At 64.6% G+C, this 46,695-nt stretch carries 44 protein-coding genes, 5 tRNA genes and 1 rRNA gene (1 of these 50 running past the window's edge); 38 read left to right on the top strand and 12 right to left on the bottom strand.

Annotated features, from left to right (window positions below; translation table 11 throughout):
• The first annotated feature begins 176 nt into the window (after positions 1-176).
• The 4 genes from rrf to HWX53_RS09770 all read left to right on the top strand — a co-directional run bounded on the left by rrf (position 177) and on the right by HWX53_RS09770 (position 6,378).
• Positions 177-290, top strand: a 5S ribosomal RNA gene (gene rrf, locus HWX53_RS09785).
• Positions 291-495: 205 nt separating this feature from the next.
• Positions 496-1,359: a translesion DNA synthesis-associated protein ImuA gene (imuA, locus tag HWX53_RS09780; RefSeq protein WP_175940535.1), complete on the top strand. Its 864-nt coding sequence runs from the start codon at positions 496-498 to the stop codon at positions 1,357-1,359.
• Positions 1,304-2,908, top strand: coding sequence for a DNA polymerase Y family protein (locus tag HWX53_RS09775; protein ID WP_244140025.1), 1,605 nt, complete (start codon positions 1,304-1,306; stop codon positions 2,906-2,908). Before imuA ends, HWX53_RS09775 begins: the two co-directional genes overlap by 56 nt.
• Positions 2,909-2,913: 5 nt before the next feature.
• The gene (locus HWX53_RS09770) at positions 2,914-6,378 is read left to right on the top strand and encodes an error-prone DNA polymerase (protein ID WP_244140024.1); all 3,465 of its coding nucleotides are present in this window, start codon (positions 2,914-2,916) and stop codon (positions 6,376-6,378) included.
• A 1-nt stretch (position 6,379) separates the two neighbouring features.
• Here HWX53_RS09770 and HWX53_RS09765 read toward each other — a convergent pair whose 3' ends face one another.
• Positions 6,380-7,309 (bottom strand): SDR family oxidoreductase, encoded by a 930-nt coding sequence (locus HWX53_RS09765; RefSeq protein ID WP_175940533.1) that lies wholly within the window; start codon positions 7,307-7,309, stop codon positions 6,380-6,382.
• Positions 7,306-7,512 carry a cation transporter gene (locus HWX53_RS09760; RefSeq protein WP_175940532.1) on the bottom strand — a complete coding sequence of 69 codons (207 nt, stop codon included), beginning with the start codon at positions 7,510-7,512 and terminating at the stop codon, positions 7,306-7,308. Before HWX53_RS09760 ends, HWX53_RS09765 begins: the two co-directional genes overlap by 4 nt.
• Before the next feature lie 94 nt (positions 7,513-7,606).
• Here HWX53_RS09760 and cueR point away from each other — a divergent pair, with 94 nt between their 5' ends.
• Both cueR and HWX53_RS09750 read left to right on the top strand, forming a co-directional pair.
• Positions 7,607-7,993 (top strand): Cu(I)-responsive transcriptional regulator, encoded by a 387-nt coding sequence (gene cueR, locus HWX53_RS09755; RefSeq protein WP_175940531.1) that lies wholly within the window; start codon positions 7,607-7,609, stop codon positions 7,991-7,993.
• Positions 7,994-8,215: 222 nt separating this feature from the next.
• Complete coding sequence (locus HWX53_RS09750) at positions 8,216-8,362, top strand: DUF3563 family protein (protein ID WP_175940530.1); 147 nt, start codon at positions 8,216-8,218, stop codon at positions 8,360-8,362.
• A gap of 95 nt (positions 8,363-8,457) precedes the next feature.
• Here the strand turns inward: HWX53_RS09750 and HWX53_RS09745 are convergent, their stop codons facing one another.
• Positions 8,458-8,862, bottom strand: coding sequence for a DUF305 domain-containing protein (locus tag HWX53_RS09745; RefSeq protein WP_175940529.1), 405 nt, complete (start codon positions 8,860-8,862; stop codon positions 8,458-8,460).
• Between the two features lie 99 nt (positions 8,863-8,961).
• On the opposite strand from HWX53_RS09745, the gene HWX53_RS09740 reads away from it, so the two are divergent.
• Positions 8,962-9,306 (top strand): hypothetical protein, encoded by a 345-nt coding sequence (locus tag HWX53_RS09740; RefSeq protein WP_241269778.1) that lies wholly within the window; start codon positions 8,962-8,964, stop codon positions 9,304-9,306.
• 10 nt (positions 9,307-9,316) lie between these two features.
• Here the strand turns inward: HWX53_RS09740 and rlmJ are convergent, their stop codons facing one another.
• Positions 9,317-10,162 (bottom strand): 23S rRNA (adenine(2030)-N(6))-methyltransferase RlmJ, encoded by an 846-nt coding sequence (gene rlmJ, locus HWX53_RS09735; protein ID WP_175940528.1) that lies wholly within the window; start codon positions 10,160-10,162, stop codon positions 9,317-9,319.
• 432 nt (positions 10,163-10,594) lie between these two features.
• On the opposite strand from rlmJ, the gene HWX53_RS09730 reads away from it, so the two are divergent.
• The 13 genes from HWX53_RS09730 (at position 10,595) to HWX53_RS09670 (ending at position 23,365) form a co-directional block, all read left to right on the top strand.
• Positions 10,595-11,800 carry a patatin-like phospholipase family protein gene (locus tag HWX53_RS09730; protein ID WP_175940527.1) on the top strand — a complete coding sequence of 402 codons (1,206 nt, stop codon included), beginning with the start codon at positions 10,595-10,597 and terminating at the stop codon, positions 11,798-11,800.
• 130 nt (positions 11,801-11,930) lie between these two features.
• Positions 11,931-12,413, top strand: a complete 483-nt coding sequence (locus HWX53_RS09725; RefSeq protein ID WP_175940526.1) for a low molecular weight protein-tyrosine-phosphatase — start codon at positions 11,931-11,933, stop codon at positions 12,411-12,413.
• A 128-nt stretch (positions 12,414-12,541) separates the two neighbouring features.
• The gene (gene iscR, locus HWX53_RS09720; RefSeq protein ID WP_040050918.1) at positions 12,542-13,069 is read left to right on the top strand and encodes a Fe-S cluster assembly transcriptional regulator IscR; all 528 of its coding nucleotides are present in this window, start codon (positions 12,542-12,544) and stop codon (positions 13,067-13,069) included.
• Positions 13,070-13,158: 89 nt separating this feature from the next.
• A complete protein-coding gene (locus tag HWX53_RS09715; RefSeq protein ID WP_175940525.1) occupies positions 13,159-14,382 on the top strand; it encodes an IscS subfamily cysteine desulfurase in 1,224 nt (407 codons plus the stop codon).
• Positions 14,383-14,430: 48 nt separating this feature from the next.
• Positions 14,431-14,859 (top strand): Fe-S cluster assembly scaffold IscU, encoded by a 429-nt coding sequence (gene iscU, locus HWX53_RS09710; protein WP_175940524.1) that lies wholly within the window; start codon positions 14,431-14,433, stop codon positions 14,857-14,859.
• A gap of 99 nt (positions 14,860-14,958) precedes the next feature.
• Entirely contained in the window at positions 14,959-15,282 is a 324-nt protein-coding gene (gene iscA / locus HWX53_RS09705; RefSeq protein ID WP_175940523.1) for an iron-sulfur cluster assembly protein IscA, read from the top strand.
• A gap of 84 nt (positions 15,283-15,366) precedes the next feature.
• Positions 15,367-15,897, top strand: a complete 531-nt coding sequence (gene hscB / locus HWX53_RS09700) for a Fe-S protein assembly co-chaperone HscB (protein WP_175940522.1) — start codon at positions 15,367-15,369, stop codon at positions 15,895-15,897.
• 75 nt (positions 15,898-15,972) lie between these two features.
• Entirely contained in the window at positions 15,973-17,838 is a 1,866-nt protein-coding gene (gene hscA / locus HWX53_RS09695) for a Fe-S protein assembly chaperone HscA (RefSeq protein WP_175940521.1), read from the top strand.
• Between the two features lie 25 nt (positions 17,839-17,863).
• Complete coding sequence (gene fdx, locus HWX53_RS09690) at positions 17,864-18,205, top strand: ISC system 2Fe-2S type ferredoxin (protein WP_175940520.1); 342 nt, start codon at positions 17,864-17,866, stop codon at positions 18,203-18,205.
• A 14-nt stretch (positions 18,206-18,219) separates the two neighbouring features.
• On the top strand, positions 18,220-18,417 hold the full coding sequence (gene iscX, locus HWX53_RS09685; RefSeq protein ID WP_175940519.1) for a Fe-S cluster assembly protein IscX: 198 nt from the start codon (positions 18,220-18,222) through the stop codon (positions 18,415-18,417).
• A gap of 309 nt (positions 18,418-18,726) precedes the next feature.
• A complete protein-coding gene (locus tag HWX53_RS09680; protein WP_175940518.1) occupies positions 18,727-21,546 on the top strand; it encodes a molybdopterin cofactor-binding domain-containing protein in 2,820 nt (939 codons plus the stop codon).
• The gene (locus HWX53_RS09675) at positions 21,543-22,115 is read left to right on the top strand and encodes a (2Fe-2S)-binding protein (RefSeq protein ID WP_175940517.1); all 573 of its coding nucleotides are present in this window, start codon (positions 21,543-21,545) and stop codon (positions 22,113-22,115) included. The genes HWX53_RS09680 and HWX53_RS09675 overlap by 4 nt, the downstream gene beginning before the upstream one ends.
• A complete protein-coding gene (locus tag HWX53_RS09670; protein ID WP_175940516.1) occupies positions 22,112-23,365 on the top strand; it encodes a cytochrome c in 1,254 nt (417 codons plus the stop codon). The genes HWX53_RS09675 and HWX53_RS09670 overlap by 4 nt, the downstream gene beginning before the upstream one ends.
• Before the next feature lie 45 nt (positions 23,366-23,410).
• Here HWX53_RS09670 and HWX53_RS09665 read toward each other — a convergent pair whose 3' ends face one another.
• Complete coding sequence (locus HWX53_RS09665; RefSeq protein WP_244140059.1) at positions 23,411-24,361, bottom strand: patatin-like phospholipase family protein; 951 nt, start codon at positions 24,359-24,361, stop codon at positions 23,411-23,413.
• Positions 24,362-24,653: 292 nt separating this feature from the next.
• Here HWX53_RS09665 and gltX point away from each other — a divergent pair, with 292 nt between their 5' ends.
• From gltX to HWX53_RS09630, 7 genes are all read left to right on the top strand, one after another.
• Entirely contained in the window at positions 24,654-26,060 is a 1,407-nt protein-coding gene (gene gltX, locus HWX53_RS09660) for a glutamate--tRNA ligase (RefSeq protein ID WP_175940514.1), read from the top strand.
• A gap of 138 nt (positions 26,061-26,198) precedes the next feature.
• Positions 26,199-26,274 (top strand) — tRNA-Ala (locus tag HWX53_RS09655).
• A 155-nt stretch (positions 26,275-26,429) separates the two neighbouring features.
• Positions 26,430-26,505, top strand: a tRNA-Glu gene (locus HWX53_RS09650).
• A gap of 76 nt (positions 26,506-26,581) precedes the next feature.
• A tRNA-Asp gene (locus HWX53_RS09645) sits at positions 26,582-26,658 on the top strand.
• Between the two features lie 73 nt (positions 26,659-26,731).
• Positions 26,732-26,807, top strand: a tRNA-Glu gene (locus tag HWX53_RS09640).
• A 74-nt stretch (positions 26,808-26,881) separates the two neighbouring features.
• Positions 26,882-26,958 (top strand) — tRNA-Asp (locus HWX53_RS09635).
• A 164-nt stretch (positions 26,959-27,122) separates the two neighbouring features.
• Positions 27,123-27,587, top strand: coding sequence for a GNAT family N-acetyltransferase (locus tag HWX53_RS09630; protein WP_175940513.1), 465 nt, complete (start codon positions 27,123-27,125; stop codon positions 27,585-27,587).
• Positions 27,588-27,606: 19 nt separating this feature from the next.
• Here HWX53_RS09630 and HWX53_RS09625 read toward each other — a convergent pair whose 3' ends face one another.
• Entirely contained in the window at positions 27,607-28,449 is an 843-nt protein-coding gene (locus HWX53_RS09625) for a helix-turn-helix transcriptional regulator (RefSeq protein ID WP_175940512.1), read from the bottom strand.
• Positions 28,450-28,580: 131 nt separating this feature from the next.
• Here HWX53_RS09625 and HWX53_RS09620 point away from each other — a divergent pair, with 131 nt between their 5' ends.
• Complete coding sequence (locus HWX53_RS09620) at positions 28,581-29,000, top strand: gamma-glutamylcyclotransferase family protein (protein WP_175940511.1); 420 nt, start codon at positions 28,581-28,583, stop codon at positions 28,998-29,000.
• 89 nt (positions 29,001-29,089) lie between these two features.
• Here the strand turns inward: HWX53_RS09620 and HWX53_RS09615 are convergent, their stop codons facing one another.
• Both HWX53_RS09615 and HWX53_RS09610 read right to left on the bottom strand, forming a co-directional pair.
• Complete coding sequence (locus HWX53_RS09615; RefSeq protein WP_175940510.1) at positions 29,090-29,338, bottom strand: hypothetical protein; 249 nt, start codon at positions 29,336-29,338, stop codon at positions 29,090-29,092.
• A gap of 285 nt (positions 29,339-29,623) precedes the next feature.
• On the bottom strand, positions 29,624-30,340 hold the full coding sequence (locus HWX53_RS09610) for a YdcF family protein (protein WP_244140023.1): 717 nt from the start codon (positions 30,338-30,340) through the stop codon (positions 29,624-29,626).
• A 280-nt stretch (positions 30,341-30,620) separates the two neighbouring features.
• Between HWX53_RS09610 and HWX53_RS09605 the strand changes: the two genes are divergently transcribed.
• Complete coding sequence (locus tag HWX53_RS09605) at positions 30,621-30,932, top strand: hypothetical protein (RefSeq protein WP_175940509.1); 312 nt, start codon at positions 30,621-30,623, stop codon at positions 30,930-30,932.
• Positions 30,933-31,096: 164 nt separating this feature from the next.
• Here HWX53_RS09605 and HWX53_RS09600 read toward each other — a convergent pair whose 3' ends face one another.
• Both HWX53_RS09600 and HWX53_RS09595 read right to left on the bottom strand, forming a co-directional pair.
• Positions 31,097-31,348 (bottom strand): hypothetical protein, encoded by a 252-nt coding sequence (locus HWX53_RS09600; protein WP_175940508.1) that lies wholly within the window; start codon positions 31,346-31,348, stop codon positions 31,097-31,099.
• A 184-nt stretch (positions 31,349-31,532) separates the two neighbouring features.
• Entirely contained in the window at positions 31,533-31,934 is a 402-nt protein-coding gene (locus tag HWX53_RS09595) for a transposase (protein ID WP_035969202.1), read from the bottom strand.
• Positions 31,935-32,323: 389 nt separating this feature from the next.
• On the opposite strand from HWX53_RS09595, the gene HWX53_RS09590 reads away from it, so the two are divergent.
• The 9 genes from HWX53_RS09590 to truB all read left to right on the top strand — a co-directional run bounded on the left by HWX53_RS09590 (position 32,324) and on the right by truB (position 44,631).
• Positions 32,324-33,235, top strand: coding sequence for a LysR family transcriptional regulator (locus HWX53_RS09590; protein WP_175940507.1), 912 nt, complete (start codon positions 32,324-32,326; stop codon positions 33,233-33,235).
• Between the two features lie 59 nt (positions 33,236-33,294).
• The gene (locus HWX53_RS09585; protein WP_175940506.1) at positions 33,295-34,533 is read left to right on the top strand and encodes a pyridoxal phosphate-dependent aminotransferase; all 1,239 of its coding nucleotides are present in this window, start codon (positions 33,295-33,297) and stop codon (positions 34,531-34,533) included.
• Positions 34,534-34,856: 323 nt separating this feature from the next.
• The gene (gene scpB / locus HWX53_RS09580) at positions 34,857-35,816 is read left to right on the top strand and encodes an SMC-Scp complex subunit ScpB (protein ID WP_175940505.1); all 960 of its coding nucleotides are present in this window, start codon (positions 34,857-34,859) and stop codon (positions 35,814-35,816) included.
• 128 nt (positions 35,817-35,944) lie between these two features.
• On the top strand, positions 35,945-37,867 hold the full coding sequence (gene rluB, locus HWX53_RS09575) for a 23S rRNA pseudouridine(2605) synthase RluB (protein ID WP_175940504.1): 1,923 nt from the start codon (positions 35,945-35,947) through the stop codon (positions 37,865-37,867).
• Positions 37,868-38,217: 350 nt separating this feature from the next.
• On the top strand, positions 38,218-38,676 hold the full coding sequence (gene rimP / locus HWX53_RS09570) for a ribosome maturation factor RimP (protein ID WP_175940666.1): 459 nt from the start codon (positions 38,218-38,220) through the stop codon (positions 38,674-38,676).
• A complete protein-coding gene (gene nusA / locus HWX53_RS09565; protein WP_175940503.1) occupies positions 38,673-40,148 on the top strand; it encodes a transcription termination factor NusA in 1,476 nt (491 codons plus the stop codon). The genes rimP and nusA overlap by 4 nt, the downstream gene beginning before the upstream one ends.
• A 92-nt stretch (positions 40,149-40,240) precedes the next feature.
• Positions 40,241-43,225, top strand: a complete 2,985-nt coding sequence (infB, locus tag HWX53_RS09560) for a translation initiation factor IF-2 (RefSeq protein WP_175940502.1) — start codon at positions 40,241-40,243, stop codon at positions 43,223-43,225.
• Between the two features lie 95 nt (positions 43,226-43,320).
• Positions 43,321-43,698: a 30S ribosome-binding factor RbfA gene (gene rbfA, locus HWX53_RS09555; RefSeq protein ID WP_175940501.1), complete on the top strand. Its 378-nt coding sequence runs from the start codon at positions 43,321-43,323 to the stop codon at positions 43,696-43,698.
• Entirely contained in the window at positions 43,699-44,631 is a 933-nt protein-coding gene (truB, locus tag HWX53_RS09550) for a tRNA pseudouridine(55) synthase TruB (protein ID WP_175940500.1), read from the top strand.
• A gap of 80 nt (positions 44,632-44,711) precedes the next feature.
• Here truB and HWX53_RS09545 read toward each other — a convergent pair whose 3' ends face one another.
• The gene (locus HWX53_RS09545) at positions 44,712-46,271 is read right to left on the bottom strand and encodes a DHA2 family efflux MFS transporter permease subunit (RefSeq protein ID WP_175940499.1); all 1,560 of its coding nucleotides are present in this window, start codon (positions 46,269-46,271) and stop codon (positions 44,712-44,714) included.
• Positions 46,272-46,295: 24 nt separating this feature from the next.
• A protein-coding gene (locus tag HWX53_RS09540; RefSeq protein ID WP_175940498.1) for an HlyD family secretion protein crosses the window boundary here: on the bottom strand, positions 46,296-46,695 show its final stretch. Its footprint extends 851 nt past the window's final position; only the last 400 of its 1,251 coding nucleotides appear in the window; the start codon falls outside the window, past its right edge; the stop codon is at positions 46,296-46,298.

Raw genomic sequence — 46,695 nt, 5'->3', positions numbered from 1 at the left:
CTAACTGATACTAATTGCCCGTAAGGCTTGATCCTATAACTGGTGTGTTTTAAGCCACCCCGAAGCGGGTGCGCCACCGGTTGAGTAGCGACTGTGCCCACAGTCACTACCCCAAACCACTACTTCTTCCCCGATTGGTTGTAGCGCCCCACAGGCGAGACAACATCCCCTTAAAGCCTGATGACCATAGCGAGTCGGTCCCACCCCTTCCCATCCCGAACAGGACCGTGAAACGACTCCACGCCGATGATAGTGCGGATTGCCCGTGTGAAAGTAGGTAATCGTCAGGCTCCCCCTTGCTCAAAACAAAAACCCCACCCCGCAAAGGTGGGGTTTTTGCGTTTGGGGCTCACGAACCCGCGCCCCGTCTCACCTCCTCGGATCTTCCCACCCATACCCCAGTGCAGCCCGAAATACTGTATAAATGTACAGTATTAACCGGAGGCCGCATCGCGTTCACGCATAGCGGACTCTGCATACGGCAGACGGGAATCCATGGGTGCCGCACTTTCATTACTGGACATCGGACTGACGTCGCGCTTGCAGCAGCAGCTATGGCAAGGCGAGCAGTTCACCACCTCGCATTCAGGCGTCGTTCCGAGCGGCTATCGAATGCTGGACCTGGCGTTGCCAGGCGCAGGCTGGCAGCCGGGCACCGTGACCGAAGTGCTGATCGAAGAAAGCGGCGTCGGTGAGATCCGGCTGCTCGCGCGCACGTTGCGGGACTTGACGACGGTTCAAAGCCGCTCCGTCGTCTTCATCGCGCCACCCTGGATGCCCAATCACGCCGCGTTTCGGGCAATGAACATCGCGCCGAATAAGCTCGTCTGGGTCAAAGCGCCCGACGATCAGGTGTTATGGGCCGCGGAACAGTCGCTCAAGCAGGAGGGCATCGGCGCCGTATTGATCTGGCTCCCCAAAGCGCGCCCCGAAGCCTTGCGGCGATTACAGGTCGCAGCGCAGGAGTCGCAGTCGCTGGCGTTCCTGTTTCGTCCATTGAATGCCGCGAAGCAGTCTTCGGCGGCGCCGCTGCGAATGGTCTGCAAGCCGATGCTGCCCGCAGCCGCGCCAACGATGAATCGTCGCGAATGGATGCAAGTCGTCATGCTGGAGATCAGCATCATCAAGCGACGCGGTCCGTTGCTGGAAAAGCCGTTGCATTTGCGCTTGCCGCTGCAGTTGCCCGCGTTGCCCGAGCATCTGCGCCGCGCCAGCCAGCAAAGGAAAGCACGAGAGGTCAAACATGTTGTGGATAGCGGTGACATTGCCGCTTTTATCGCTCGAAGCAGTCAAGCCGCCATCGATGCCATGCGCATCGGCCGGTTCGATTTCGCTTGGAGCGAGGCCGACGCCGAATGACCGCGCCGACACGCCCGCCGCGCAGGACATCGATCAGCCCTGTTTCGCGCTCGCCGATCACGCGCGCATCCTGCTGCCCGACCTCATCGCGTTTCGGCTGGGAGTGAGGCCCGGCAGCACGCGCTCTCACGCGTTTGCGCTGGCGCCGCGGCTGACGCTGCTCGCGGTCGATGTCAACGCGGAGCAGCGCGCGCTCGAAGCGGTGGCGCTGGCGTTGCTCGCGTTCACGCCGAAAGTCGTGCTCGCGCATGCGAATACGGTGCTGCTGGAAGTCGGTGCGAGCACGCGGCTTTTCGGCGGCTTGCGGGCGCTGATCGCCAAGGTGTCGTCGACGGTGAAAGGATGCGGCTTTACGTCGCGAATGGGCTGTGCGCCGACCGCGTGGGGCGCCTGGCTGCTCGCGCATGCGCGCACTCGCCGCGTGACGCGTCGCGTGCGTATCGTGAAGGAGACGACGCTCGTGCGCGTGTTAGACGCGTTGCCGGTGTCGCTGGTTCCGTCGGCGGAATCGCATGGGAACGTGTTCGAACAGATCGGCTGTTCGACGCTCGCCGATTTGCGCCGCCTGCCGCGCAAGGGCGTCGCGCGGCGGTTCGGGCAGGGCATTCTGCAATGGCTCGCGCAGGCTTACGGGCAGGCGCCCGATCCGCGCGAGGCGTTCTGTGCGCCGGCATCGTTCGAGGCTCGGTTGGAATTGCAGGCACGCGTGGAAAGCGCCGAGGCGCTGCTGTTCGCAGCGCGCCGGCTCGTGCTGCAACTGGCCGGCTGGCTGAGCGCGCATCACGCCGCGGTGAGCGAATTTTCGCTGCTGCTGGAGCACGAACTGGCCGCGCGCCACGCGCCGAAAACATCGACGCTCGAGGTCGCGTGGGCCGTGCCGACGCGCGACGCCGATCACGTCCTCTGGCTGCTGCGCGAAAAGCTGAATCAGACGACGCTCGTCGCTCCAGTCATCGAAATGAAGCTGTTCGCCGACAAAGTCAGCGAGCACGCGCCGCCGTCCGACACGCTGTTTCCGATGCCGACTTCCGACAACGAATCGATGGCGCAACTGCTCGAACGTCTGAGCGCGCGCCTGGGAGCGGAGAATGTCGTGCAACTGGTTGCGCGGGAGGATCATCGGCCTGAGGCAGCGATGACGGTCGAGCCCTATCAGGCAGTGCGCGATATCAAGCCGAAGCGCACAAAAAAGCCGAAGCACGCGCATGTCGAAACTGCGCCCGAGGAAGCGACCGAAGAAGCGCAGGAAGACGAGCCAGAGACCGACACCGACGAGCCGCTGCAACTTCCCGATCGCGCCGTGCCTTCGCAGCCGCGCCCCTCGTGGATCCTCGAAACGCCGCAAAAGCTGCAACTGCGCAACGAGCGGCCGTTCTATCGCCGTCCGCTGAAGCTCATCAGCCGAACCGAGCGCATCGAAGCGGGCTGGTGGGACGGCAACGGCGTCCAGCGCGATTACTACGTCGCCTCCGACGATCGCGGCCGCATGTTCTGGCTGTATCGCGAGCGTCTGAGCGGCGCGTGGTTCCTGCACGGATTCTTTGGATGACGCCGATGGACGATCTCAACGACATCATCGGTCTGGCCGACGACGGCGGAGACTTTTCCGGCGCCGTGTCCGCGTCCACGCTCCTGCCCGGATACGCCGAGCTGCATTGCATCAGCAATTTCTCATTTCTGCGCGGCGCGTCGCATCCGCAGGAACTGGCCGCCGCGGCGCTCGAGCACGGCTATACCGCGCTCGCGATCACGGACGAATGCTCGCTCGCCGGCGTCGTGCGGGCGCACGCGGCGATCAAGGACATCGAGGCAAAAGTCAAAGCCGCGGTCGAGGCCGCGCGGCTCGCCGGCCAGCCGTTGCCCGACCAATCGACACTCAAGCTAATTATCGGCAGCGAATTGAATCTGACCGATGCCGACGGCCAGCCGTTCTGCACGCTCATCGCGCTGGCGACGAACCGCGAAGGCTACGGCAATCTGTCCGAGCTGATTTCGCTTGCGCGCTCGCGTTCGCCGAAGGGCCAGTATCGGCTGGGGCCGGAAGATTTCACCGATCCGGCCGCGTCGTCCAATGCCACGGATGCCGCCGATCTGCGCGGCGATATCGCGCATCTGAAGCATTTGCCCGACTGCCTGCTGATTCTCGTGCCGCAGCGCGCGGCCACGCTCGCCGACACGCTCGAACGCGCGCACTGGCTCGCCAACTTCGCGGCGGGCCGCGCGTGGCTTGCGCTGGAACTCTGGCAGGACGGCAGCGACGACGAGCGCCTCGCTTCGTGCCGCGTCATTTCGGAGGCGAGCGGCCTGCCGCTCGTCGCGGCAAGCGGCGCGCTGATGCACGCGCGCTCGCGCAAGCCCTTGCAGGACACGCTGACTGCCGTTCGCCTCGGCCGTCCGCTTGCCGAATGCGGCTATGCGCTCGAAGCAAACGCGGAGCGGCATTTGCGCACGCGCCTGCGCATCGGCGCGCTGTATCCGAAGGCGGCTATCGCGGAAACGCTGAAAGTGGCGGCCCGCTGCACGTTCCGTCTCGACGAGCTTCAGTACGAATATCCCGAGGAACTCGTGCCGCCGGGCGAAACGCCCGCGAGCTATCTGCGCAAACGCGTGATGGCGGGCGCGAAAGTGCGCTGGCCGAACGGGTTCGATGCCGACACCATCGGTCTCATCGACAAGGAACTGGCGCTCGTCGCCGCCCTGGGCTACGAGAAATACTTCCTGACGGTCTACGACATCGTCGCCTTTGCGCGCAGCAAGGGCATTCTGTGTCAGGGGCGCGGCTCGGCGGCGAATTCGATCATCTGCTTCTGTCTTTTCATCACCGAACTGGATCCGGTCAGAATGGGCCTGCTGGTCGAGCGATTCATTTCCCAGGCGCGCAACGAGCCGCCCGATATCGACGTCGATTTCGAGCACCAGCGGCGCGAGGAAGTCATTCAGTACATTTACCGGAAATACGGGCGGCATCGCGCGTCGCTGGCGGCGTCGGTCACGACGTATCACACGCGCAGCGCGCTGAAGGACGTGGGCCGCGCGCTCGGGCTGGATGCATCGCTGATCGAGCGCATCGGCAAGGCGCAGCAGTGGTGGGACGGGCCGTCGGCGGTGGCCGGCTATCTGCGGGAAGCGGGCTTCAGTGAAGACTCGCACATCACGCGGCATCTCATTCGCCTGACGCGCGAACTACGCGGCTTTCCGCGCCACTTGTCGCAGCACGTCGGCGGCTTCGTGATCGCGCGGGAACGGCTGTCGCGACTCGTGCCGATCGAAAACGCCGCGATGAAAGACCGCTGCGTGATCCAGTGGGACAAGGACGACATCGACCAGCTCAAGCTCCTGAAAGTGGACGTGCTCGCGCTCGGCATGTTGTCGGCGATCCGCCGCGCGCTCGAATTCGTCGCGCTGCGGCGGGGCATTCCGCAATTCGGCCTGTCGCACATTCGCCGCGAGGACAAAGCCGTCTACGAGATGTGTTGCCGCGCGGACACCATCGGCGTATTTCAGATCGAGTCGCGGGCGCAGCAGAGCATGCTTCCGCGCTTGCGGCCGCAAAAGTATTACGACCTCGTGATCGAAGTGGCGATCGTGCGTCCCGGCCCGATTCAGGGCGGTATGGTGCATCCGTATCTGCGGCGCAAGCAGGGTCTGGAGGAAGAGGATTATCCGAAGGAAGAACTGCGGCCCGTGCTCGGCCGTACGCTCGGCGTGCCGATTTTTCAGGAACAGGTGATGAAGCTCGCGATGGTCGCGGCAGGCTATACGGCCGAGCAGGCCGATCAGCTGCGACGCGCGATGGCCGCCTGGCGACGCGGCAGCCATCTGGAGGAGTATCAGGCCGATCTCATGAAGAAGATGCTCGCGCGCGGCTACGAGCACGAGTTCGCGGCGCGCGTGTGCAAGCAGATCGAGGGTTTCGGCGAATACGGGTTTCCGGAGAGCCATTCAGCGAGTTTCGCGCTGCTCGTCTATTTCAGCGCGTGGATCAAGCGTTACGAGCCCGCCGCGTTTCTGGCCGGCCTCCTGAACAGTCAGCCGCTCGGCTTTTATTCGCCGTCGCAACTCGTGCAGGACGCGCGGCGGCACGGCGTCGAGGTGTTCGCGCCCGATGTTTCGCTGAGCGACTGGGAATCGGTGCTCGAATTGTCGCCGGGCAGGGGCGAGCGCGTCGTCTTCGATGCCGGCAAAGAGCAGCGGCGTCAGCAGTTTTACGGCGCGCCGTTGCCGCATCAGATCTTTCGCAAGACCATGCGGCGCGGCGCGCGCAAGCTCGCCGCGCGTGTCCAGTTGCCGGCACAGCGATACGGCGCGGGCGGGCCGGGCGTGCGCATCGGCCTGCAACTCATCAAAGGTCTGCCGCAAGCCGCGGCCGAGCGGATCATGATCGCGCGCGCCGAGGCGCCTTTCGTCGATGTCGACGATCTCACGCGCCGCGCCGCCTTGTCGCGCCGGGAACTGGAGGCGCTCGCAGCGGGCAACGCGCTCGCGAGCATCGCGGGGCACCGGCGCCAGGCGTGGTGGGCGGTGACCGCGCAGCAGCGCGCGCCGGAATTGCTGCGCGACGCGCCGATGCCCGAGGCGCCGCTCGCGTTGCCGCAGGCATCGGAGGGCCGCGAAATCGTCGATGACTACGCGAGTCTCGGGCTCACGCTCAATCGTCATCCGCTCGCGCTGTTGCGCGCGCGGCTGGCGCGCCTGCGTTTCCGCACGGCCGCTGATCTCGCGGAACTCAAGACCGGGCGCGTCGTGCGGGCGTGCGGCATCGTGACGGTGCGGCAACGGCCGGGCACGGCGAACGGCACGATCTTCGTCTCGATCGAGGACGAAACCGGCGCGATCAACGTGATCGTGTGGCCGGGACTCGTCGAGAAACAGCGCAAGGTGCTGCTCGGCGCGTCGCTCCTCGGCGTGCATGGCGTGTGGCAGAACGAGGGCGACGTGCGGCATCTGGTCGCGCAACGGCTCGAAGACCACACGGCGCTGCTCGGGCGCCTTGCCGCGTCGAGCCGCGACTTTCACTGAATCACGACGACGGCAGCGCCGGATAATTCGCGAGCAGCTGTTCGATCGCCGTATCGAACGGCGTGCGCCGCCCGATGCCGAGCGCCTCCAGGCGGCCGGAATCCAGATGGCAATCGCGCGGGCGCGGCGTCGCGTCGGTCGGCTCGCGTTGCGCGACGAGCTTCGCGTCCACCTTCAGCACGCGCGCGATGCGCCCGGCGATATCGAACTTCGTCATCGGTTCGTCGCCGGACCATTGGGTGATGCCGGAAATCGTCGCGCCGCGAGCGTGATGTTCGAGCATGCCCCGGATCACCACTGCGACGTCCGGTGTGTAGGTCGGGTAACGCGTGGCCCACGCATCCATCGAAGCCGGCGCTTTTATCGGATCGGCGGAGGCGACGATGGCGGGCGTCAGGCTCGTCACCGCCGATTCGCTCCAGTCGACGACCGGTCCGTAAAGCAGCGGCAGACGCAGCACGCACGATTGCGGATCGGCTTCCAGCAACGCGCGCTCGCCGTCGAGCTTGCTGCGACCGTAGGCGTTCAGCGGCGCCGGCGCGTCGTCGGGAAAGTAGGGCGCCGACGTGCCGTCGAAAACATAGTCCGTCGAAATCGACAGGACCCACGCGCCGAGCGCACTCGCTTCGCTAGCGATGACGCGCACCGCGTCCACGTTGAGCGCGCGGGCGAGTTGCGGGTCGTTCTCGCACACATCTGGCCGACGCTCCGCTGCCGCGATCACGACGGAATCCGGCTTTTCCCGGCCCAGAAAGGCGCGCACGGCGTCGTGATCGCGGATATCGAGCGGCACGCAGTCCGCACTCGTGCGCCGATGCGCGGTATGCACGACGCGCCACGGCGCCACGCCGGCGAGTTCAGCCGATACTGCGCGCCCGAGAAGACCGGAGGCGCCGATCAGCGCGACGGTGAACCCCTTGCGGCCAGTCATGCGGAAGCTGCGCCTACGACGGTATAGCCGGCGTCGTCGATGGCGTCCTTCAGCGCCTGTTCCGTCTGCGTCGATTCAACCGCGACCGTACCGCGTTCCAGATCGACGCGAACCTGCGCCTCTGGGTCGATCTCCTGAATCGAACGCGTGACGGCAGCGACGCAATGCTGGCAACTCATGCCCTGAACTTCGAATTCGGTCATATCGGTTCCTCTTGAAATGAGTGAGAGTATCGACATCGTATACCTTGCCATGATTGGAAGGTGTAGAGTCGACGGAAAGTCGAGGGAGGACAGGATGAATATTGGGGAAGCGGCCCGCGCGTCGGGCGTCACCGCGAAGATGATCCGGTATTACGAGAGCGTCGGCTTGCTCACGCCGGTCGGGCGGACGTCATCGGGATATCGCGTGTATGGCGAACAGGAAGTGCATGCGCTGCGGTTCGTGCGACAAGCGCGGCGTCTGGGCTTTCTCGTCGAGGATATCCGCAAACTGCTGGCGCTGTGGCATGACCGGACGCGAGCCAGCGCAGAGGTGAAGGCAATCGCGCTGGAACATGTCGCGGAACTCGATCGCCGGATTGCGGAGCTGACGGACATGCGTGACACGCTGTCGCACCTCGCACGGCATTGCCATGGCGACGAGCGCCCCGACTGCCCGATATTGGACAAACTGGCGCAGTGAGTGCACATAAATGGTGCTCGAATCTGCGGCTAAGTCAGATTCTGCTGAGAAATCAGTTGTTTGACGAGCGGAAAACCAAGCACCATTCCGAAACGGAATGCACTCCATGCGGGCATTTCACTCACCCAATGCAGCTGGGTCAGCTATAATCCGGGTTATCCCTAATGCGGGTTATCCCTGACCCGAACCGCCAGGGACCAGCACCAATCCTTGGAGAACATCATGTTTGCAATCCTGCTCGAAAAACTCAGCATCTGGTTCGAAGCCGCCGAACAACGCCGCCGCGAAGAGTACCTCGCTCAGTCGTCGGACGTCGTCCAGCTCGAGAAGCGTATCCGTTCGCTCGAAAACAACGGCTACAACATCTGAAGCCCGAGTCCGCGCATCGCGAAGCGCGCCAGGTGTTGAAATGAAAAGCCCCGCCATGCGGGGCTTTGTCGTTTCGGCGCTTTTTCAGAGCGACGTCACTTCTGCGCGGGATGGGTCGCCAGCCACTGCTTCATAAACGCGATTTCCTTCTCCTGCGCCGCGACGATGTCCTTCGCCAGTTCGCGCAGTTTCGCGTCCTTTCCGTACTTCAGTTCCACCTTCGCCATCTCGACCGCGCCCTCGTGATGCGGAATCATGTGCGCGACGAAATCGCGGTCGGCGTTGCCCGTGTACTGAACGTCCGACATTCTCGACATCATCGATTCATCGGCGGCCTCGAAAGCTGCATTCGAGGGCGCATCCGCGTGGGCGGTGGTGCCATGTTTCATGCCCGACATGCCGTCGTGCGACGGCGCCGCGGTCTGGGCAAAGCCGCTTACGCTGAAGGAAACGGTGATGACGGCGAGTACCGCGCGCAGCAGATTCCGTGTCGACTTCATGATTCTCCCGAAAGAACGGTCAAGTGGATGTAAGCGCCTAGCCTAAAGCTTGCCACCGGGGTAAGGTAAAGCCGTTTCGTCTACCGAATAGAGCGATCGATGACACGCCACATCTCCAAGGCGACGCAGACCCGCCTGCTCGCAGCCTGCGCGGTGTTCGCCGTGGCGCTTTGCCACGGCAACTCGGCATTCGCGAAGCCCGGCGGCGAACCGCTCGTGCTCGATACGCAGACCGGCATTCATAGCGGCGTGAGCGGGACGGTCCTGCAAAGCGCGCCCCTCGGCGCGCCGGGCATGGTCCCGATGGCGACGTTACCCGGACTGCCGCCACAGGAGCAGCAGCCGATCGTGGTTTCGCCGTACGTCGAATATGGCGGGCAGACTGCGACCCCCGCGACGACTAACCCGAGCCACTCGCGCAGGCGACGGGAAGCGTACCCCTGATCCGACGCAATCAGTCCGCTCGTTGCTCCAGTTTGAAAGCAGCGCCTGCATCCTGACCGAGCGCATCGACGAGATAGGGCAACGCCTGCTTCAACTCGCTCGCGAGCTTATACGGCGGATTCAAGATGAACATGCCACTGCCGAACAAGCCGAGGCCGTCCGCCGGCGGCGCCTTGACGGTGAGCGTCGCATGCAGCCAGCCCGTCGGTTGGATGGCCTTCAACTGATCGGCGAAACGTTGCGACTCGATGCGAGAAACTTGCGGATACCACACCGCATAGGTTCCGGTGGCGAAGCGCCTGAGCGATTCTTCCAGGCATTCGACGGTGCGCGCGTAGTCGCGCTTGTCTTCGTAAGACGGATCGATCAGCACCAGCGCGCGGCGCGGCGGCGGAGGAAGGATCGCCTTGATGCCTTCGAATCCGTCGCCGTCGTAGATCATCGCTCGGCGGCCGGCGTCGCGGAAGTTATGACGCAGCACGTCGATTTCCGTGCTGTGTAGCTCGAAAAGCCGCATGCGGTCCTGCTCGCGCAGCGCGCGCCAAGCCAGATACGGCGAGCCCGGATAGAAGCGCAATGCGCCGTCCGGATTCAACGCCTTTACTTCATCGACGTAATTGGCGAGCAGCGGCGGCAAGTCGGTGCGATCCCACAATCGCGCGATGCCCGATTCGTACTCGGCGTTCTTCGCCGCGAAGCCTTCCGCTAGCGAATACACGCCCGCGCCGGCATGCGTGTCGATGTACCAGTACGATTTGTCTTTCAGCCCGAGATATCGAAGCATCTGAATGACAATGGCGTGCTTCAGCACATCGGCGTGGTTGCCCGCGTGAAAGGCATGACGGTAACTGAGCATGACGAGTGACCCGCAAGAAGCGATGAAAAGCGAAAGCGATCAATTGTAGCGGAGCACGTAGGCGCGGTTATTCGGCTCGGCCGGCGGCTGCGACGCACCGCTACGTTCATGCACAATAGCCGCTCCCGGCTTCGCGCAATAGCTGGCCGAACGGCCTAGGCGATCCTTGCGAGCGAACGCGAATCCGCCTATGCCGATTGGCCGGCTTGATGGTCGCATGGTCCGCGTGTTGTCATTCAGTCTTCCGACAGGAGCTTGGCACGTCACAGAACGGTAAGCTGGACGGCAACACGGCGGTGGTCACAGGCATCGTGGACGGCGTGTCCACAACGGTCGAAGACGCGGCGCAGACCGCGTTCGAACCGGCGCCACGCACAGGGCAATCGTTCGTCGTGAGCCGCGGCTCGTACAGGCAATAAGGAACGAGGCCCCATGTCAGAAAGCGACGACAAGCAAGCCCTCGGAAGCGAACGCAGCCACGAACAAGCGCCGCGCATCAGCTTGCCGCCCTACGAGACCATCGCGCTCCTGCTTCAGGGCGGCGGTGCGCTCGGCGCGTATCAGGCCGGCGTCTACCAGGGCTTGCACGAGGCGGACATTCACCCGAACTGGATCGCCGGCATCTCGATCGGCGCGATCAACACCGCGATCATCGCGGGGAACGCGCCGGAGAATCGCGTCGAGCGGCTGCGGGAATTCTGGGAAACCATCTGTCAGCCGGCGTTCGGCTTTCCGTTGCCCGCGTTCGTCGAGCGCGCGTTCTTCGATTCGACCGACCAGATTCGAAAGGCCTTTACCGCGTTGCAGGCGGTCGATGCGCTCGTCGAAGGGCAGAAGGGCTTCTTCGCGCCGCGCTTTCCGCCGCCGTCGCCGGTGGCATCGAGTTCGCCCGAGACCGCGAGCTATTACGATACGACTCCGCTCAAGGCTACGCTTGAACGCCTTTGCGACTTCGACCGCATCAATTCGGGCGAGACGCGCGTGTCGGTCGGCGCCGTGAACGTGGCAACCGGCAACTTCGCGTACTTCGACAATACGCGAACGAAGCTGCGCGCCGAGCATTTTCTGGCCTCGGGCGCGCTGCCGCCGGGCTTTGCCGCCGTCGAGATCGACGGACAGTTCTATTGGGACGGCGGCCTCATGTCGAACACGCCGCTTTACGAGGTCGCGCAAGCCACGCCGCGTCGCGACACGCTCGCGTTCCAGGTCGATCTCTGGAGCGCGCGCGGCCCGGTGCCGGACAACATCGTCGATGTCACGGGCCGCATCAAGGACGTGCAGTATTCGAGCCGCACCCGGCTCGTCACGGACGAGATGCAGCGTGCCCAGCGTTACCGCAAGGTGCTTAAGCACGTCCTCGACCTCGTGCCCGAGACGCTTCGCAACACCGACGAGTGGTGCCGACGCGCCGCCGAACTGGCGTGCTCCAAGCGCTACAACATCATTCACCTGATCTATCGGCAGAAGGAGTACGAGGGCCAGTACAAGGACTATCAGTTCGGCTTCTCGACGATGCGCGAGCACTGGGAGACCGGGCTCGCGGATATCCGCCGCACGCTCGCGCACCGCGACTGGCTCGACATGCCGGACGGCGAAAGCGGCTTCGTCACGCACGACATTCATCGCGAAAAGGGCTGATCCTGCGCGGGGGAGAGCGCCGGTCGCGGGCCCGTCCGGGCGCGTTCCGACGAGCCTTTGTATAATCCGAGCGCATTCGAACCCGCGGTTGTCTGCGCGGCGTCCCACACCCATTTCCCCGTTCGGCCCGATGAATTCGATCGCAATCTGCTTCGTCTGTCTCGGCAATATCTGCCGGTCGCCCAGTGCGGAAGCGGTCATGCGCGAACTGGTCGAGCGGGCGAGACTGGCTGACCGGATCGTCATCGATTCTGCGGGCACGGGCGACTGGCACATCGGCCAGCCGCCCGACGAGCGCGCCCAGCGCGCGGCGAAAAAGCGCGGCTACGATCTCTCGGCGCTGCGCGGCCGTCAGGTGGCCGCAGCAGACTTTGCGCGCTTCGACCTCTTCATCGTCATGGACGACGCCAACGCTGCCGCGCTCACGTCGGTCTGTCCCCCGGAGTACCGCGACAAGATCCGGCTCCTGATGGAGTTTGCGACCCGCGACGACAGCCGCGTGGTCGTCGATCCGTATTTCGGCGGCGACGAAGGCTTCGAGCGCGTGCTGGACCAGTGCGAGGACGCCTGCGAAGGCTTGTTGAACGCGCTGCGGGCGCAGCTTCGGCCGTAGCTCGCCGCGCGCTGCTGGCGGCGAAAAGATCGACTAAATCGTTACTTATTCCGCCTGGATACTTGACTAAAACTGTGGGATATTTATACTTGATCAAAATCATCGAGTATTAGCGTTAGCCCCCAATTATGAGACTCACCACGAAAGGCCGTTTCGCCGTCACGGCGATGATCGACCTGGCGCTGCGCCAGGAGCAGGGCCCGGTGACGCTGGCAGGCATCAGTCAGCGCCAGCGCATCTCGCTTTCCTATCTCGAACAACTGTTCGGCAAGCTGCGTCGGCACGAGATCGTCGAATCGGTGCGCGGTCCGGGCGGCGGGTACAACCTCGCGCGCCGGGCGGAGAACGTCACGGTGGCGGACATCATCATCGCGGTGGACGAGCCGATCGACGCGACCCAGTGTGGCGGCAAGGGCACGTGCGAAGGCACGAAGCAGCACGACGGCCACTGCATGACCCACGAACTCTGGGCGACGCTCAATCAGAAGATGGTCGAGTATCTCGATTCCGTCTCGCTGAAAGATCTGGTCGACCAGCAACGCGCCCGCGAAGGCTCGGCAGCGGTGCTGCGCGACCGGCGCGCGGAACCGGCAGGCGTCGAGGCTGCGCGCGTCGTGCCCAAGGGTCCGAATTCCATTTTCAATCTGGCTGGCTGACCGCCCGGCCGCCGCGAACCGCAGAACGTACTGCAACGCGGCGCCAGCGACCCAGCCAAGCGATTTGACCGATTTTCCCGGAGCGACTGATGAACAACGATATCCCCCACCTGCCCATTTACATGGACTACAGCGCGACGACGCCGATCGATCCGCGCGTGGTGGACAAGATGATTCCGTATCTTCGCGAGCAGTTCGGCAATCCGGCCTCGCGCAGCCACCAGTACGGCTGGGACGCGGAGCGCGCGGTCGAAGAAGCGCGCGAGCAGGTCGCCGCGCTGGTGAACGCCGATCCGCGCGAGATCATCTGGACGTCGGGCGCGACGGAATCGGACAATCTCGCCATCAAGGGCGCGGCGCACTTCTACAAGAGCAAGGGCAAGCACATCATCACGGTGAAGACCGAGCACAAGGCTGTGCTCGACACCTGCCGCGAGCTGGAGCGCGAAGGCTACGAAGTCACGTATCTGGACGTGCAGGAAGACGGCCTGATCGACCTCGACACGTTCAAGGCGGCGATTCGCCCGGACACCATTCTCGTTTCCGTGATGAGCGTGAACAACGAGATCGGCGTGATTCAGGACATCGAGGCGATCGGCGAGATCACGCGTGAGAAGGGCATCATTTTCCACGTCGATGCGGCGCAGGCCACCGGCAAGATTCAGATCGATCTGCAAAAGCTGAAGGTCGATCTCATGTCGTTCTCGGCGCACAAGACGTATGGCCCGAAGGGCATCGGCGCGCTGTATGTGCGTCGCAAGCCGCGCGTGCGCATCGAAGCGCAGATGCACGGCGGCGGCCACGAGCGCGGCATGCGTTCCGGCACGCTTGCGACGCATCAGATCGTCGGCATGGGCGAGGCGTTCCGCATCGCGCGCGAAGAAATGGCGACGGAAAACGAGCGCATCCGCATGCTGCGCGACCGGCTGCTGCACGGCCTGCAGGAAATCGAAGAGGTGTACGTCAACGGCGACATGGAACGCCGCGTGCCGCACAACCTCAATATCAGCTTCAATTTCGTCGAAGGCGAGTCGCTGATCATGGCGGTGAAGGATGTCGCGGTGTCGTCGGGTTCGGCGTGTACGTCGGCCTCGCTCGAGCCGTCGTATGTGCTGCGCGCGCTTGGCCGCAACGACGAACTCGCGCACAGCTCGATCCGCTTCACGGTCGGCCGCTTCACGACCGAGCAGGACGTCGATTACGTCGTCAACCTGCTCAAGAGCAAGATTGCGAAACTGCGCGATCTGTCGCCGCTCTGGGAAATGCACAAGGACGGCATCGACATTTCGAGCATCCAGTGGGCGGCGCACTGAACGAAGCGCACTGCGTCCACGCGAAACGAACATACGGAGAGTTGAATCATGGCTTATAGCGACAAGGTTCTGGACCACTACGAAAACCCGCGCAACGTCGGCTCGTTCGCGAAGGACGACGACGCTGTCGGCACCGGCATGGTCGGCGCGCCGGCATGCGGCGACGTGATGAAGCTGCAGATTCGCGTGGGCGCGGACGGCATCATCGAGGACGCGAAGTTCAAGACGTACGGCTGCGGTTCGGCCATCGCGTCGAGCTCGCTCGTGACCGAATGGGTGAAGGGCCGCACGCTCGACGAGGCGCTGTCGATCAAGAACACGCAGATCGCCGAAGAACTGGCGCTGCCGCCGGTGAAAATCCACTGCTCGATTCTCGCGGAAGACGCGATCAAGGCAGCGGTCGCCGACTACAAGCAGCGTCACGGCGCGGCTGCGCCGCAAACGGACGACGCGCAGGCGAAGCAGCACGCTGCGTAAGCGGGCATCACGCAGGTGGCAGGGAAAGGCCGCAGCGCCGCAGCACGAACGCGGCGGCGCTGCGGGAAGCACGATTTGAGCGCGAGAGACGCGACGACTATGGCAATCACGTTGACGGAGAAGGCGGCACAACACGTGCAGAAGTATTTGACGCGGCGCGGCAAGGGCGTGGGCCTGCGCCTGGGCGTGCGCACTACCGGCTGCTCGGGTCTGGCTTACAAGCTCGAATATGTCGACGAACTGGCACCCGAAGACATGGTGTTCGAATCGGCGGGCGTGAAGATCGTCATCGATCCGAAGAGCCTCGCGTATCTGGACGGCACCGAGCTCGACTTCGCCCGCGAAGGGCTGAACGAAGGCTTCCGCTTCAACAATCCGAACGCGAAAGACGAATGCGGCTGCGGCGAATCGTTCCGCGTGTAACGCGCGTGACGCCGGCGGTTTCGGCACAAGAGGCGGCGCGGGCCGCCTTTTTCATTCGCGCATCCCGAACTCACTGACACAGCCATGGCAACGCTCACCGACAGCCACTTCGATCTCTTCGGCCTGCCGCCGACTTTCGCCGTTGACCGCGACCGGCTCGACGACGCCTACCGCACTGTGCAGGCGCAAGTGCATCCCGACCGCTTCGCCGCCGCCGGCGACGCGCAACGCCGGCTCGCGATGCAGTGGGCCACGCGCGCCAACGAGGCGTATCAAACGCTGCGCGATCCGTTAAAGCGCGCGCGCTATATGTTGTCGCTGCGCGGCATCGACGTGGGCGCGGAAAACAACACGGCGATGGAGCCCGCATTCCTCATGCAGCAGATGGAATGGCGCGAGAATATCGAAGATGCCGCCGCGGCGAAGAACATCGGCGCGCTGGAATCGCTGCTTACCGAACTGCGCGATGAAGAGCGCGTGCGCTTTACCAAACTCGAAGCGCTGATCGACAGCAATGCGGATCAGGCGGCGAGCGAAGCGGTGCGTCAACTGATGTTCATCGAGCGCGTCGCGCATGAGATCGGCGCGCAGATCGAGCGGCTGGAAAACGCCTGAAGACGAGCGCACTTGCACTCCAGCACGACAAGAAAACACAGGCCCAGCGCGCCATACAACCCCACAAGACCAACGATGGCTTTACTGCAAATCTCAGAACCCGGCATGGCGCCCGCGCCGCACCAGCGGCGCGTGGCGGTCGGCATCGATCTCGGCACCACGAACTCGCTCGTGGCCGCCGTGCGCAACAGCGTGCCCGAAGCGTTGCCCGACGAGGACGGCCATGTGCTGCTGCCGTCGGTGGTGCGCTATCTGGAGAAGGGCGGCCGGCGCATCGGCCGTATCGCGAAGGAAGAAGCCGCGACGGACCCGCGCAACACGATCGTCTCGGTGAAGCGCTTCATGGGCCGCGGCAAGAGCGAAGTGGAAGGCGCGGAAAACGCGCCGTACGATTTCGTGGACGCGCCCGGCATGGTGCAGATTCGCACGGTCGACGGCGTGAAGAGCCCGGTCGAAGTGTCGGCGGAGATTCTCGCGACGCTGCGTTACCGCGCGGAAGACACGCTCGGCGAGGATCTCGTCGGCGCGGTCATCACGGTGCCCGCCTATTTCGATGAAGCCCAGCGCCAGGCCACCAAGGACGCCGCGAAGCTCGCGGGCCTCAACGTGCTGCGCCTGCTCAACGAGCCGACGGCCGCGGCCATCGCGTACGGCCTCGACAACGCTTCCGAAGGGCTGTACGCCGTCTACGATCTCGGCGGCGGCACCTTCGATCTGTCCATCCTGAAGCTCACGAAGGGCGTGTTCGAAGTGCTCGCGGCGGGCGGCGATTCCGCGCTCGGCGGCGACGACTTCGATCACGCGCTGTATCGCCATGTGCTGACGCAAGCCGGCATCCAGCCGAAGACGCCGGAAGACGTGCGCCTGCTGCTCGATCGCGTGCGCACGGCGAAAGAGGCGCTGTCGTCGGCGAGCGAAACGCGCGTGCAGGCGAGCCTGTCGTCGGGCGATACCATCGACGTGGCCGTGACCGAAGCGCAATTCGCCGCGCTCACCGAATCGCTCGTCGCGCGCACGCTCGGGCCGACCAAGAAGGCGCTGCGCGACGCGAAGGTGACGCCCGCCGATATCAAGGGCGTCGTGCTGGTCGGCGGCGCGACGCGCATGCCGGTGATCCGCCGCGCGGTCGAAGCGTTCTTCGGCCAGCCGCCGCTCGTCAATCTCGACCCGGACCAGGTCGTCGCGCTGGGCGCCGCGATTCAGGCGGATCTGCTTGCGGGCAACCGGCGCGGCGAGGGCGACGACTGGCTTCTGCTCGACGTGATTCCGCTGTCGCTCGGCGTAGAAACGATGGGCGGTCTCACCGAGAAGATCATTCCCCGCAATTCGACCATTCCGACGGCGCGCGCTCAGGACTTCACGACCTTCAAGGACGGCCAGACGGCGATGGCGATCCACGTCGTGCAAGGCGAGCGCGAGCTCGTCTCCGACTGCCGCTCGCTCGCGCGGTTCGAATTGCGCGGCATTCCGCCGATGGCGGCGGGCGCGGCGCGCATCCGCGTCACGTATCAGGTGGACGCGGACGGTCTGCTGTCGGTTTTTGCGCGCGAGCAGACATCGGGCGTGGAGGCGTCGGTGGTGGTGAAGCCGTCGTACGGTCTCGCCGATGACGACGTCGCCCGCATGCTCGAAGAGAGCTTCAAGACCGCCGAGACCGACATGCGCGCCCGCGCGCTGCGCGAGGCGCTCGTCGAAGCGCAGCGGCTGATCGAAGCGACGCAGGCCGCGCTTGCCGCCGACGGCGAATTGCTCGACGACGCCGAACGCGCGCAGATCGAAACGCTGATCGGCGAACTGGCGACGCGCTCGCAAAGCGAGTCGGTCGAGCAGATCGACGAGGCGACGAAGGCGCTCGCCGCCGCCACCGACGAATTCGCCGCGCGCCGCATGAACAAGAGCATTCGCCGCGCGCTCGCGGGCCGCAAGCTCGACGACGTCTGATTCACTCAAGCATTCACGGAAAACCATGCCTCAAATCGTTGTGCTGCCTCATGTCGAACTTTGCCCCAACGGCGCGGTGATCGACGCCGATGTCGGCAAGAGCATCTGCGACAACCTGCTGGAACACGGAATCGAGATCGAGCACGCGTGCGAGAAGTCGTGCGCGTGCACGACCTGTCACGTCATCATCCGCGAGGGCTTCAACGCGCTCGAACCGTCGAGCGAGGACGAAGACGATCTGCTCGACAAAGCCTGGGGTCTCGAGCCGACATCGCGGTTATCATGTCAGGCGATGATGCCCGCCGAGGACGATCTCGTGGTCGAGATTCCCCGGTACTCCATCAATCACGCCAAAGAAAATCACTGACAGGAGGCTCGCTCATGAAGTGGACAGATACTCAGGAGATCGCGATGGCCCTGACCGACGCGCACCAGGATGTCGATCCGCAATATGTGCGTTTCACGGACCTGCATCGCTGGGTGACCGAGCTGGAAGGTTTCGACGACGACCCGCAGAAATCGAACGAAAAGATCCTCGAAGCCATTCAGGCGGCGTGGATCGAAGACGCGGACTACTGAGTCCGTCTCTCGCTGATTGTTGAACGACGGCGGCGCTCGCAAGAGCGCCGCCGTTTTCGTTTATACAAGTCGCGCCGAATCTTGACAGAACTTGACGCCGCGCGCGTTGTTGCGCGTGCATCGGCCCCTTAAAATCCCGCCCTCTGCGTGCCGGCAAACGATGCCGGCCGTCACCATAACGTCCGGACACCGTCGCTGCTTGCGGTTCGATCCTTTGCATTGCAAACGAATGTCACGACGACCGCGCCGCGGCGGCGCGGTCGTCAGCGCCTGCGCGCGTCCAGAAGGCGTTCATTCGAGGAGAAGTACATGGGGAAACTCGGCCTGTCGCGTCGCGGTTTTCTGAAGGCGGGGGCGCTCGCGGGCGTATCCGTGTTCATCGCGCCTTTGGGCAGCCGCGCGTTCGCCGCGCTGTTCGAAGAGCGCATTCTGACGCCCGTTCAATGGCATGCGACGAGCGGCTATCCGAAGTTCCGCATCGACGGCATCGCGAAAGTCACAGGCGACAAAGTCTTCGCACGCGATATCCGCGCGAAGGACATGCCGCATTGGCCGCAGGAGCAATCGCATGCGCTGATCCTGCGCACGACGCTCGCGGATCGCCTGTACGAAGGCATCGACCTTTCGATCCTCGACGGCGGGCTCGCGCCCGATCGCGTCGTGACGGCGGATGACCTCGCGCGCGACAAGCTCGCGTTTCCCGCCTTCTACGGCGACGACATGCTGTTGCCCGCCGGCAAGACGCCCGCCTATCTCGGCCAGGCGGTCGCCATCCTGATCTATCACGACTTCGCGCGCTTCCGTCTCGCGAAGGACAAGCTCCAGTTCCGCGAAGGCGTCGTCCGCTACGGCGCGACGACGGGTTTCATCGAGCGCGATCCGTGGGCGTCGTTCCGCTTCGTGCGCGTGGGCGGCAAGACGCCGTTCGACGACGACGCGTTCTCCAGCCTGAAAGACTCGCCGCTTTTCCCGCACATGATGAAAAAGCGCGAGCCCGTCTGGGCCGACGCCAACGAACACGGCAAGCTCGACGAGCAGGGCATGTTCCACGCGCAGGCCATCGCGAACGCGCTGGATCATCCGCCGGGAGAATGGCTCGTCGTGGATCGCGAATACACGACGCAATCCGTCGATACCGCCGCGCTCGAGCCCGACAACGCGAACTGCTGGTACGACGCCGCAACGCAGTCGCTGCACATGGTCGTGCCGACGCAAGGGCCGTATGAAGTCGCGCAGAGCGCGCTGGAGATGGCGACGAAATCGCGCTTCACGGTGAAGAAGCTGTTCCTGCATCCGTGCTACACGGTCGGCTACGGTTCGAAGGATCACTTCAACGTGCCGTTCTACGGTCTCGTCGCGGCGATGTACGGCGACGGCCGCCCGGTGCGTCTCGCGTTCGACCGCTTCGAGCAGTTTCAAAGCTCGCTCAAGCGCCACGCGTTCGACATGCGATATCGCATGGCGGTCGACAGGAAGACCGGCAAGATTCAGGCGTTCAAGGGCGAGTTCATCGCGAACGGCGGCGGACGCTGCAATTTCTCGCCGTCGGTGGCGATGGTCGGCGCGACCGCCGCGCAATCCATCTACTACATTCCGCAGAGCGACCTGACCGCGGTCGCCATCGCTTCGCGGGCGGTCGACGCTGGCTCGGCGCGCGGCTACGGCACGCTGCAAAGCATGGCGGCGACCGAAATGATGATCGACGACATCGCCGCGCAACTCGGCACGGACCCGATCGACCTGCGTCTAGCCAACGTCATGCGCACCGGCATGAAGAACACGCAAGGCGCGATTCCGGCAGGCGCCGTGCGCGCGGAAGACGTGCTGCGGCAGGCGAAGGCGCATCCGCTGTGGGCGGGGCGCGCGCAACGCAAGGCGGAGTACGAAGCCGCGCATCCGGGCATGCGCTATGGCGTTGGCTTCGCGTGCGTGCAGAAAGACTTCGGCACCGGCGCGGAGAGCGCGTTCGCCAAAGTCGAATTCAGCGCGGACGGACGCATCGCGCTCTCGCACTCGGGCGCGGAGATCGGCACGGGATCATCCACGGCGCAGGCGCTCGTCGTCGCAAAGTGGCTCGGCAAGCCCGCCGCCGAGGTCCACATGGCCGTCACCGACTGGGCGGATCTGCCCGTCGTCACGAGCGGCGATCCGTACCTCATGTCGCAGGCCGAGCAGGACAGGCTGAGCGCGAATCCGCGCTGGTCGCCCGCGTACATGTCGCCGGCGAGCGCGACGAATTCTGCGTACTACTTCTCGCACGCGACGCGCGAGGCGGCGCGCGTGCTGTTCCGCCACGGCCTCTGGCCCGCCGCGATGGCGATCTGGGGCCAAGGCATCGGCGGCGGTCAGGCGGCATCGTTCGTCGTGCGAATCGAAGACGCGCGCTGGAGAGACGGCAAGCTGTCCGCCGACGGCCTCCAGCCGATTCCGTTCGACGTCCTCGCGAAGAAGGCGCACGAACTCGGACTCGCGACCGGCGCGGTCGTGCACACGTTCAACCGCTGGCAGTGGAGCGAAGCGCAGTTCGACATCGCGGGCGCGGCCGATCAGTTGCCGCTCGACGGCTTGTCGGTGCGCTTCGGCAGCGGTGCCGTAGATAAAGGCAAGACCACCGCCAATGGATATCGCGTGCTCGACCGCAAGCGCGTGATGATTCCGCCCGTGCAGCGCAATAACGCGATGGTCACGTACTACAGCGCGGTGGGCACGCTCGTCGAACTGGCCGTGAACGAGGCGAGCGGCAAGGTCGAACTGCTGTCGCATCACTCGATTCTCGAATGCGGCAATCCGATCGCGCCGCAACTCGTGTCAGGGCAGTTGCAGGGCGGCCTCGCGATGGGCATCGGGCACGCGCTGCACGAGTATCTGCCGCTCTACGAAGACGGCCCCGGCAACGGCACGTGGAACTTCAACCGCTACCGGCTGCCGCTCGCGAGCGATGTCGCCGTGTGGAATCAGACCAGCGACGTGCTGTCGCCGCTCAGTGAGACCGATCCGCCGAAGGGCATCGCCGAAGTGGTGATGATTCCGGTGGTCGGGGCCATCGTCAACGCGATCGCGCACGCGATCGGCCATCGCTTCACCGACCTGCCGGTGACGCCGCAAAACATTCAGGAGGTGCTCGCATGACGGCCATCCCATCCGCCGCGGGCGTCGACATGCGCTCGCTCTCGATGACGATCAACGGCAACAAGGTCGGCCCGATGCCGGTGCCGTCCGGTTTGCCGATGATCGACTTTCTGCACGAATACGCCGGTCTCACGGGCTCGCGGCTGGGCTGCGGGCAGGGCGTGTGCCATGCGTGCGTGGTGATCGTCGATCACGCGGACGGCACGAGCGAGGAAGTGCGCACGTGCATCAACGGCGCGCACTTCTTCGACGGCAAGACGGTGCGGACCATCGAAGAACACGCGAAGCGCAACGAACGCGGCGAGGTGGTCGAACTGTCGCCGGTGCAGCAGCAGTTCCTCGATCATTTCAGCTTCCAGTGCGGCTATTGCACGCCGGGTTTCGTCAACGCGACGACGGTGCTGCTCGAGCGGCTCAAGCGCGAGCCGATCGCGAAGGATCAGATCGAAGCGACGATCATGGCCGCGCTCAACGACCACATCTGCCGCTGCACGGGCTATGTGCGCTACTACGAAGCCGTGAAGGACCTCGTGCTCGCCACGCCCGGACTCGTGAAGGACGCCGCATGATGAAATCGATCATGACGCGTACCGTGCGCCGCTCGTTGATGCGTGTGCTTCCGTTTGCACTGTCCGCGCTCGCGCTGTCCGCGTGCCACAGCGATGGCGATGTGGCGCAGAAGGCCGCCGCTTCGCCGGAAGTCGTCGCTCGCGGACGCTACCTCGCGCAAGCGGCTGACTGCGCTGCCTGCCACACGGCCGAAGGCGGCGCGCCGTTCGCGGGCGGCGTGAAGCTGGAGTCGCAATTCGGCACGTTCTATGGCAGCAACATCACGCCCGATGCGAAGTACGGCATCGGCAAATGGACGTCCGACGCGTTCTACGCGGCACTGCACGACGGCAAGACGCCGCATGGCAAGCTGTATCCCGCGATGCCGTACACGTCGTACCGGCAGATGTCGCGCGAAGACAGCGACGCTATCTACGCTTACCTGATGGCGCAAAAGCCCGCCGCGGTGCCGAACGTCCAAGCGAGTCTGCGCTTTCCGTACAACATGCGTTTCGCGGTGCGGTTCTGGGACATGCTGTTTGTGAACGACGCGCTGCCCGATGCATCCGCAGGCCAATCGGCCGACTGGACGCGCGGCCGCTACCTCGCCAACGCGCTCGGACACTGCGCGGAATGCCACACGCCGCGCGGCGCGTTCGGTCAGCTCGCGGACGCGAAGACGCTGCAGGGCGGCGCGCTCGGACGCATCGCCGCGCCGGATATCACGCCGGCTGCATTGGCGGCGCGCGGCTGGGCCGGCGCGGACTTGCAGGCGTACTTCTCGACGGGCGTCGCGCGGCAGGGATCGGCTTTCGGCGAAATGCATCGGGTCGTGTATCTGAGCACGCAGCATCTGAATCGCGATGACGCCCGCGCGCTCGCGACGTATCTGCTCGGCGACGCGCCCCCCGCGCCAGCGCCGGTTAAGCTGCAATCGGCCGCCGCGGAACAACTCGCGGCCGGCCGCAATCTGTATCTCGATTCGTGCGCCGGCTGTCACGGACGCGAAGGCGAGGGCAAGCCGCACGTCGCTGTCGCGATGAAGGACAACTCGACGCTGCGCCAGGGCGACGCGCACAATCTGATCGTATCGATGCTCGACGGCATCGAAGCGCAGCCGTTCGCCGGCGTGGAGCGCATGCAGCCGATGCCAAGCTTCGCCGCGACGTACAGCGACGAGCAGATCGCGCAGTTGGCCAACTACCTGCGGGCCACATGGGGCGGCCAGCCCGGCGATATCACCGCCGACAAGGTGAAGTCGCTGCGCTGATGCGCGAAGGCCACGCATTGCGTGGCCTTCGTCTTTTTGATGCCGTCAAACGCGCATGCCGCGCTCGGCCAGTTGCCGCTGCAACGTCGGCCACATCTTCGACACCGCTTCTTCGCCCGCAAGGATCGCGGCGTTGCGCTGGCTGAAGTCGCTGCTGCTCATCGCGTTCAGATTCGGGCGGATGACCGCGTTCGCGTATTTGTCGAGTTCGTACGCCTTGATCGACTGGCCCATGATGGTGAACGTCTGCATCAGCACGTCGAACGAACTCTGCGTGAGCGCTGTTTCGGGCCGCGCGGAGATATCGACCGCGATCACGAAATCCGCGCCCATCTTGTGCGCGAACGCGGCGGGCACCGGGCTCACGAGTCCGCCATCGACATATTCGTGGTCGCCGATCTTCACCGGCTCGAAGATCGACGGCACGCTGCACGACGCCCGCACGGCCACGCCGGTATTGCCGCGCTGAAAGAGAATCGGCTGGCCGGTTTTGAGGTCGGTGGCGACGATGCCGAGCGGCTTCGCCATCTTTTCGATCGGCCGGTTGTCGAGCGTCTTGTTCAGGAAGTTCTGCAGCGCCACGCCTTGCAGGATGCCGCGCGCGCGAAAGGGCATCGCCCAGTCGCTGATGGAGGCTTCGTCCATCGTCAGCGCCAGTTTGTTCATCGCGATGCCGGTCATGCCGGACGCGTACAACGCCGCGATCACCGAACCCGCGCTCGTGCCCGCGACCAGATCGACGCGGACGTTGCGCGCTTCGAGCGCCTTGATGACGCCGATATGCGCAAACCCGCGCGCCGCGCCGCCGCCGAGCGCGAGGCCGATTCGCGCGGCGCGTTGCGGTTCCGGGGCCGGCGTATTCGCGACCGGGGAACTCTTGCCGCCGAGGCCGCCGCCGCTCGTGCTCGTGCAGGCCGCAAGAATGGACGACGCCGCCGCGAGCGAGAATGCACGGCGTGAAAGAAGACGTGACGATGATTCCAAGTGAGACTCCAGCGATGCGGCGAGTGTGCAGTTGCATGCGCGTTTCCGGGTGCTCAAGAAACGGCGCGCACATCATAAAACAAAAGGCGCCGGCTCAGGCGCGAGGCGGGCGGCGGGTATAATTTCGGGTCATCGAGCCGGTGCCCGACGCGTGTCCGACGTGCGTGCATCCCGGCCGGCAACCGCTTTCGTGCAAGAGCCAACGGCGCTTTCACGCGCCGCCCGTTCGCCTCTTCGCTCTCTCGCTCGGCCGCTTCTTTTCGCCGGGCGAGCGCAAACATTCGAGTCCATCGAGAAAACAGCAATGACCCAAGTCCGTACCCGCTTTGCCCCGAGCCCGACCGGCTTCATCCATCTCGGCAACATCCGCTCCGCGCTCTATCCGTGGGCGTTCGCGCGCAAGATGAAAGGGACCTTCGTGCTGCGTATCGAGGATACGGACGTCGAACGTTCGACAGAGGCGTCCGTCGACGCGATCCTGGAAGGCATGGCGTGGCTTGGCCTCGATTTCGACGAAGGCCCGTTCTATCAGATGCAACGCATGGACCGTTATCGCGAGGTCGTCGGCCAGATGCTGGAGAAGGGTCTCGCGTATCACTGCTATATGTCGACGGAAGAACTCGACGCGTTGCGCGAGCGCCAGCGCGCCGCCGGCGAAAAGCCGCGCTATGACGGCACGTGGCGTCCAGAACCGGGCAAGACGCTGCCGCCGATTCCGGAAGGCGTGAAGCCGGTGGTGCGCTTTCGCAATCCGCTGACGGGCGTGGTCGCGTGGGACGACGCGGTGAAGGGCCGAATCGAGATCTCGAACGAAGAACTCGACGACCTCGTGATCGCGCGCCCCGATGGCACGCCGACGTACAACTTCTGCGTGGTCGTCGACGATCTCGACATGGAGATCACGCACGTGATCCGCGGCGATGACCACGTGAACAACACGCCGCGCCAGATCAACATCCTGCGCGCGCTCGGCGGCGAGACGCCGGTTTATGCGCATCTGCCGACCGTGCTGAACGAGCAGGGCGAAAAGATGAGCAAGCGTCACGGCGCGATGGCCGTGATGGGATACCGCGACGCGGGGTACTTGCCGGAGGCGGTCGTCAACTATCTGGCTCGGCTCGGCTGGTCGCACGGCGATGCGGAGATCTTCTCGCGCGAGCAGTTCATCGAATGGTTCGATCTGGAGCATCTCGGCAAGTCGCCCGCGCAATACGACCACGACAAGCTCAATTGGCTGAATGCGCACTACATCAAGGAAGCGGACAACGCGCGGCTCGCCGAACTGACGCGGCCGTTCCTGCTGCAAGCCGGGATCGACGCCGCGGCAATCGACAACGGCGCGCCGCTCGATCAGGTCGTCGGGCTGCTGAAGGATCGCGCGTCGACGGTTAAGGACATCGCCGACAACGCCGCGATGTTCTACCGCGAGCCCACGATCGAAGCCGACGCGTTCGCGCAGCATGTGACCGACGCGGTGCGGCCCGCGATCGCGGACCTGCGCGCGGCGCTCGAACAAGCCGAGTGGACCAAGGAGGGCATCTCGGCGGCATTGAAGGCGACGCTCGGCGCGCACAAGCTGAAGATGCCGCAACTCGCGATGCCGGTGCGCCTGCTCGTCGCGGGCACGACGCATACGCCGTCCATCGACATCGTGCTCATGCTGTTCGGCCGCGATACGGTGCTGCGTCGTCTGGAGCGCGCGGCCGCTTAAGCATAGACGCGCGCAAGATCGCTGAAGAAGCCCCTGCGCGCGCTCCCGAAGTGATAAGTGAAAAAATTGTCAGTTCTATCGCCAGAAGGTATTTACAACTTCAAAAGCGGCCTATAGAATCTCGTTTCTGTTCTGCAAGGGGGTATAGCTCAGCTGGGAGAGCGCTTGCATGGCATGCAAGAGGTCAGCGGTTCGATCCCGCTTACCTCCACCAAGAACAGATGAAGTGATTGCGAAGTTGTTCTCCGGGTTTCGGAAGTCGCAAAAAATACTTCACAAGTAACGCGAAGTTGTTTAGAATCTCGGTCTTCGCTGATTTGCAGCAGTAAATCAGCGAGGCAAGCGGTAAAGACAGAATCACAAGTTTCTGTCCCCTTCGTCTAGAGGCCTAGGACATCACCCTTTCACGGTGAGTACAGGGGTTCGAATCCCCTAGGGGACGCCAGAATTCAGGCGGCTGCTAGAGAATGCGCTGTCGGTTTCATGAGGTGACTAGAGCCTCGTGGAGCAAGGAAAGAGCTGGAGCGGTAGTTCAGTTGGTTAGAATACCGGCCTGTCACGCCGGGGGTCGCGGGTTCGAGCCCCGTCCGCTCCGCCAACATTTTGCGAGCAGGAAATACTCCGGCTGATCAGCCGGTTTTTTTTCGCCGCGGGATTGCAAGAAGTACGTTGTCCCCTTCGTCTAGAGGCCTAGGACATCACCCTTTCACGGTGAGTACAGGGGTTCGAATCCCCTAGGGGACGCCAGAACATCGGCGGCTGCTAGTAGAAAGCGCTGCACATTTCTCGAAGCTTGATCTTCGAGAAACGATGAAAGAGTTGGAGCGGTAGTTCAGTTGGTTAGAATACCGGCCTGTCACGCCGGGGGTCGCGGGTTCGAGTCCCGTCCGCTCCGCCAGCTTGTTGTGAAAAATCCAGCCTTCGGGCTGGATTTTTTTTGCCCATCTTTCGCCGCTTTTTCGCCGCGCCGATTCGGTCTTCACACCGGCATCGCATTTTCCATTGCCAGCAGGCGCGCGCTGTCTTAGTGTGGAGGCACTGTCCCGTGCCTGCATGCGTGCGATGCTCGACCCGACCGAAGACCTCTCGCTCTACCAACTCCGCCAGGCGACGATGGCCGACTTCGCCTTCGCCGAGGCCCTCACGCACGACAACATGGTCGGTTATTACCGGCGTCATAATCTTGTCTGGCGCGGCGACCTGTTTCTTTCGAGCTGGCGCGAGTCGGAGAACTTCATCCTGCAGGCGGACGGCGTACCCATCGGCGTCATGCGCGTGACCGAAGAAGACAACTCGCTGCATATACGCGATGTGCAAATCGCGCCGGGCTACCGGGGACGAGGCGCGGGCACGTTTCTGCTGAACACGGCGCATCGCTGGGCCCGGGCCCGTGGGCTGGCGGAATGCCAACTGCGCGTTTTCGTCGACAACCCGGCGGCGCGTCTTTATATGCGGCTCGGATATCGTCCGGCCGGCCCCAGGCTGGCCCAGCTCGGCGCCATTCGACATATGGTCCGGCGCGTCTGAGCCGACGCAGCGCGCAGCATTAGACAGCGCGCGTGTCGTTCTGATCGCGCTCGTCGCTGGCGTCGCGGGCGAAGAACGCACGCGGACTCTCGCCGAAGGCACGTCGAAACATCGCCGAAAATGCGCTCTGGCTTTGATACCCCAACTCACGCGCGACCTGCGCGAGCGGCCGGCCCTGACTCAGCAAAGGAATGGCGCGTGCCAGCACGGCCTGCTGCCGCCACTGCGAGAAGCTCACGCCGAGTTCGCGTCTGAACAGGCGCGCGATGGTGCGCGTGCTCGCGCCGGCTTCCGACGACCAGCGTTCGAGATCCGAGTGCGAAGGGTCCGCGAGCACCGCGTCGCAAAGCGCGCGCAGGCGCTTCTCGTTCGGCATCGGCACGGAGAGCGGCAGCGGCTGCGACCGGATGATCTCGTCCAGTGCAAGCGTGCCGAGCAGGCGCTCGCGCTCACGCGTGATCGACGCTTCGTCCAGCGCCGCGATCACCTCGCGCAACAATGGCGACACTTCCACTACGCGGCACGCGCCGAGCCCGGCCGGCACGACGCTCGCGTCCACATAGAGCGTGCGGAGATACGCGTCTTCCACGATCAACACTTCGTGCGTGACGTTCGGCGGCACCCAGATCGCGCGCGAGGGCGGCACCATCCACGTCGAATCGGCGGTTGCCACGCGCAGCACGCCCCGCGACGTGTAGGCGACTTGCGCCCACGGATGCGTATGCAGCGCGATCCGCACGCCATACGGTACCGGGCGCGAGCGAACGCGGATCGGATGGTCGAGCGTCGGCGAGTGCTCGACGGGAATGTCGAGGTGTTCGACCTGCTCGAACGGCGGGCGGGGATCGGCGAACGTGGGCATGGCGGCTCGTCGGGCGGCCTGGCTGGCCGCGATCCGCCGATCTTAACCGAAGCGAGCCGGCAGTCCGTCCGCGCAATTTTGGGCGGCGATAATGCGTACCTCGGCGACTAGCGGAAGGAGCGATTTCTTCGATGCAATACGTTTTCGTGTACGGCACGCTGCGCGCGGGCGAGATCAATGACATTAATCGCGCGGCCGAGCGCAGCGGGATCGCGGCGCCGCAATGGATCGGCACGGCGCACGTGCGTGGACGGCTTTACGATTTCGGCGCTTATCCCGGCCTCGTTCTCGATGAGGAGGGCGGCACGCCGGTCAAAGGCGATGTGTATCGCATCGAGGATGCGCTCGTCGCCGTGCTGGACGAGATCGAGGAAGTGTATCCGGGCGTCGAGGGACTTTTTCGCGCGCACCGGCTGCATGTGGATGTCGAACTGGATGGCGAGGCGACGCATGTCGTTTGCCTCATCTATCCGGTAGCCGCGAGTGCGGTGCAGGGCTTGCCGCGCATCGAGGGCGGCGATTGGGTGGCGCATCGCGCAGCGCGCGGCTGAGCCCAAAACGGATTTCGCCGTCATCGCGTTCATGCACTGCGATGACGGCGCGGCGCGACCTGCCAGAAGCAGGCCGGCGACCGAGGGCCTTACTCGGCCGAATGGTGCATCGACTTGCCGTGCGACTTCTTGTGATGACCCGACTTGTGCATCGTGTTCGATTGATCCATCTGCATGTTTTGCATGCTGGACTGCTGCGATTGCAGATTCTGCGCGCGCGATTCGATGTCCGCGATCCGTGCGGGATCGGTGCTCATCGTCACGCCTTGTTCGCTCTGCGCGTAGGCCGATGCGACCGCGCTCAGGGACAACAAAACAGCCAGGGACACTTTCTTCATTGTTACCTCCTAGTAGCAGTTGAACCCGGGAATCGCCTGTCCGATCCGGTTGGAAAGACAGATACATCGGAGCAAAAATCGCTCCCGCCTGGCCTTGGCGCGCATCCGTAACGGGATGCCTACGGGAACAAGCCTCCGCCTGACAGCGCCCATCATAGGCCGAGATCAGGTCAGCGGCGTGTCGGACGACGATACCGGCCCGGCTTGCCAGCCGGAGCGGAATGATACCGGCGCGAACAGGTACTTTCCAGTCCTGATTATTTTGATATAGAACCGTTCGGCGTCTTAGTACAGGTGCAGCCAGCGCCAGACGTGAAAACGCGCAAGACCCACCAGCTCGTGCAGCGCAAGCTCGCTGTTCTCGAGGCTTCTGTATCGCGGTAATACCGTCAGCCGATTCTCACGCACGTCCGAAACATAGGGCTGCGGCTCGTAGCCGAACGCTTCGAAGGCCCGGACCGAACGTCGCATGTGATACGCGGATGTGATGACGATCAACCCAGTGTCATGGGCGTTGCCTAAGATGGCGGCTACGTTTTGCGCGTTCTGGTACGTGTTGAGGCTCTTGTTCTCGCGCGTCAGATCGGCCGGTGCGACGCCCTGAGCCAGGACATACGGCGCGTAGTTGTCGGCCTCGGCCTGTCCGTGGTGCTGGGGATCGCCGCCGCTCAGAATGACGCGGCACGAAGCGCCTGTGTCCCGGCATTGCCGATACAGCCGCGCCGCCGCCGCGATGCGCGGCATCGAATCGCTTTTGGGCACCAGCTTGCCGTGACGCCGGTCGGTGCCGCCGCCCATCAGGACGATGGTGTTTTTCGGACCGAAAGAGGGCGGCATGGTGTCTTCGTAACCCCGCTGCGCGATGTGCAGCAGCGGTCTCGCGAGCCAGCCGCTCCCGAGGCCCCAGGCGAGCAGAACGGTGAGGATGATAATCGCCGCACGAAGGCGCTTGCAAAACGCAAACAATGCAAAAAAAAGCAGCAATAAAGTAAATAGAACCAATTTAATTGGAGTAACGTATTGGTTTCAGGGCAATTTGCTCCGTCATCGCGTGGTCAGAGCGCATCGGCGGTTGTCGCAGGAAAGCGCGTGATTAGCGCGCTCTCAACGGGGGCTTTTAATAGAAAGCAGCACCTAGCGCAAGCGGCGGCCAAACATTCAGGCAGCGAACGCTTAAATCGTTCGCTGGCGTGAAATTCGGCGCGCCGCGTTTAGTCGACGTCGCGGACCGTCTTGCGACCGTCACGAGCGTCGTCACGGCTGCACAGGAAGAAAAAACGAGATGACCACGTATTCCAACGAAGCGGTACTCGAAGCACTTCGCCGGGCGCAGTATCGTCAAGTTCCGTGGGCGAAACGCCCCAAGGGTTTCGACCACCTTCGCGCCCTCGGGCTACTCGAGCTCGCGCGGCAACGCACCGTCGCGCCAGCGCCGGGATTTCATGCACCCGTGGATATCGCCGTCGTCACCGAGCGCGGAAAACAGGAATTCACGCGGCTCTCGCGCGATGAGCGTTCCATCGACTGGGATTTGCGTCGCACGGAACCGTACACCTTCGGTGGCCACGAAGCGGTGCTCGAAGCCAGAATGTGACGCGACGGCGGAAAGCGGTAGTTGAAGTCCGGGCAAAAAAAAGCCCGTGTCCGAGGACACGGGCAGACCGGATTCCACTGTTGCCATGCTGTGCTCATGGCATTGGGTGTGACTGCCGCCGATTCAGCGGGTTCCGCCTGAATCAAGACTCGTTGCCCGAAGATTCAGTGATGCGGCGAGCGTTCGTCGCGGTCGTTGTCCGGCCGAGCGCGCGCGTTGCTTGCAATGTCGCCGCGCAGATCGCCGCGCGGCGCAGGCGGCGTCGCGGCGCGAGCGCGCGCAACGTCAGGCGATGCGGGCGCCGCCGTCTTCGCGGTGAGATGCAGATCGGATGCAGGCGGCTGCGCGTGAGCAACGGTCGCCACGCCGGCGAGCCCCGCCAAGACGCCACGCACGAGCAGTAACGAAACCTTCATGAGAGTGTCCTGAAGCCCTGATCGGACCTGTTGGGTCACTCGTCACGCTAAGCCTCGATTCGTTGCGGCGCTGTAAGCAATCGTAAAGAGATGTATCGCGCAAGGAACCGCGCGAGTTCGGCATTGCAGCGCCCGAAAGTGATCGAAGCCGGCAGGACCGGCTTCGACGTGTGATGCAGTAGGCTTAGGCCATCTTGGCCGGAGCGCGCCACGATTCGGGATTGGTCCAGAACGCGCCGCGCAGTCGATCGCGGCTCGGCGGAGCGGGCGGCTTCACCGCGCTCGATCCAATACGCCCGCGCAGCGACACCTCGCGGCCGTTGCTCGACAGACGCTTCACGATTTCCGCGAGCGTGCCGTCGGCTTGCCATTCGTCGAAACGACGGCGGCAGGTGGGCGGCGAGGGATAACGGCCCGGCAGCTTCGACCAGCCTTCGCCCGTCGACAACACCCACAGCACCGCATTGACAACCGATCGCGCTTCGACGCGCGGCCGGCCGCGCCGCTCGCTGCGCGCGGGCTCCGAACAGAACAACGCCTCAACCAGCGCCCACTCGTTATCTCTCAAATCGTCGAACAGCACCATATCTCACCTCAGCGAAGCTAACCCCGGTGCGCTGCCCCGCGCCGCGCACTCTGGTCGAATCCGATGAACGAATCCAGGGAAGGCCGAAGCGGCTGCGGCAAACCAGTTTCCGATACGTCCGCTGTGCTTCGACCTCTGTGCGCAATGAAATGCGAGAACCATGCCATGCACGTCGCGAAATCCGGGAAACCCGCATGGCAGTAGGCTGACGCGATGCCAGCATGGCCCGTATCAGACCCGAATCCGATTGATTAAGAAATCGGGACAATCACCAATCCTGTGCAGCAGGCCCTCCCGGCGTGCGTTCCGGGCGGTTTGCTGCACCGCAGCGAAACCCATGCGATGGCCTATAATTGCGCATGAGACCATGCTTTTCATGAATCGCCGGAATGAACGCCTCGCTTAACGTGACGTTGCGCCAACTGCGCGTCTTTATTGAAGTGTCGCGGCTGCGCAGCTTCAGCCGCGCCGGAGCCGAGATCGGCTTGACGCAGTCAGCGGTGAGCCGCTCGGTGCGCGAGTTGGAAAGCGAAATCGGACTGAAGCTCATCGACCGGACCACGCGGGAAGTGCAACTGACCGATGTCGGTATGGATCTCGTCGGCACCGTGTCGCGCCTTCTGGCTGATCTGGACGAAGCCCTGCGTGAAGCGCGCGATCTCGGGCAGCAGCGTCGCGGCCGGGTGATTGTCGCGGCGAGCCCCACGATCGCGTGCCGGCTGATGCCGCGCGTGATCGCGTCGTGCTCGCGGCAGTTTCCGCTCGTCACGCTCAGCCTGAGGGACGACGTCCAGTCCGACGTGCTCCGAAAAGTGAAGTCGGGCGAAGTGGATTTCGGCGTCGTGATCGGCCCGTTTTCCGCCGACGATCTGCATGGCGAAGCCGTGATGACCGATTCGTTCTGCCTCGTCGCGCGGCGCGATCACCCGCTCGCGCACGAACGCGCCGCGCCCTGGGAGGCGCTCGCGGGCGAGCGGCTCGTCATGCTGGACTACGCATCGGGCAGCCGCCCGATCATCGATGCCGTCATGCAGCAGCACGGTGTCGAGGCGCAGGTGGTGCAGGAGCTCGGGCATTCGGCGACTGTCTTCGGGCTGGTGGAAGCGGGCGTCGGCGTGAGCGTGCTGCCGTGGCTCGCGCTGCCGTTGCCGGCGGATTCGTCGCTCGTCGCGCTGCCGCTCGAACCGCGGGCCGAACGCACGGTGGAACTGGTGCGGCGGCGCGACCGCTCGCTGTCGCCGGCGGCGCAGTCGGTGTGGTCGCTGATCGCGGGGCTGCCGCGACGCGCCGAAGAGCTGTGAAGGCCGCGCGCTTTTTAACGCGCTCGCGTTAGACTTCTTCCTTTTCGACGGAGCGGGCGATGAGTGAATCGGAAGGCGCGGTAATCGCTGAATTGGGCGGCTTGACGGCGCAGACGAACGCGGGCGGCGCGCCGAACGCGCGCGACGCCGTGCGGGCGTTGCGTCCCTCGCAGATTCGCGAAGTCGCGAACGCCGGCTTCGGCGTGCCGGACGTGCTGCCGTTCTGGTTCGGCGAATCGGACCGGGTCACGCCCGAGTTCATTCGCGATGCGGCAAGCCGCGCGCTCGCCGACGGCGCGACGTTCTACACGCACAATCTCGGTATCGCGCCGTTGCGCGAGGCGCTCGGCCGCTACGTCAGCGCGCTGCACGGCCCGACGCCCGCCGATCACATCGCGGTGACGAGCGCGGGCGTGAACGCGCTGATGCTGGCCGCGCAACTCGTTGCTGGCGCGGGCGACCGCGTGGTCGCCGTGACGCCGCTGTGGCCGAACCTCGTCGAGATTCCGAAGATTCTCGGCGCGACGGTCGAAACGGTCTCGCTGACCTACGGCGAGCGCGGATGGACGCTCGATCTCGACCGGCTGCTCGCCGCGCTCACGCCGTCCACGCGCATGCTGATGATCAACTCGCCGAACAACCCGACCGGCTGGACGATGACGCGCGAGGAGCAGCGCATCGTGCTCGACCATTGCCGGCGTCACGGCATCTGGATCGTGGCGGACGAGGTCTACGAGCGTCTGTATTACGGTCCGGGCGCGAACGTGGCGCCGTCCTTCCTCGATCTCGCGGATCGCGACGAGCGCGTGATCGCGGTCAATTCGTTCTCGAAGGCGTGGCTCATGACCGGCTGGCGGCTCGGCTGGCTCGTCGCGCCGGCGCGCCTGATGGACGACCTCGGCAAGCTCGTGGAATACAACACGTCGTGCGCGCCGTCGTTCGTGCAGCAGGCGGGCATCGTCGCGGTGGAACAGGGCGAGCCGTTCACGCAATCGCTCGTCGCGGACCTGCGTGCGAGCCGCGATCACCTGGTGAACGCGCTTCAGAGTATCGAAGGTGTCGACGTGCGCGCCCCGGACGGTGCGATGTACCTGTTCTTCTCGCTGCCGGGCGCCGAGCGCAGCCTCGAACTCTGCAAGGCGCTGGTGAAAGAGGCCGGGCTCGGGCTCGCGCCAGGCAGCGCATTCGGCGCGGAAGGCGAAGGCTTCGTGCGCTGGTGCTACGCCTGCGATTCCGCGCGCCTCGACGTGGGCGTCGAACGCCTGCGGCGCTTTTTGTCAGCGCGCGGTGCGAAGTGAGGGGCTAAGTGAGTCGAGCGGGGCGTTAATCGATCACCTTTACGCCCCGGTTCTTTTTGCGTAATATGGCGCTCAGTCACGCGCTTTCGCCAGGAAAGCGCCACCTCGTCCGGCTGGGATGGCCCGGCGATTCGCTCACCGATCGCCCATTTGACGCCTCTCCCCGGTGCGTGCTCCCAATCAATATGACCGATTACAATCGGGCGAGCGCGTCTTGAAACTCCGCGTCCAGCTTTATCGCGCGCACCGCTTCGGTGACGTTCGAACTCGCTCAGGCTCGTTTTGAACCGGATCATTGACCATTAAGGGTTGACCCAAGCTGCATGAATACCCAAGAGGCGAAAATCGTCCTCGAGACTGCTTTGATCTGCGCGCAGGAACCGCTGCGGGTGAGTGAATTGCGCAAGCTCTTCGCCGAGGACATTTCGGCCGATACGGTGCGCACGCTGCTCGAAGGACTACAGGCTGATTGGTCGGGGCGCGGCGTCGAGCTGGTGGCGCTTGCGTCGGGATGGCGCTTCCAGAGCAAGCCCGCCATGCGGACTTATCTCGACCGGCTCAATCCCGAAAAGCCGCCGAAATATTCGCGGGCGGTGCTCGAAACGCTCGCCATTATTGCTTATCGGCAACCGGTCACGCGCGGCGATATCGAAGAGATTCGCGGCGTGACGGTGAATACGCAGGTGGTGAAGCAGCTGGAAGATCGCGGGTGGATCGAGGTCATCGGACATCGCGACGTCCCCGGCCGGCCCGCGCTGTACGCCACGACCAAGCAGTTTCTCGACGACCTCGGCCTGACCGCGCTCGACGAACTGCCGGCGCTGGACAATCCGTCGGCGCAGTTCGAGGCGTCGCTGCTCGCGCAGCATTCGATCGATTTTCCGGACGGCGCGGCGGCGCAGGCGTCTGCTGGCGAAACCGCGGGGGGCGACACGACGGCCGTCGCGGCTCCCGCAGAAGCGGACCTGGCGAACGATGCGCCCGAGGCCTCGATGCCTGCCGTCGCCGACGCGCCGGACGCTTCGCCGAGCGAAGCATCCGAGGCCGGAACGCTTCGTGCGAGCGAAGAGACGGGCGGGCCCGTGTTGACCGAAGTCCGCCTGATGTCCGCGACCGATGCATCCGATTCAGAAGAAGCGCCTGCGTTGGCCGACGCAGGCGACGCTGGCACACATCGAGAACACGATGCGACCGACGCCCGCCCATCGAGCGGCGTCGAACTGAACGACGCCGACCTGAACGACGGCGACTCCGACGAAGAACCGAAGGCGCGCCGCGCCTGATGCAATTGCATGGCCCCTGATTCAACCGGCTCTCGATAAAACATCACGTCGAAGACGACGAGCCGGACCGGTCAGCGGAAATTTTTGACGCGCCCGCCAAGGGCGCGCATTCGACATTTGAGGTTGTTTTGACACACTCCCACGACAGCGATTCGCCCGAATCCGCGCGCCCCGTGCATGGCGCGGACGCCCATGAGTCGGCCGATGCCGGCGAACGCACGCGCACCGACGAGAGCGCCGACGGCGACGATCGTCCGCGCCGCGGCTTGCGCCGCGGTCCGCGCAGTCTGATCGCACGCCGCCGGGCTGTCGCCAAGACCAAGGGCGCGGATGGCGCGCCCGACGCCGCGACCGACGCGCCGCCGCCAGAGGGTGCCGCCGCCACGCAGGCGCGCGCGCCGCGCAAGGAAGCGGGCGCGAAGGCGCCGCGAAAACCGGCAGCGAAGCGCGAGCCCAAGCGCGAGACGGCGGACGGCCAGCAGGACGCCGCGCGGCAAGGTGGCCGCAAGCGTGGGCGGCGCGACGAGGCAGAAGTCGCTGTGGAGGCGTCGGTCGAAGCCGCCGCATCCGCCCCACGCGAGGGCGGGCAGCGCAAGAATCCGCCGCAGAAGCGCGAACGGCAGCCGCGCAACGGCAAGCGCAACGATGCAGGCCCGGCGACGGTCGAGAGCGCGGCGGCCGCCGCCGTCGACGACGTCTTCGCGTACGTCACGTCCCCGGCATTCGACGCGGACAACGGCTCGGCCGGCGTGCGCGCCCCGATGCTGCGCCGTGGCCGCAACGAGCCCCAGCAAAAGCGCGTGCTGGAACCGGACGACGACGCTCCCAAGCTGCATAAAGTGCTGGCCGACGCCGGCATGGGCTCGCGACGCGACATGGAGGAATTGATCATCGCGGGGCGCGTGTCGGTGAACGGCGAGCCTGCGCACATCGGCCAGCGCATCATGCCGACCGACCAGGTGCGCATCAACGGCAAGCCGCTCAAGCGCAAGCTCGCGAGCAAGCCGCCGCGCATCCTGCTGTATCACAAGCCGACGGGCGAGATCGTTAGTCACGCGGACCCCGAAGGCCGTCCGTCGGTGTTCGACAAGCTCCCGTCGATGAAGACGGCGAAGTGGCTCGCGGTCGGCCGGCTCGACTTCAATACGGAAGGGCTTCTGCTGCTCACGACCTCCGGCGATCTGGCGAACCGGTTCATGCACCCGCGTTATAGCGTCGAGCGTGAATATGCGGTGCGCGTCGTCGGTCAGTTGTCCGAGGCGATGAAGCAGAAGCTGCTCAAAGGCGTAGAGCTCGACGACGGCCCCGCCAACTTCCTGCGCATTCAGGACGGCGGCGGCGAAGGCACGAATCACTGGTATCACGTCGCGCTGGCGGAAGGCCGCAATCGCGAAGTGCGCCGCATGTTCGAGGCGGCGGGGCTCATGGTCAGCCGCCTCATCCGCACGCGCCACGGTCCGATCGCGTTGCCGCGCGGGCTCAAGCGCGGGCGCTGGGAAGAACTCGAAGACAATCAGGTGCGCAGCCTGATGGCGGCGGTCGGCCTGAAGGCGCCGACGGCCGAGAAGGGCGGACGCAGCGCCGCGCCGCGCGTCCAGCCCGATCCGATGCAGACGTCGATGGGCTTCATCACGCGCGAGCCGGTCTTGAGTTCGCACTTGCGCGCGGCGCAGACGCCGGCGCGCGGCGGTCGGCGCGGCGGCGCGGGCGGGCTTCCCGGCGCGTTCGGCGCGAGCGGCATGGGCGGCATGGGCGGCTTCGGCGGCAACATGGGCAATACCGGCAACGCCGGCGGCCCTGGCCGACGAGGCGGTCGTGAGCCGAACGGCAACCGCATCGGCAACGAGCCGAATGGCAATCGCGCGAACGGCGGCCGCTCGGGGCAGCGCAATGCGCGCGGACAGGGTCCGCAAGGCATGAGCGGGCCGGCCAAGCGTCCGGCGGGCGGCAACGGTCCGCGCGGCAATCGTCAGGGCGGCGGGCAGCAAGGCGCGGGGCAAGGCAAGGCCGGCGCCGGACGCGGCCCGCGCAACCGCACGCGCGGACGTTGAACGCGCGTTGACGAGCCGTGTCGGTCGGTCGCGGGTGCGCCTGCGGCCGATCCACCGGAATCGCGTCGCCGAGCCATCGGCATAAAGCAAAAAAGCATGCGAACTGGCACGAAACGGGTCCGATCGCGGGCTTTACGTTTGCGTTTATCCCGAAAAATGGCTAAAATCGCGGAGTCGCTGGGCACATAGTTTTTTCGCTGCCCGGGTGCGACCTCGGTTGAAAAAGATGGGCGTTGCGCCCATTTTTTTTTGGCTTTTTGGTTCGGCATCTCGGGAGCAGGGGTGCGCCCAGTCAAGGCGCTCGCCCGCAGGTGTTTCGCGGCGCGGGCGCGAAACACCTTGGAGTTACTGTGCAACTGACGGAACTGATTGAAACCACGGTCTCGAGCTTGGGCTACGAGCTTGTCGATCTCGAACGTTCGGGAGGCGGCATGCTGCGTATTTATATCGACCAGCCGGCCGGTATCGCCATCGAAGACTGCGAGAAAGTCACGCGTCAGCTTCAGTATGTGCTCGAAGTCGAAAACGTCGATTACGACCGCCTCGAAGTGTCGTCGCCGGGGCTCGACCGCCCGCTCAAGAAGCTGGCCGACTTCGAGCGCTTCGCCGGCAACGAAGCCGTCATCACATTGAAAAAGCCGCTGGACGGGCGCAAGTCGTTTCGCGGCGTTCTGCACGCCCCCGAGGGCGACAAGATCGGTTTGGAATTCGAAGGGAAGGACGGCGCCGCGATGCTCGATTTCACGCTCGCGGACCTCGATAAAGCACGTCTCGTCCCCAAAGTTGACTTTAGGAGCCGCAAACAATGAGTCGCGAAGTTTTGATGCTGGCGGATGCGCTGGCGCGCGAAAAGAACGTCAACAAGGACGTGGTGTACGCAGCTCTGGAGGCTGCGCTTGCTTCGGCAACGAAAAAGCTGTTCGAGGAAGATGTCGATATTCGCGTCGCGATCGACCGTGAAAGCGGCGAGCACGAGACGTTCCGCCGCTGGCGCGTGGTGCCGGACGAGGCGGGCCTTCAGGAGCCCGACCAGGAAATCCTGCTGTTCGAGGCGAAGGAGCAAAAGCCCGACGCGCAAGTGGACGACTATATCGAGGAACCCATTCCGTCGATCGAATTCGGCCGTATCGGCGCGCAGGCTGCCAAGCAGGTCATTTTGCAAAAGGTGCGTGACGCCGAGCGCGAGCAGATCCTGAACGACTTCCTCGAGCGCGGCGAAAAGATCATGACCGGCTCGGTCAAGCGTCTGGACAAGGGCAATTTCATCGTCGAATCCGGACGCGTGGAAGCGCTGCTGCGCCGCGACCAGCTGATTCCGAAGGAAAACCTGCGCGTGGGCGACCGCGTGCGCGCCTATATCGCGAAGGTCGACCGCACGGCGCGCGGCCCGCAAATCGAACTGTCGCGCACCGCGCCCGAATTCCTGATGAAGCTCTTCGAACTCGAAGTGCCGGAAATCGAACAAGGGCTGCTGGAAATCAAGGCGGCCGCGCGCGATCCCGGCGTGCGTGCGAAAATCGGGGTGATCGCCTACGACAAGCGCATCGACCCGATCGGAACGTGCGTGGGCATCCGCGGTTCGCGTGTGCAGGCCGTACGCAACGAGCTCGGTGGCGAGAACGTCGACATCGTGCTATGGTCGGAAGACCCCGCGCAGTTCGTGATCGGCGCCCTCGCGCCGGCAGCCGTCCAGTCGATCGTCGTCGATGAAGAAAAGCATTCGATGGACGTCGTCGTGGACGAGAGCGAGCTCGCGGTCGCCATCGGCCGCAGCGGCCAGAACGTTCGACTCGCCAGCGAGCTCACCGGCTGGCAGATCAATATCATGACGCCGGACGAATCGGCGCTGAAGCAGAACGAAGAGCGCGGCAAGTTGCGCAATCTGTTCATGGCGCGTCTGGATGTGGACGAGGAAGTCGCCGACATCCTGATCGACGAAGGCTTCACGAGCCTCGAAGAAATTGCCTATGTGCCGCTCAACGAGATGCTCGAAATCGAAGCGTTCGACGAAGACACCGTGCACGAGCTGCGCAACCGGTCGCGTGACGCGCTGCTCACGATGGCGATCGCCAACGAGGAGAAGGTCGAAGGCGTCGCGCTCGATCTGAAGAGCCTCGAAGGCATGGACAACGAGCTTCTCGCAAAGCTCGCGGAGCATCAGATTCAGACCCGCGACGACCTCGCGGAGCTGGCAGTAGATGAACTGGTCGAGATGACCGGGATGGAAGAGGATAACGCTCGCGCGTTGATCATGAAAGCACGTGAACACTGGTTCCAGTGAGAAATGACCATGGCGCACTGAAATATCGCGGCCAGTTCGGCCGCATGACCCGATCTAACCGCAAGGACTGATCCTTGCATCAAGAGGAATGAATGGCGAGTAACAACGTAGCCCAATTTGCCGCGGAACTCAAAATGCCTGCGGGCGTGCTGCTCGAGCAGTTGCAGGCGGCTGGCGTCCAGAAAGCGAGCGCGAACGACGACCTGTCCGAAACGGACAAGGCGCGTCTGCTCGATCATTTGCGCAAGTCGCACGGGTCCGCCGATGCCGACAAGCGCAAGATCACTCTGACCCGCCGGCATACGTCGGAAATCAAGCAATCCGACGCAACGGGTAAGGCTCGCACCATTCAGGTCGAGGTGCGCAAGAAGCGTGTGTTCGTGAAGCGCGACGAGGCAGGCATCGAGCAGCCGGCCGAGACGCCGAATCATGTCGAAGACGAAGTCGACGAGGCCGAACTCCAGCGCCGCGAGGAAGAAGCCCGCCGCGCCGCGGAGCAACTCGAGCGCGAAGAGCGCGAGTTGAAGGAGCGTCAGGCGCGTCTCGAACAGGAAGAAGCGGAGCGTCGCGCCCGCGAGGAAGCGGCGGAAGCCGAGCGTCGCCGCCAGGAAGCGGAAGCCGAGCGTCGTGCGCAAGCCGCCGCGCAGGCCGCCGAGATCTCGCGCGCCGCGCAGGCAGCGCGTCAGGAAGCTCGTACGCCGGTCCCCGCCGAGGTGAAGGCCGAGGCCAAGCCGCCGAAGCAGGACGATACGGCCCAGCGCGAAGCCGCCGAAAAGGCTGCGGAAGAAAAGGCTGCGAGCGAACGCGCCGCCCAGCGCGAAGCCGCGAAGAAGGCGGGAGACGCCGCGCGCGAAGCCGCCGAGAAGGCGCGTCTGGAGCAGGAAGCCATTGCGAAGCGTCGTGCAGCGGCGGAAGCCGAAGCGCGCGCCATTCGCGAGATGATGAACACGCCGCGCAAGGCGCAAGTCAAGGCGCCGGAACCGGCCCCTGCTGCGAAGCCGGCGGAAGCGGCCAAGGCCGCCGAAGCGAAGGGCACGCTGCACAAGCCGGCGAAACCCGAAGGCGCGCAAGCCGCGCGTCCGGCAGCCGCGAAGAAGCCGGCGCCCGGCGCGGCAGCGCCCGCCACGACGGCGCCGACCGGCGACAAGAAGAAAGCCGGCGGCAAGGGCGGCTGGCAGCAGGACGACGCATCGAAGCGCCGCAGCATCAAGACGCGCGGCGACACGAGCGGCGGCGTCGATCGCGGCTGGCGCGGCGGTCCGAAGGGCCGTGGCAAGCATCAGGAACAGACGTCGTTCCAGGCGCCGACCGAGCCGATCGTCCGTGAAGTGCATGTGCCGGAAACCATCTCGGTGGCCGATCTCGCGCACAAGATGTCGGTGAAGGCTTCGGAAGTCATCAAGGTGATGATGAAGCTCGGCCAGATGGTCACGATCAACCAGGTGCTGGACCAGGAAACGGCGATGATCGTCGTCGAGGAACTGGGCCACCGCGCGGTCGCGGCGAAGCTGGACGATCCCGAGGCGCTGCTCATCGAAGGCGAAGCCGCCGAGGAAACGGCAGAGCGTCTGCCGCGTCCGCCGGTCGTCACCGTCATGGGTCACGTCGACCACGGCAAGACCTCGCTGCTCGATTACATCCGTCGCGCGAAAGTGGCGGCGGGCGAAGCGGGCGGCATCACGCAGCATATCGGCGCGTATCACGTCGAAACGCCGCGTGGCGTCATCACCTTCCTGGATACGCCGGGTCACGAGGCCTTCACGGCCATGCGTGCGCGCGGCGCGAAGGCAACGGACATCGTCATTCTGGTGGTCGCGGCCGACGACGGCGTGATGCCGCAGACGAAGGAAGCGATCGCTCACGCGAAGGCGGGCGGCGTGCCTATCGTCGTGGCGATCAACAAGATCGACAAGCCGGAAGCCAACCCGGACCGCGTGAAGCAGGAACTGGTGGCGGAGGGCGTGGTGCCGGAAGAGTACGGCGGCGATTCGCCGTTCATCGAAGTGTCGGCGAAGACCGGCAAGGGCATCGACGATCTGCTGGAAAACGTGTCGCTGCAAGCCGAAGTGCTGGAATTGACCGCTCCGGTCGACGCCGGCGCGAAGGGCCTCGTGATCGAAGCGAAGCTGGACAAGGGCAAGGGCCCGGTCGCGACCATTCTGGTGCAGTCGGGCACGCTGAACCGCGGCGACGTGGTTCTCGCGGGCAGCGCCTACGGCCGCGTGCGCGCCATGCTGGACGAAACCGGGAAGCCGACGAAGTCCGCGGGTCCGTCGATTCCGGTGGAAATTCAGGGTCTGTCGGAAGTGCCGGCGGCGGGCGAAGAAGTCATCGTGCTGCCGGACGAGCGCAAGGCGCGCGAAATCGCGCTGTTCCGTCAGGGCAAGTTCCGCGACGTCAAGCTCGCCAAGCAGCAGGCCGCGAAGCTCGAGAACATGCTGGAGCAAATGGGCGAAGGCGAAGTGCAGAACCTGCCGCTCATCGTCAAGGCGGACGTGCAGGGTTCGCAGGAAGCGCTCGTGCAATCGCTGCAGAAGCTCTCGACCGGCGAAGTGCGCGTGCAGATCGTGCACAGTGCGGTCGGCGCGATCAGCGAGTCGGACGTCAACCTGGCGACGGCGTCGAAGGCGGTCATCATCGGCTTCAACACGCGTGCGGATGCGCAAGCCCGCAAGCTGGCCGAATCGAACGGCATCGACATTCGCTACTACAACATCATCTACGACGCAGTGGATGAGGTGAAGGCGGCCATGTCCGGCATGCTGGCGCCGGAAAAGCGCGAGACGGTGACGGGCGCGGTCGAGGTGCGTCAGGTCATTCGCGTGCCGAAGGTCGGTCTGATCGCGGGTTGTATGGTCACGGACGGCTTCGTGAAGCGCACGTCGTCGGTTCGCGTGATCCGCAACAACGTCGTTATTCACACCGGCGAGCTGGATTCGCTGAAGCGCTTCAAGGACGACGTCAAGGAAGTGCGTCAGGGCTTCGAGTGCGGTATCTCGATCAAGAACTTCAACGACATCGTCGAAGGCGATCAGCTGGAAGTCTTCGAAGTGACGGAAGTGGCTCGCACGCTGTAATGCATTAGTACGCCGAGCTCGAGGCGGAGCGGGCCTGACGGCTCGCTCCGCCTTTTTCTTTGGCGCGGCGATAGAGAAGGGAAGGAACCAAGATCATGGCTAAAAGACGTACGTCCACGAATCGCAACGTGCAGATTGCGGACCAGATTCAGCGCGATCTCTCGGAACTGATGCGCGAGGTGAAGGACCCGCGCATCGGCCTCGTCACGATGCAGAGCGTTGAATTGACGCCCGACTACGCGCACGCGAAGGTCTACTTCACGACGCTCACCGGCGATCCGAAGCAGACCGAAGAGGCGCTCAATCACGCGGCGGGTCATCTGCATAACCTGCTGTTCAAGCGCCTGCACATTCATACGGTGCCGACGCTGCATTTCCACTACGACAAGACGATCGAGAAGGCCGTCGAGATGTCGCGCCTGATCGACGAAGCCAACGCGACGCGCGCCAAAGACGACGAAGAAGGTGCGTGAGTGAAAGGCGGTCCGAAGATCCCGCGCCGTGCGCTCGACGGCGTGTTGCTGCTGGACAAGCCGCTCGGTCTGTCGAGCAACGACGCGCTGATCAAGGCGAAGCGCCTCTATCTGGCGAAGAAGGCGGGTCACACGGGCACGCTCGATCCGCTTGCCACCGGCCTTTTGCCGCTGTGCTTCGGCGAGGCGACGAAGTTCTCGCAAGACCTGCTCGAAGCGGACAAGACGTACGAAGCGACGATGCGCCTCGGCATTCGCACGACGACGGGCGATGCCGAAGGCGAGGCTGTCGAGACGCGCGACGTCCTGTGCGACGAAGCGGCCGTCGAAGCGGCGATGCAGCGGTTCCTCGGCGACATCGTCCAAGTGCCGCCGATGTACTCGGCGCTCAAGCGGGACGGCAAGCCGCTTTACGAATACGCCCGCGCCGGGCAGACGGTCGAGCGCGAGGGCCGTCAGGTGACGATTCACGCTCTAAGAATGCTCGCCTGCGCGCTGCCGCTCGTGACGTTTCGCGTGACCTGCAGCAAGGGCACGTATGTGCGGACGCTGGCGGAAGACATCGGCGAGGCGTTGGGCTGCGGCGCGCATCTGACGGCGCTGCGTCGAACCGGAGTCGGCGCGCTGACGCTGGAAGGCGCGGTGACGCTGGATGCGTTGGCCGCTGCGGCCGAGTCGGAACGCGATGGCTGGCTGCGTCCGGTCGATGCGCTGTTGTCGACGTTCCCGGCCGTGCATCTGCGCGACGACGCGACGCGGCGCTTCAGGCACGGTCAGCGGCTGCGTCTGGATGAGCTGGGCGAAGCGGCATCCGTTTGGCAAGCTGAGGACACGCGAGTGCGCGTCTATGACGATGCGGGAAAGTTGCTCGGCGTCGCGCGGGCGGCGGAGGGCGTGCTCGCCCCTGAGCGGTTGGTGGTGAGCGGGTCTTGACTGACCGCAGCGAGCGCATCCACAAATAAAAAAGGAGAGGCCAGCGCCTCTCCTTTTTCATTTCCGCCGATGCATTCCGTTCAATGCGCCGCCGATGCTGCCGCTGCCGAATCGCCGCCGCCCGAGCGCTCGGGACGCGTGATCCAGATCAGCGCGATCAGCGCCACGAAAATCCCGGCCGAAATGTAGAACATGTCGTTCACGCCGAGCTGCGCGGCCTGCTGCGTCGCCATGCTGTTGAAGAGCCCGTAAGTCTGCTCCTTCGACATGCCGAGCGTGCTCATCTGTTGCATTGAATTGGTGAACGTCGGGTTGTACGAGTTCGCCTGTTCGATCAGTTGCGCGTGATGCACGATCGAGCGATGTTCCCACGCCGTCGAGAAGATCGACGTGCCGATGCCGCCACACATGATCCGCACGAAGTTCGACAAGCCGGACGCAGCCGGAATGCGATGCCCCGGCAAGCCCGACAGCGTGATCGACACGAGCGGAATGAAGAAGCCCGCCATGCCGATGCCCTGAATGAGCGTCGGCAGCGTTAGCGTCCACGTATCGACGCCGGTCGTATAGCGCGAACGCATCCAGAAGCAGAGCGCGAACACGAGGAACGCGGCCGTCGCGATGCGCCGCGGGTCGGTGCGCGGCAGGAACTTGCCCGTGATCGGCGAAAGCAGAATGGCGAACACGCCGACCGGCGCCATCACTAGCCCGGCGTTCGTCGCCGTGTAGCCGATGTCCGTCTGCAGCCACAGCGGCAGCAGCACGAGATTGCCGAAGTACAGCCCGTAACCGATCGACAGCGCAATGGTGCCGCCCGTGAAGTTGCGCAGTTCGAAGAGCGACAGGTCGACGACCGGATGCTCCGCCGTCAGCTCCCACACGATGAAGAACGCGAACGAAATCACCGCGATCAGCGCCAGCACCACGATGGTCGTCGAGTTGAACCAGTCGAGGTCCTTGCCCTTGTCGAGCATGATCTGCAACGAGCCGACCCAGATCACGAGCAGCCCGAGGCCGACCGTGTCGATGGGCGCCTTGCGGATCGCGGAATCGCGGTCGCGGAAGATGGCGAACGTGGCGAGCGCCGCCGCGATGCCGACCGGGATGTTCACGTAGAAGATCCACGGCCACGAGATGTTGTCGGAGATCCACCCGCCGAGCACCGGCCCGGCGACCGGCGCGATGAGCGTGGTCATCGACCACATGGAGAGCGCCATCGGCGCTTTTTCACGCGGATAGCTCGCGAGCAGCAGCGTCTGCGACAGCGGGATCATCGGGCCAGCGACCGCGCCTTGCAGCACGCGCGCGGCCAGCAGGAACGGCAGCGTCGGCGCGAGACCGCACAGCCACGACGCGAGCACGAACAGGATGATCGAGCCGAGGAACAGGCGCACTTGTCCGAATCGCTGCGTGAGCCAGCCCGTGAGCGGCACCGAAATGGCGTTGGCGACCGCGAAGGACGTGATCACCCACGTGCCCTGGTCCGAGGAGACGCCGAGATCGCCCGAAATCGACGGAATCGAGACGTTCGCGATCGACGTGTCGAGCACGTTCATGAACACCGCGAGCGACACAGCGATCGTCCCGATGACGAGCTTGCCGCCCGAAAGCGGCGGATGGACGACGTTAGCTTGAGACATGTGTTGGTTCCGCGAAGCGGCCGCTTACATCAGCTTGGCGGCCGACGCGGACTTCGTCGCGTTGCCGCGCGAAGCCGCGGGCGAGCCCGTGCCTTGCGTACCCGCGCCGCCGCCCGCGTTCTGCTGGATGATGCGCGCGATTTCCGCGTCGGCCTGGGCGCCGTACTTGTCGAACACGTTCGTCTGATAGACGGTGTTCGGCACGTTGCCCAGCTGGCCGCCTTGCTCGTCCTTGATCGTGACGTCGACGTTCATCGACAAACCGATGCGCAGCGGATGCTGCTCCAGTTCCTTCGGATCGAGTTCGATACGCACCGGCAGGCGCTGCACGACCTTGATCCAGTTGCCGGTCGCGTTCTGCGCGGGCAGCAGCGAGAACGCCGAACCCGTGCCGGCCGAGAAGCCGATGACCTTGCCGTGGAAC

Source organism: Caballeronia sp. BCC1704 (genome assembly GCF_902833455.1).
Lineage (GTDB): Bacteria > Pseudomonadota > Gammaproteobacteria > Burkholderiales > Burkholderiaceae > Caballeronia.
Note: the sequence above shows the minus strand (reverse complement) of the source record. Positions and strands in the feature narration are given on the sequence as shown.

Excerpts from the sequence above, each read along its gene's own strand:
- HWX53_RS09605 (WP_175940509.1), top strand. The coding sequence starts at position 30,621 with ATGACCACGTATTCCAACGAAGCGGTACTCGAAGCACTTCGCCGGGCG.
- HWX53_RS09590 (WP_175940507.1), top strand. The coding sequence starts at position 32,324 with ATGAACGCCTCGCTTAACGTGACGTTGCGCCAACTGCGCGTCTTTATT.
- HWX53_RS09775 (WP_244140025.1), top strand. The coding sequence starts at position 1,304 with ATGCCATGCGCATCGGCCGGTTCGATTTCGCTTGGAGCGAGGCCGACG.
- HWX53_RS09625 (WP_175940512.1), bottom strand. The coding sequence starts at position 28,449 with ATGCCCACGTTCGCCGATCCCCGCCCGCCGTTCGAGCAGGTCGAACAC.
- HWX53_RS09595 (WP_035969202.1), bottom strand. The coding sequence starts at position 31,934 with ATGGTGCTGTTCGACGATTTGAGAGATAACGAGTGGGCGCTGGTTGAG.
- HWX53_RS09675 (WP_175940517.1), top strand. The coding sequence starts at position 21,543 with ATGACGGCCATCCCATCCGCCGCGGGCGTCGACATGCGCTCGCTCTCG.
- fdx (WP_175940520.1), top strand. The coding sequence starts at position 17,864 with ATGCCTCAAATCGTTGTGCTGCCTCATGTCGAACTTTGCCCCAACGGC.
- HWX53_RS09715 (WP_175940525.1), top strand. The coding sequence starts at position 13,159 with ATGAACAACGATATCCCCCACCTGCCCATTTACATGGACTACAGCGCG.
- gltX (WP_175940514.1), top strand. The coding sequence starts at position 24,654 with ATGACCCAAGTCCGTACCCGCTTTGCCCCGAGCCCGACCGGCTTCATC.
- imuA (WP_175940535.1), top strand. The coding sequence starts at position 496 with ATGGGTGCCGCACTTTCATTACTGGACATCGGACTGACGTCGCGCTTG.
- rbfA (WP_175940501.1), top strand. The coding sequence starts at position 43,321 with ATGGCTAAAAGACGTACGTCCACGAATCGCAACGTGCAGATTGCGGAC.
- HWX53_RS09630 (WP_175940513.1), top strand. The coding sequence starts at position 27,123 with ATGCTCGACCCGACCGAAGACCTCTCGCTCTACCAACTCCGCCAGGCG.
- HWX53_RS09680 (WP_175940518.1), top strand. The coding sequence starts at position 18,727 with ATGGGGAAACTCGGCCTGTCGCGTCGCGGTTTTCTGAAGGCGGGGGCG.
- HWX53_RS09760 (WP_175940532.1), bottom strand. The coding sequence starts at position 7,512 with ATGACCGAATTCGAAGTTCAGGGCATGAGTTGCCAGCATTGCGTCGCT.
- hscA (WP_175940521.1), top strand. The coding sequence starts at position 15,973 with ATGGCTTTACTGCAAATCTCAGAACCCGGCATGGCGCCCGCGCCGCAC.
- scpB (WP_175940505.1), top strand. The coding sequence starts at position 34,857 with ATGAATACCCAAGAGGCGAAAATCGTCCTCGAGACTGCTTTGATCTGC.
- HWX53_RS09725 (WP_175940526.1), top strand. The coding sequence starts at position 11,931 with ATGAATTCGATCGCAATCTGCTTCGTCTGTCTCGGCAATATCTGCCGG.
- HWX53_RS09750 (WP_175940530.1), top strand. The coding sequence starts at position 8,216 with ATGTTTGCAATCCTGCTCGAAAAACTCAGCATCTGGTTCGAAGCCGCC.
- HWX53_RS09770 (WP_244140024.1), top strand. The coding sequence starts at position 2,914 with ATGGACGATCTCAACGACATCATCGGTCTGGCCGACGACGGCGGAGAC.
- cueR (WP_175940531.1), top strand. The coding sequence starts at position 7,607 with ATGAATATTGGGGAAGCGGCCCGCGCGTCGGGCGTCACCGCGAAGATG.
- HWX53_RS09740 (WP_241269778.1), top strand. The coding sequence starts at position 8,962 with ATGACACGCCACATCTCCAAGGCGACGCAGACCCGCCTGCTCGCAGCC.
- HWX53_RS09745 (WP_175940529.1), bottom strand. The coding sequence starts at position 8,862 with ATGAAGTCGACACGGAATCTGCTGCGCGCGGTACTCGCCGTCATCACC.
- HWX53_RS09585 (WP_175940506.1), top strand. The coding sequence starts at position 33,295 with ATGAGTGAATCGGAAGGCGCGGTAATCGCTGAATTGGGCGGCTTGACG.
- iscR (WP_040050918.1), top strand. The coding sequence starts at position 12,542 with ATGAGACTCACCACGAAAGGCCGTTTCGCCGTCACGGCGATGATCGAC.
- iscU (WP_175940524.1), top strand. The coding sequence starts at position 14,431 with ATGGCTTATAGCGACAAGGTTCTGGACCACTACGAAAACCCGCGCAAC.
- HWX53_RS09730 (WP_175940527.1), top strand. The coding sequence starts at position 10,595 with ATGTCAGAAAGCGACGACAAGCAAGCCCTCGGAAGCGAACGCAGCCAC.
- rlmJ (WP_175940528.1), bottom strand. The coding sequence starts at position 10,162 with ATGCTCAGTTACCGTCATGCCTTTCACGCGGGCAACCACGCCGATGTG.
- hscB (WP_175940522.1), top strand. The coding sequence starts at position 15,367 with ATGGCAACGCTCACCGACAGCCACTTCGATCTCTTCGGCCTGCCGCCG.
- HWX53_RS09765 (WP_175940533.1), bottom strand. The coding sequence starts at position 7,309 with ATGACTGGCCGCAAGGGGTTCACCGTCGCGCTGATCGGCGCCTCCGGT.
- iscX (WP_175940519.1), top strand. The coding sequence starts at position 18,220 with ATGAAGTGGACAGATACTCAGGAGATCGCGATGGCCCTGACCGACGCG.
- nusA (WP_175940503.1), top strand. The coding sequence starts at position 38,673 with ATGAGTCGCGAAGTTTTGATGCTGGCGGATGCGCTGGCGCGCGAAAAG.
- HWX53_RS09620 (WP_175940511.1), top strand. The coding sequence starts at position 28,581 with ATGCAATACGTTTTCGTGTACGGCACGCTGCGCGCGGGCGAGATCAAT.
- HWX53_RS09600 (WP_175940508.1), bottom strand. The coding sequence starts at position 31,348 with ATGAAGGTTTCGTTACTGCTCGTGCGTGGCGTCTTGGCGGGGCTCGCC.
- infB (WP_175940502.1), top strand. The coding sequence starts at position 40,241 with ATGGCGAGTAACAACGTAGCCCAATTTGCCGCGGAACTCAAAATGCCT.
- iscA (WP_175940523.1), top strand. The coding sequence starts at position 14,959 with ATGGCAATCACGTTGACGGAGAAGGCGGCACAACACGTGCAGAAGTAT.
- HWX53_RS09615 (WP_175940510.1), bottom strand. The coding sequence starts at position 29,338 with ATGAAGAAAGTGTCCCTGGCTGTTTTGTTGTCCCTGAGCGCGGTCGCA.
- HWX53_RS09545 (WP_175940499.1), bottom strand. The coding sequence starts at position 46,271 with ATGTCTCAAGCTAACGTCGTCCATCCGCCGCTTTCGGGCGGCAAGCTC.
- HWX53_RS09670 (WP_175940516.1), top strand. The coding sequence starts at position 22,112 with ATGATGAAATCGATCATGACGCGTACCGTGCGCCGCTCGTTGATGCGT.